This window comes from Streptomyces sp. NPDC006872 (assembly GCF_040635845.1).
In the GTDB taxonomy this organism is placed as follows: domain Bacteria; phylum Actinomycetota; class Actinomycetes; order Streptomycetales; family Streptomycetaceae; genus Streptomyces.
In genome coordinates this window covers 173,015-229,203 of sequence record NZ_JBEYIL010000007.1, presented here as the reverse complement: position 1 = coordinate 229,203, position 56,189 = coordinate 173,015, and the positions used below count along the sequence as shown (strand labels likewise).

Annotated in this window: 52 protein-coding genes (2 of these 52 running past the window's edge); 21 read left to right on the top strand and 31 right to left on the bottom strand. The window is 71.6% G+C overall.

The features are described 5' to 3' along the window. Positions 1-1,283, bottom strand: partial view of an FAD-dependent oxidoreductase gene (locus tag ABZ725_RS22245; RefSeq protein ID WP_358804325.1) — the 5' portion only. 91 nt of this gene lie to the left of the window's left edge; only the first 1,283 of its 1,374 coding nucleotides appear in the window; the start codon lies at positions 1,281-1,283; the stop codon falls past the left edge of the window. Between the two features lie 27 nt (positions 1,284-1,310). After that, a complete protein-coding gene (locus tag ABZ725_RS22240) occupies positions 1,311-2,327 on the bottom strand; it encodes a DUF4349 domain-containing protein (protein ID WP_358804324.1) in 1,017 nt (338 codons plus the stop codon). 158 nt (positions 2,328-2,485) lie between these two features. On the opposite strand from ABZ725_RS22240, the gene hemG reads away from it, so the two are divergent. Continuing rightward, positions 2,486-3,943, top strand: coding sequence for a protoporphyrinogen oxidase (gene hemG, locus ABZ725_RS22235; RefSeq protein ID WP_358804323.1), 1,458 nt, complete (start codon positions 2,486-2,488; stop codon positions 3,941-3,943). Positions 3,944-3,948: 5 nt separating this feature from the next. Beyond that, the gene (hemQ, locus tag ABZ725_RS22230) at positions 3,949-4,680 is read left to right on the top strand and encodes a hydrogen peroxide-dependent heme synthase (RefSeq protein WP_358804322.1); all 732 of its coding nucleotides are present in this window, start codon (positions 3,949-3,951) and stop codon (positions 4,678-4,680) included. Here the strand turns inward: hemQ and ABZ725_RS22225 are convergent, their stop codons facing one another. From ABZ725_RS22225 to ABZ725_RS22205, 5 genes are all read right to left on the bottom strand, one after another. Next, positions 4,681-6,348: an alpha/beta hydrolase gene (locus ABZ725_RS22225; RefSeq protein ID WP_358804321.1), complete on the bottom strand. Its 1,668-nt coding sequence runs from the start codon at positions 6,346-6,348 to the stop codon at positions 4,681-4,683. Between the two features lie 229 nt (positions 6,349-6,577). Continuing rightward, the gene (locus ABZ725_RS22220) at positions 6,578-7,408 is read right to left on the bottom strand and encodes a TIGR04222 domain-containing membrane protein (RefSeq protein WP_358804320.1); all 831 of its coding nucleotides are present in this window, start codon (positions 7,406-7,408) and stop codon (positions 6,578-6,580) included. A 154-nt stretch (positions 7,409-7,562) separates the two neighbouring features. Next, positions 7,563-8,339 carry a DUF4142 domain-containing protein gene (locus ABZ725_RS22215; RefSeq protein WP_358804319.1) on the bottom strand — a complete coding sequence of 259 codons (777 nt, stop codon included), beginning with the start codon at positions 8,337-8,339 and terminating at the stop codon, positions 7,563-7,565. Between the two features lie 242 nt (positions 8,340-8,581). Continuing rightward, positions 8,582-9,994, bottom strand: coding sequence for a DUF692 domain-containing protein (locus ABZ725_RS22210; protein ID WP_358804318.1), 1,413 nt, complete (start codon positions 9,992-9,994; stop codon positions 8,582-8,584). A gap of 191 nt (positions 9,995-10,185) precedes the next feature. Beyond that, positions 10,186-10,887, bottom strand: a complete 702-nt coding sequence (locus ABZ725_RS22205; RefSeq protein ID WP_358804317.1) for an aminoacyl-tRNA hydrolase — start codon at positions 10,885-10,887, stop codon at positions 10,186-10,188. A gap of 39 nt (positions 10,888-10,926) precedes the next feature. Between ABZ725_RS22205 and ABZ725_RS22200 the strand changes: the two genes are divergently transcribed. Both ABZ725_RS22200 and ABZ725_RS22195 read left to right on the top strand, forming a co-directional pair. Beyond that, complete coding sequence (locus tag ABZ725_RS22200; protein WP_358804316.1) at positions 10,927-11,787, top strand: ATP-binding cassette domain-containing protein; 861 nt, start codon at positions 10,927-10,929, stop codon at positions 11,785-11,787. After that, positions 11,784-12,455 carry an ABC transporter gene (locus ABZ725_RS22195; RefSeq protein ID WP_358804315.1) on the top strand — a complete coding sequence of 224 codons (672 nt, stop codon included), beginning with the start codon at positions 11,784-11,786 and terminating at the stop codon, positions 12,453-12,455. The genes ABZ725_RS22200 and ABZ725_RS22195 overlap by 4 nt, the downstream gene beginning before the upstream one ends. Before the next feature lie 76 nt (positions 12,456-12,531). Here the strand turns inward: ABZ725_RS22195 and ABZ725_RS22190 are convergent, their stop codons facing one another. The 8 genes from ABZ725_RS22190 to zapE all read right to left on the bottom strand — a co-directional run bounded on the left by ABZ725_RS22190 (position 12,532) and on the right by zapE (position 20,437). After that, positions 12,532-12,735 carry a hypothetical protein gene (locus ABZ725_RS22190; RefSeq protein ID WP_358804314.1) on the bottom strand — a complete coding sequence of 68 codons (204 nt, stop codon included), beginning with the start codon at positions 12,733-12,735 and terminating at the stop codon, positions 12,532-12,534. A gap of 50 nt (positions 12,736-12,785) precedes the next feature. Continuing rightward, the gene (locus ABZ725_RS22185; RefSeq protein ID WP_358804313.1) at positions 12,786-13,670 is read right to left on the bottom strand and encodes a polysaccharide deacetylase family protein; all 885 of its coding nucleotides are present in this window, start codon (positions 13,668-13,670) and stop codon (positions 12,786-12,788) included. A 189-nt stretch (positions 13,671-13,859) separates the two neighbouring features. Then, positions 13,860-15,266 carry an alkaline phosphatase PhoX gene (locus tag ABZ725_RS22180; protein ID WP_358804312.1) on the bottom strand — a complete coding sequence of 469 codons (1,407 nt, stop codon included), beginning with the start codon at positions 15,264-15,266 and terminating at the stop codon, positions 13,860-13,862. Positions 15,267-15,356: 90 nt separating this feature from the next. Continuing rightward, a complete protein-coding gene (locus tag ABZ725_RS22175) occupies positions 15,357-16,271 on the bottom strand; it encodes a slipin family protein (RefSeq protein ID WP_358804311.1) in 915 nt (304 codons plus the stop codon). Positions 16,272-16,468: 197 nt separating this feature from the next. Then, entirely contained in the window at positions 16,469-17,983 is a 1,515-nt protein-coding gene (locus tag ABZ725_RS22170; RefSeq protein ID WP_358804310.1) for a SulP family inorganic anion transporter, read from the bottom strand. Positions 17,984-17,991: 8 nt separating this feature from the next. Next, on the bottom strand, positions 17,992-18,576 hold the full coding sequence (locus tag ABZ725_RS22165; protein ID WP_358804309.1) for a carbonic anhydrase: 585 nt from the start codon (positions 18,574-18,576) through the stop codon (positions 17,992-17,994). Positions 18,577-18,739: 163 nt separating this feature from the next. Further along, positions 18,740-19,147: a hypothetical protein gene (locus ABZ725_RS22160; RefSeq protein WP_358804308.1), complete on the bottom strand. Its 408-nt coding sequence runs from the start codon at positions 19,145-19,147 to the stop codon at positions 18,740-18,742. 183 nt (positions 19,148-19,330) lie between these two features. Continuing rightward, entirely contained in the window at positions 19,331-20,437 is a 1,107-nt protein-coding gene (gene zapE, locus ABZ725_RS22155; RefSeq protein ID WP_358804307.1) for a cell division protein ZapE, read from the bottom strand. Positions 20,438-20,474: 37 nt separating this feature from the next. On the opposite strand from zapE, the gene ABZ725_RS22150 reads away from it, so the two are divergent. The 4 genes from ABZ725_RS22150 (at position 20,475) to msrB (ending at position 23,979) form a co-directional block, all read left to right on the top strand. Further along, positions 20,475-21,335, top strand: coding sequence for a pyrimidine reductase family protein (locus ABZ725_RS22150; RefSeq protein WP_358804306.1), 861 nt, complete (start codon positions 20,475-20,477; stop codon positions 21,333-21,335). Positions 21,336-21,574: 239 nt separating this feature from the next. Continuing rightward, positions 21,575-22,048 carry an indole-3-glycerol phosphate synthase gene (locus tag ABZ725_RS22145; RefSeq protein ID WP_358804305.1) on the top strand — a complete coding sequence of 158 codons (474 nt, stop codon included), beginning with the start codon at positions 21,575-21,577 and terminating at the stop codon, positions 22,046-22,048. A gap of 121 nt (positions 22,049-22,169) precedes the next feature. Beyond that, complete coding sequence (gene murC / locus ABZ725_RS22140; RefSeq protein ID WP_358804304.1) at positions 22,170-23,555, top strand: UDP-N-acetylmuramate--L-alanine ligase; 1,386 nt, start codon at positions 22,170-22,172, stop codon at positions 23,553-23,555. 13 nt (positions 23,556-23,568) lie between these two features. Next, positions 23,569-23,979, top strand: a complete 411-nt coding sequence (gene msrB, locus ABZ725_RS22135) for a peptide-methionine (R)-S-oxide reductase MsrB (RefSeq protein WP_358804303.1) — start codon at positions 23,569-23,571, stop codon at positions 23,977-23,979. Positions 23,980-24,168: 189 nt separating this feature from the next. Here the strand turns inward: msrB and ABZ725_RS22130 are convergent, their stop codons facing one another. The 3 genes from ABZ725_RS22130 to ABZ725_RS22120 form a co-directional block, all read right to left on the bottom strand. Further along, a complete protein-coding gene (locus ABZ725_RS22130; protein ID WP_358804302.1) occupies positions 24,169-25,176 on the bottom strand; it encodes a lysylphosphatidylglycerol synthase transmembrane domain-containing protein in 1,008 nt (335 codons plus the stop codon). 576 nt (positions 25,177-25,752) lie between these two features. Further along, positions 25,753-27,258, bottom strand: coding sequence for a HAMP domain-containing sensor histidine kinase (locus ABZ725_RS22125; protein ID WP_358804301.1), 1,506 nt, complete (start codon positions 27,256-27,258; stop codon positions 25,753-25,755). After that, positions 27,255-27,947 (bottom strand): response regulator transcription factor, encoded by a 693-nt coding sequence (locus tag ABZ725_RS22120; RefSeq protein WP_351920962.1) that lies wholly within the window; start codon positions 27,945-27,947, stop codon positions 27,255-27,257. The genes ABZ725_RS22125 and ABZ725_RS22120 overlap by 4 nt, the downstream gene beginning before the upstream one ends. Positions 27,948-28,099: 152 nt before the next feature. Between ABZ725_RS22120 and ABZ725_RS22115 the strand changes: the two genes are divergently transcribed. The 3 genes from ABZ725_RS22115 to ABZ725_RS22105 are packed head-to-tail and all read left to right on the top strand — an operon-like array spanning position 28,100 to position 30,909. After that, positions 28,100-29,437 carry a ferredoxin reductase family protein gene (locus tag ABZ725_RS22115; protein ID WP_358804300.1) on the top strand — a complete coding sequence of 446 codons (1,338 nt, stop codon included), beginning with the start codon at positions 28,100-28,102 and terminating at the stop codon, positions 29,435-29,437. A gap of 10 nt (positions 29,438-29,447) precedes the next feature. Then, positions 29,448-30,173 carry an FMN-binding protein gene (locus ABZ725_RS22110; protein WP_358804299.1) on the top strand — a complete coding sequence of 242 codons (726 nt, stop codon included), beginning with the start codon at positions 29,448-29,450 and terminating at the stop codon, positions 30,171-30,173. 22 nt (positions 30,174-30,195) lie between these two features. Continuing rightward, positions 30,196-30,909 (top strand): FAD:protein FMN transferase, encoded by a 714-nt coding sequence (locus ABZ725_RS22105; RefSeq protein ID WP_358804532.1) that lies wholly within the window; start codon positions 30,196-30,198, stop codon positions 30,907-30,909. 256 nt (positions 30,910-31,165) lie between these two features. Here the strand turns inward: ABZ725_RS22105 and ABZ725_RS22100 are convergent, their stop codons facing one another. Further along, on the bottom strand, positions 31,166-33,355 hold the full coding sequence (locus ABZ725_RS22100) for a glycosyltransferase family 39 protein (RefSeq protein ID WP_358804298.1): 2,190 nt from the start codon (positions 33,353-33,355) through the stop codon (positions 31,166-31,168). After that, on the bottom strand, positions 33,352-34,209 hold the full coding sequence (locus ABZ725_RS22095; protein WP_358804297.1) for a dolichyl-phosphate beta-glucosyltransferase: 858 nt from the start codon (positions 34,207-34,209) through the stop codon (positions 33,352-33,354). Before ABZ725_RS22095 ends, ABZ725_RS22100 begins: the two co-directional genes overlap by 4 nt. Before the next feature lie 273 nt (positions 34,210-34,482). Here ABZ725_RS22095 and ABZ725_RS22090 point away from each other — a divergent pair, with 273 nt between their 5' ends. The 5 genes from ABZ725_RS22090 to ABZ725_RS22070 all read left to right on the top strand — a co-directional run bounded on the left by ABZ725_RS22090 (position 34,483) and on the right by ABZ725_RS22070 (position 38,007). Continuing rightward, positions 34,483-34,881 carry a hypothetical protein gene (locus tag ABZ725_RS22090; RefSeq protein WP_358804296.1) on the top strand — a complete coding sequence of 133 codons (399 nt, stop codon included), beginning with the start codon at positions 34,483-34,485 and terminating at the stop codon, positions 34,879-34,881. Between the two features lie 85 nt (positions 34,882-34,966). Next, entirely contained in the window at positions 34,967-36,121 is a 1,155-nt protein-coding gene (locus ABZ725_RS22085; protein WP_358804295.1) for an ABC transporter ATP-binding protein, read from the top strand. Then, positions 36,118-36,864: an ABC transporter permease subunit gene (locus ABZ725_RS22080; RefSeq protein ID WP_358804294.1), complete on the top strand. Its 747-nt coding sequence runs from the start codon at positions 36,118-36,120 to the stop codon at positions 36,862-36,864. Before ABZ725_RS22085 ends, ABZ725_RS22080 begins: the two co-directional genes overlap by 4 nt. Then, the gene (locus ABZ725_RS22075) at positions 36,861-37,529 is read left to right on the top strand and encodes an ABC transporter permease (RefSeq protein WP_358804293.1); all 669 of its coding nucleotides are present in this window, start codon (positions 36,861-36,863) and stop codon (positions 37,527-37,529) included. The genes ABZ725_RS22080 and ABZ725_RS22075 overlap by 4 nt, the downstream gene beginning before the upstream one ends. A gap of 46 nt (positions 37,530-37,575) precedes the next feature. Beyond that, complete coding sequence (locus ABZ725_RS22070; RefSeq protein WP_358804292.1) at positions 37,576-38,007, top strand: hypothetical protein; 432 nt, start codon at positions 37,576-37,578, stop codon at positions 38,005-38,007. A gap of 234 nt (positions 38,008-38,241) precedes the next feature. Here the strand turns inward: ABZ725_RS22070 and ABZ725_RS22065 are convergent, their stop codons facing one another. From ABZ725_RS22065 to ABZ725_RS22050, 4 genes are read right to left on the bottom strand one after another with little or no spacing between them, the layout of a single operon-like run. Further along, the gene (locus ABZ725_RS22065) at positions 38,242-38,841 is read right to left on the bottom strand and encodes an ATP/GTP-binding protein (protein WP_351909395.1); all 600 of its coding nucleotides are present in this window, start codon (positions 38,839-38,841) and stop codon (positions 38,242-38,244) included. Then, the gene (locus ABZ725_RS22060) at positions 38,828-39,271 is read right to left on the bottom strand and encodes a DUF742 domain-containing protein (protein ID WP_358804291.1); all 444 of its coding nucleotides are present in this window, start codon (positions 39,269-39,271) and stop codon (positions 38,828-38,830) included. Before ABZ725_RS22060 ends, ABZ725_RS22065 begins: the two co-directional genes overlap by 14 nt. Before the next feature lie 30 nt (positions 39,272-39,301). Next, complete coding sequence (locus tag ABZ725_RS22055; protein WP_351909391.1) at positions 39,302-39,778, bottom strand: roadblock/LC7 domain-containing protein; 477 nt, start codon at positions 39,776-39,778, stop codon at positions 39,302-39,304. Then, positions 39,775-42,858 (bottom strand): ATP-binding protein, encoded by a 3,084-nt coding sequence (locus ABZ725_RS22050; protein ID WP_358804290.1) that lies wholly within the window; start codon positions 42,856-42,858, stop codon positions 39,775-39,777. The genes ABZ725_RS22055 and ABZ725_RS22050 overlap by 4 nt, the downstream gene beginning before the upstream one ends. A gap of 411 nt (positions 42,859-43,269) precedes the next feature. Between ABZ725_RS22050 and ABZ725_RS22045 the strand changes: the two genes are divergently transcribed. Then, a complete protein-coding gene (locus ABZ725_RS22045) occupies positions 43,270-44,229 on the top strand; it encodes an ABC transporter substrate-binding protein (RefSeq protein WP_358804289.1) in 960 nt (319 codons plus the stop codon). Between the two features lie 48 nt (positions 44,230-44,277). After that, positions 44,278-46,140 carry an aromatic amino acid ammonia-lyase gene (locus ABZ725_RS22040; RefSeq protein WP_358804288.1) on the top strand — a complete coding sequence of 621 codons (1,863 nt, stop codon included), beginning with the start codon at positions 44,278-44,280 and terminating at the stop codon, positions 46,138-46,140. Between the two features lie 27 nt (positions 46,141-46,167). Here the strand turns inward: ABZ725_RS22040 and ABZ725_RS22035 are convergent, their stop codons facing one another. Next, positions 46,168-47,538 carry a glycoside hydrolase family 43 protein gene (locus tag ABZ725_RS22035; RefSeq protein ID WP_358804287.1) on the bottom strand — a complete coding sequence of 457 codons (1,371 nt, stop codon included), beginning with the start codon at positions 47,536-47,538 and terminating at the stop codon, positions 46,168-46,170. Between the two features lie 210 nt (positions 47,539-47,748). Here ABZ725_RS22035 and ABZ725_RS22030 point away from each other — a divergent pair, with 210 nt between their 5' ends. The 3 genes from ABZ725_RS22030 (at position 47,749) to ABZ725_RS22020 (ending at position 50,005) form a co-directional block, all read left to right on the top strand. Further along, positions 47,749-48,165, top strand: a complete 417-nt coding sequence (locus ABZ725_RS22030; protein ID WP_358804286.1) for an ankyrin repeat domain-containing protein — start codon at positions 47,749-47,751, stop codon at positions 48,163-48,165. Between the two features lie 278 nt (positions 48,166-48,443). Then, entirely contained in the window at positions 48,444-48,851 is a 408-nt protein-coding gene (locus ABZ725_RS22025) for a YciI family protein (protein ID WP_328486261.1), read from the top strand. An 8-nt stretch (positions 48,852-48,859) separates the two neighbouring features. Continuing rightward, positions 48,860-50,005: a DUF6596 domain-containing protein gene (locus ABZ725_RS22020; protein ID WP_358804531.1), complete on the top strand. Its 1,146-nt coding sequence runs from the start codon at positions 48,860-48,862 to the stop codon at positions 50,003-50,005. 146 nt (positions 50,006-50,151) lie between these two features. On the opposite strand, the gene ABZ725_RS22015 is transcribed toward ABZ725_RS22020, so the two are convergent. The 6 genes from ABZ725_RS22015 to ABZ725_RS21990 form a co-directional block, all read right to left on the bottom strand. Continuing rightward, complete coding sequence (locus ABZ725_RS22015; protein ID WP_358804285.1) at positions 50,152-50,703, bottom strand: ATP/GTP-binding protein; 552 nt, start codon at positions 50,701-50,703, stop codon at positions 50,152-50,154. A gap of 115 nt (positions 50,704-50,818) precedes the next feature. Then, positions 50,819-51,175 carry a DUF742 domain-containing protein gene (locus ABZ725_RS22010; RefSeq protein WP_351909376.1) on the bottom strand — a complete coding sequence of 119 codons (357 nt, stop codon included), beginning with the start codon at positions 51,173-51,175 and terminating at the stop codon, positions 50,819-50,821. Position 51,176: 1 nt separating this feature from the next. Then, positions 51,177-51,611 (bottom strand): roadblock/LC7 domain-containing protein, encoded by a 435-nt coding sequence (locus ABZ725_RS22005; RefSeq protein ID WP_358804284.1) that lies wholly within the window; start codon positions 51,609-51,611, stop codon positions 51,177-51,179. A gap of 11 nt (positions 51,612-51,622) precedes the next feature. Continuing rightward, positions 51,623-54,208, bottom strand: a complete 2,586-nt coding sequence (locus ABZ725_RS22000; RefSeq protein WP_358804283.1) for a nitrate- and nitrite sensing domain-containing protein — start codon at positions 54,206-54,208, stop codon at positions 51,623-51,625. 48 nt (positions 54,209-54,256) lie between these two features. Continuing rightward, a complete protein-coding gene (locus tag ABZ725_RS21995) occupies positions 54,257-55,222 on the bottom strand; it encodes a substrate-binding domain-containing protein (protein ID WP_358804282.1) in 966 nt (321 codons plus the stop codon). Positions 55,223-55,652: 430 nt separating this feature from the next. After that, on the bottom strand, positions 55,653-56,189 hold the 3' portion of the coding sequence (locus ABZ725_RS21990) for an SAM-dependent methyltransferase (RefSeq protein WP_358804281.1). The gene runs 288 nt beyond the window's last position; 537 of the gene's 825 nt are visible here — the last part of the coding sequence; its start codon lies beyond the right edge, outside the window — the gene reads right to left on this strand; it ends in the stop codon at positions 55,653-55,655.

The window sequence follows — 56,189 nt, the reverse complement described above, 5'->3', positions numbered from 1 at the left end:
AGGGCCGTCATCTGCTCCACGGTCATCCCGGCCGTCAACGCCACCGCCGCGATGTCGACCCGCTTGCCCGCGCCCTCCCTCCCGACGATCTGGACGCCCAGCAGACGGCCCGTCCGGCGCTCGGCGAGCATCTTGACCGTCATCGCGGAGGCGCCGGGGTAGTAGCCCGCGCGGCTGGTGGACTCGACGGTGACCGTGACGAACCGCAGGCCGACCCTGCGCGCGTCCTTCTCCCGCAGCCCCGTGCGGGCGATCTCCAGATCGCAGACCTTGCTGACGGCCGTGCCGACCACGCCGGGGAAGGTGGCGTAGCCGCCGCCGACGTTGGCGCCGATGACCTGGCCGTGCTTGTTGGCGTGGGTGCCGAGCGCGATATGACGTTCCTGGCCGGAGACCAGGTCGAGGACCTCGACGCAGTCGCCGCCCGCCCAGATGTCCTCGTGGCCGCGCACCCGCATCGCCAGGTCGGTGAGCAGCCCGCCGTGCCGGCCCAGGGGCAGCCCGGCGGACTTCGCGAGCGCGGTCTCCGGGCGGACGCCGATGCCCAGCACCACCACGTCCGCCGGGTACTCGGCGTCCTCCGTCACCACCGCCCGGACGCCGCCGTCCCCGTCGGTGCGCAGCCCGGTGACCTCGGCGTCGTTCACCATGGTGATGCCCAGGCCCTCCATGGCCGTGTGCACCAGCCGGCCCATGTCCGGGTCGAGGGTCGACATCGGCTCCCTGCCCCGGTTGACGACCGTCACCTCGTAGCCGCGGTGGATGAGCGCCTCGGCCATCTCCACGCCGATGTAGCCCGCCCCCACGACGACGGCCCGCCTCCCACGCGCGCGTGCCAGCGTGTCGAGCAGCGCCTGCCCGTCGTCCAGGGTCTGCACCCCGTGCACGCCCGACGCGTCCACACCGGGCAGGTCCGGCCGGATCGGGCGGGCCCCGGTCGCGATCACGAGCTTGTCGTACGACGTCCAGGACTGCGCGCCCGTGTCCACGTCACGCGCGCGTACCCGCCGTCCCGCCACGTCGATCTCCGTGACCTCCGTGCGCAGCCGCAGGTCGATCCCGCGCGCGCGGTGCTCCTCGGGAGTGCGGGCGATCAGCTCGTCCCGCTCGGCGACGTCACCGCCGACCCAGTACGGGATGCCGCACGCCGAGTAGGAGGTGAAGTGGCCGCGCTCGAAGGCCACGATCTCCAGTTCCCCGGGCCCCTTCAGACGCCGGGCCTGGGACGCCGCGGACATGCCCGCGGCGTCACCGCCGATCACGACCAGCCGCTCGATGCTCATGCGAACACGCTACGGCCGACGCGCACTTCAGTCCCGCGCGGGCTCGCTCGCCGCGGGTTCCGCGCCGTCGTCGCCGGCTTCCGCGTCATCGTCGCCGGACACCGGAGCCGGAGCCGTCGTCGTCCGCCGCCGCACACGTGTCAGCCGCAGCCACACCAGCACGATCAGGACGGCCGCCGCGAGGAACGGCAGCATCGCGCCGAACGCCACGGCGATCCAGCGCAGCACCGTCACGAACGCCGCCCAGCCGCCCGCCAGCGCGTCCACGAACCCCGGGTCGTCGTCCTTCTCGGCGGCCGGGTCGACCGGCTTCTCCGAGAGGGTCACGGTGATGGTCGCCAGGCTCGTGCGGTCCTTCAGGGACGACTGCTGGGCCAGCAGCGCCTCCAGATCGGCCTCCCGGATGCTCAACTCGCCCTCCAGGGTGACGACGTCGCTGAGCTTCGTGGCCCGGTCCATCAGCTCGCGGACCCGGGCGACGCTGGCGCGCTGCGAGGCGATCCGGCTCTCGACGTCGACGACCTGGTCGGTGACGTCCTGGGCCTTCGCCGTGCGCTCCAGGAGCTTGCCCGCGCCCTGGAGATCGGCCAGGACGTCGTCGTACTTCTCGACGGGGACCCGCAGCACGACCCGGGTCCGCTCGGCGCCGTCCTCGTCCCGGGCGGTCGTCTCGTCGCCGACGTAGCCGCCCGCGTTCTCGGTGGTCGCCCGGGCCTCGTCCAGGGCCTTCGGCACGTCCTTGACCTGCACGGTCAGGGAGGCGGTGCGGATGATGCGGTTGACGGTGAGCTGCGGCGCCGCGGTGGCCTTCGAGCCGCTCGCGCCCGCGCCCTCCTTCGCGTCCGCGGCGGCGCCCGCGTCCTCGGCGTCGACGTCCTGGGGGGCGGCCTCTCCGACGGCGGCCTTGTCGGCCGAGCTGCTCGCGTCGTTCGCGGCGCTGCATCCGGTGACGGCCAGACCCGCGGCCAGCAGGACTGCGGCCAGGGCGTGGGCGGGTCGTACGGGACGTCGCAGCGAACGTCGTACGCAAGGGCGTGTGGGCATCTGGGTGTCCCCCCGAAGGTTGCGGCAACTGACGCTCCTTCGACGCCGGGGCGGGCCGGGACGTTGGCGGTGGTCGGTTCCGAAGAGGTCACGGTCGGGACGCGGTCAGGACACCGGGGCGCGGCGGGAGTGTCAGTGGGGTCTGAGAGAGTGGGCGCATGAGCGCAACGGGTACGGGCACGGGGCATCACGTCGTCGTCGTCGGAGCCGGGATCGCCGGTCTGGCCGCCGCCCACCGGCTGCTGGGGCGCGGGGCGAGAGTGACCGTGCTGGAGGCGTCCGACCGGGTCGGCGGCAAGCTGCTGCCCGGCGAGATCGCGGGCGTGCGCGTGGACTTCGGCGCCGAGTCGATGCTGGCCCGCCGGCCCGAGGCGGTCGTCCTCGCGCGCGAGGCGGGCCTCGCCGACCGCCTGCAGCCGCCGGCCACCGCCACGGCCTCGATCTGGACCCGCGGCGCGCTGCGCCCCATGCCCAAGGGCCACGTCATGGGCGTCCCGGGCACCGCGGCCGCCCTCTCCGGCGTGCTGTCCGACGAGGGCCTGGCCCGGATCGAGCGCGACGCCGACCTGCCCCGAACGGAGACCGGGGACGACGTGGCGGTCGGGGAGTACGTGGCGGCACGCCTGGGCCGCGAGGTCGTCGACCGCCTCGTCGAGCCCCTGCTGGGCGGGGTCTACGCCGGTGACGCCTACCGGATCTCGATGCGCTCGGCCGTCCCGCAGCTCTTCCAGGCGGCGCAGACGCACACCTCGTTGACGGAAGCCGTCCGCGAGATCCAGGCCAAGGCGGCCGCGAACCAGCAGACCGGGCCCGTGTTCATGGGCATCGAGGGCGGCGTGGGCTCGCTGCCGCTCGCGGTCGCCGAGTCCGTCGAGGCGCGCGGCGGCGAGATCCACACGCGCGTGGCCGCGACGGAGCTGCGCCGCGAGCCGGCCGGCGGCTGGCGCGTCAGCGCGGGGGAGCGGGTGCTGCGGGCCGACGCCGTGGTCGTCGCCGTCCCCGCACCGGCCGCCGCCGCACTGCTCGCCGCCGAGTCCCCCGAGGCCGCCGCCGAGCTGCGCACGGTGGAGTACGCCTCCATGGCCCTGATCACCCTCGCCTACCGGCGCGCCGAGACGGCCCTGCCCGAGGGCAGCGGCTTCCTCGTCCCGCCCGTCGACGGACGCACCGTGAAGGCGTCCACCTTCGCCTCCCAGAAGTGGGGCTGGATCGCCGACGAGGACCCGGACACGGTCGTGCTGCGCACCTCCGTGGGGCGGTACGGCGAGACGGAGGTCCTGGGCCGCGAGGACGCCGACCTCGTCGAGGTCTCCCGGCACGACCTGCGCGCGGCCACCGGCCTGGACGCCACGCCCGTCGAAACCCGCGTCACCCGGTGGACGGACGGCCTGCCCCAGTACCCCGTCGGCCACCACGCGCGCGTGGCCCGCATCCGCGAGCACGTCGCGAAGCTCCCGGGCCTCGCGGTGTGCGGCGCGCAGTACGACGGCGTGGGCATCCCGGCCTGCATCGCGAGCGCGTACGCCGCGGTGGACCAGATCGGCGGCGACCTGAGCGCCGTCCGCGAGCTCACGGCCAACCCGGTGCAGAGTTTGCACGGCGGAGCGGGAGAATGAGAACCATGAGTGACGACGCCCCCACCACCGAGGCCGGCAGGATCCCGAACAAGGGCAAGCTGGCCAAGGACCTCAACGAGGTCATCCGCTACACGCTGTGGTCCGTCTTCAAGCTGAAGGACGTGCTGCCCGAGGACCGCGCCGGGTACGCCGACGAGGTCCAGGAGCTGTTCGACCAGCTCGCCGCCAAGGACGTGACGATCCGCGGCACCTACGACGTGTCCGGTCTGCGGGCCGACGCCGACGTCATGATCTGGTGGCACGCCGAGACCGCCGACCAGCTCCAGGAGGCGTACAACCTGTTCCGCCGCACCCGGCTGGGCCGCGCCCTGGAGCCGGTCTGGTCGAACATGGCGCTGCACCGCCCCGCCGAGTTCAACCGCTCGCACATCCCGGCGTTCCTCGCCGACGAGACGCCCCGCGACTACATCAGCGTTTACCCCTTCGTGCGCTCCTACGACTGGTACCTGCTGCCCGACGAGGACCGCCGTCGCATGCTCGCCGACCACGGCAAGATGGCCCGCGGCTACCCGGACGTCCGTGCCAACACGGTCGCCTCGTTCTCGCTCGGCGACTACGAGTGGATCCTGGCCTTCGAGGCCGACGAGCTGTACCGCATCGTCGACCTCATGCGCCATCTGCGTGCCTCGGAGGCCCGGATGCACGTCCGCGAGGAGGTCCCGTTCTACACGGGCCGTCGCAAGGACGTCGCGGAGCTGGTCGCGGGCCTGGCCTGATCAGCGCTTCGGCCGCGCGGCCCGCTCCGCGGAGGGGGCCGCCGGCTTTGCCTCGGCCGGCTTGGGCGCGGCCGGCTTCGGCTCCGCGTGCGGTGCGCAGGCCGCGCGGCGCGTCGGGAGCCGGCCCTCCAGCAGATACGCGTCGAGGTGGCCGTTGACGCACCGGTTCGGTCCGCCCCCGATGCCGTGCGTGCCGGAGTCCCGCTCCGTCACCAGCACCGAACCCGTCAGCCGCCGGTGCATCTCCAGGGCCCCGTCGTACGGCGCGGCGGCGTCCCGCTCGGCGGCCAGGATCAGCGTCGGCGGCAGCTCGCCCGGCCCGGTCCGCACATCGAGCGGCTCCTGCCGGGGCGCCGGCCAGTACGCGCACGGCAGGTTCGCCCACACGTTGTCCCAGGTCTCGAACGGCGCGACCCGCGCGAGCCGCGTGTTGTCGCGGTCCCACACCTTCCAGTCCGTCGGCCACGGTGCGTCGTTGCACTCCACGGCCGTGTACACGGCGTTCGAGTTCTCCGCCTCCTCGGCGGCCTCCTGGACCGGCCCGGCCTGCGCGATCAGCTGCTTCGGGTCGCCCTTCAGGTACTCCGACAGCGCCTGCGCCCGAGCCGGCCAGTAGTCGTCGTAGTAACCGGCCTGCAGGAACGCGCCCTGGAGCTGGCCCGGCCCCACCTTGGCACCGGCCGGCTCGGCGGCCAGCCGCGCCTGCGCCCGCTCATAGCTGGTCAGCACCGCCTGAGCCGTCCTGCCCAGGCCGTACACGTCGTCGTGCCGCGCGATCCACTCCCGGAAGTCCGTCCAGCGGCTCTCGAACGCCGCCGACTGGTCGAGGTTGTTGCGGTACCAGATCTGCGCCGGGTCCGGGTTCACCGCCGCGTCGAACACCATCCGCCGTACGTGCGAGGGGAACAGGGTCGCGTACAACGCCCCGAAGTAGGTGCCGTACGAGGCTCCCATGAACGTCAGCCGCTCCTCGCCCAGCGCGGCGCGCAGCACGTCCAGGTCACGGGCGTTGTTGAGCGAGTTGATGTGCCGCAGGGCGTCGCCCGACCGCTGTGCGCAGCCCTTCGCGTACGCCTTCGCCTGTGCGATGCGCTCCCGCTTGTACGACTCCGAGGGGTGCGTCGGAGCCGGGGAAGGCCCCTTGAAGAACCGCTTGGGGTCCTGGCAGGACAGCGGGGCCGAGCGGCCGACCCCGCGCGGGTCGTAGCCGACGAGGTCGTACGCGGCCCCGATGCGCTTCCACTCCGGCAGCAGCCCGATCAGTGGGAAGTAGCGGCCGGAGCCGCCCGGGCCGCCCGGGTTGAAGACCAGCGCGCCCTGTCGGGGAACCCGGTGCTTGCTGTTGTGCGGGTCCCGGTGGGTGGCCGGCACGCGGCTGACGGTCAGGTCGATCTGCTTGCCGTTCGGCTGGGCGTAGTCGAGCGGGACGGCGACCGTGCCGCACTGCATGGTGCCGGGCAGATCCTGCGCGTCGGAGCACTTCCCGAAGTCGACGCCCTTCGCCGCGGCCCGCGCGGCGGCGAGCGCGACGCCGGGGGCGGCGTACCGGGCGGCGGACAGGCCGGGGGCCGACAGGTCGGGCGTGCTCGGGACGCCGCCCGCCGGGACGGCGGAGAGGGCGGTCAGCAGCAGGGCTCCTGCGGCCGAGTGGAGGGCGGCGGCTCTCATCGGGTGTCCCTTCGGTGCACGGCGGCGACAAAAGGGAAGTTTGGTTCGACCTTGGGGGAAGGCAAGCACCGAGGGCTGGTGTCGGCGCCAATGCCCCTTGTGCGCCCCCCAGTGGTCGAGCGCGCCCCGTCCGAGGGGGCGTCCTGCCCGAGCGGTGTCCCGTCCGAAGGGGCGTCCTGTTCGAGCAGCGGATTGTCCGAGCGACGGATTGTCCGAGCGGATCCCTGTCTCAGTCGCGCCCGTGCAGCCCGAGCAGCCCGTGGTACCCGTACTGCCCGCGGTGCGCGAAGGCCGCCCGCAGGTCGGGTTCGCCGACGGCGCGGATCCCGCGTACGGCCACGGAGGTCAGGTACATGCGGTCGTCCCCCGCGCTCCCGGCGTGCCGGGCCAGCGTGCCCAGCAGCCGCTGGCCGGCCGGGGAGGCCCAGCGCGCGTACGGATGCGCCTCCACCCGCGCTATGGCCAGGCAGCTCAGGGTGAGGGCGAGGGGCAGCGCGAACCAGAGCGCGACGAGGTTGCGGGGCATCTCCGGAGCCGCGGGGAGCAGTAGTGCGGTGACGCCCAGCGCGACGACGACCACGGCCGCGACCCGCACCTGCCGCACCCCGGCCGCGACCGTCGTACGGGCTCCGTCCGGCACCGCGAGGCCGGCGTCGACCAGCCGGTCGGCGAGGCCGCCCACCGCGTCCGCGGCCGCCGCGGCGGCCCGCACCGGGGCGATGGGGGACTGCCCCTCGGGCCCGATGGCCCCTATGACCGACCGTTCCATCTCGTCGCGCCCGCGCGGGTCGACGACGGTCGCCCAGCCGGTGTGGGCGAGCAGCAGCCGCCGCTGGCGCGCCATGGAGACCATGGTCAGGTCGGCGACCCGGCCCGGGCCGCCGGACAGGAAGGCCGCCTCGTACAGGGTCAGATCATGTCCGTGGCCCGCGTTCGCGTCGAGGCTCGCCGAACTCGCCGAACCGGCCGAGTTCGCCGCCCGAGCGGCGGCCAGGCACAGCCGTGTACACGCCGCGCCCGCGACGGCCCATGCCAGCAGCAGGAGAAGCACCCAGACCATGTCGTGTTTCTATGCCATCCGCACCGGGAAACGCCATGCCCCGTTCACGATCCGGACCGGGCGTTGTACGTATGTGACGTTCCGCTTGCCTTCGTCCTGGGTGCCTCAGGAGCCGCCTGCCTCAGAAGCCCGCCTGCCTCAGGGGCCGCGTGCCTCAGGAGCCGGGTGGCGGGCTGGCCGCGGCCGGCGGGAGCGTGTAGGTGGGATACGGCGACGCCGTGAGCGGCACGACCGGCCCGGGGTCGGTCGTGGGCCCCGGCGGCCCGGGGGAGTTGGTGATCGGCGGCGGGCTGTCGGCCGCCAGGTCCCGGGCGAGGGCGTCGTAGTCGACATACCCGGTGGCCTCGAGGATCTTGATGTGGTCCAGGACGGTGGTGTTGGCGTCATCGGCGAGCTCGCGCACCAGCGAGTTGCGCGTACTGGCCCGTACCTGGGCGACGACGGAGAACACCCGGCCGTGCGCGAGGCGCAGGATGTTGGCGAACTTCCAGTCGTACTGCCGGCCCTGGGCCGCATTCAGTTCCGCCAGCCAGCCTTTCTGCTGGTCGTTGGGCTCGTTCGGCAGCGCGAGGCCCAGTTGGGAGGCGACGCAGCGCACCCGCTCGTCCAGGAAGGCGTGTCCCTCGACCAGATGCCGGCCCGCCGTCCGCACGGCCTCGGTCGTGCCCTTCGTCTGCGCCTGCTGGCCGGCCGGCAGCTCCCACAGTCCGGCCAGCCGGACCTTGGTGATGAACTCCCGGTCCAGCGCGGACAGCGGCCCGTACTGCGTCGACACGCTCTGCGCGTTCAGTACGTCCACTCCCGTGCCCGAACGGTCGGAGTACGACCAGACCGGGAAGACCAGCGCCGCGAGGGTCGCCGCCAGGCACGTGATGATCAGCCCGGTACCACTGAAGATGCCTCTGCCCTTGATCGGGGGTCGCGGGCGCATGGTGCCTCCTGCTCACGGCACTGCACGCAAGTGCACATCGGTTGCGGGACTGGCATATTACTGCGCCTGCGCTGCCAACTGCCGTACAGGGTCGAAGCGTTTCATCACCGGCATCTCGGACGAAACGAGAGGGAGGGAAGGGGTCCCAAAGCTGGGGAAACCGGTGGTAAACGTCTGTGGAAACGTTGTTGCGCGCGATGAAGGCGGCCGGGTGTTAACCCCGGCACATTCCGGACGGTCCATCACCGTCGGATCAGCGACCGTCCCATCCGGCTCACCTGATCCAGTCGGAACTTCGGCCTCGGTGCGGGTCCCGAGCGGTCCAGCCACCAGCGACGCAGTTCGCGGCGGGCCCGGCCTTCCGGCGACCGTCCGTCCAGGAGCATCTGCTCGGCGAAGTCGAGGGCGTCCTGGCGGTACCCGCCATGCATCGGGTGCAGGTGCGCATACGCGACGAAAGCGGCCCGGTAACCGTTTCCGAGGATCTGCGCCAGCTCCGGCGCCACCTTGGCCACCACGTCGGCCCGCTTCGCCGCCAGGGCCCGTGCCTGCACGCCGAGGCGCACCCGGTCGAAGCCCTCGGGGACGGGTGTCCCCGCGACCAGCGCGGACAGCAGGGCGGCCTGGGCGAGGCCGAGGCGCTGACGGGTCGCCTCGTCGGGAGCGATGCCAGGGGCGACGCCGGGGCCGATCGGTTCCACCACCTGGGGCTGGGGCTGGGGCTGCGGTTCGGGCTGGGGCTGAGGCTGGGACTGAGGCGGTACCTGGGGGTGGGTCTGGGGCCGGATGCGCGGGGCGGCTGCGTCGTCGCCCGGTGCGCCGCGCAGTGCCGCACCGCTCTCGACGGCCTTCCGGATCGCGCCCAACTCCCGCTCCAGTTCGGCCGGTTCGGGGAAGTTCTCGTCCCGCTCCAACAGCACGCCGGGCGGCGACACCCGGGACGCGAGGTCGGTCAGGATGTCGAGGACCGGGCGGGGCACCGGATGCGCATGACTGTCGTGCCAGACGCCGTCCCGCTCGAAGCCGCCCGCGACATGGACGTAGGCGATGGCCTCCAGGGGCAGTTCGGCCAGCGCCTTGGCGGGGTCCTCGCCGCGGTTGACGTGGTTGGTGTGCAGGTTGGCCACGTCGATCAGCAGCCGTACGCCGGTGCGGTCGGCCAGGTCGTACAGGAACTGTCCCTCCGTCATCTCCTCGCCCGGCCAGGCGACGAGCGCGGCGATGTTCTCGACGGCGAGCGGCACGGGCAGCGCGTCCTGTGCGATGCGCACGTTCTCGCACAGCACGTCGAGGGCGTCCCGGGTGCGCGGCACGGGCAGCAGATGCCCGGCTTCCAGTCGCGGGGACGCCGTCAGCGGGCCGCCCGCGCGGACGAACGCGATGTGCTCGGTGACCAGCGGCGCGCCCAGCGCCTCGGCCCGCTCGGCGAGCGCGGTCAGCCGCCCCTGGTCGGGTCGCTCCGCATCGCCGAGCCCGAGCGAGACGCCGTGCGGGATCACGGTGATCCCGCGCTCGCGCAGCCGCAGCAGGGAGTCGGGCAGATGCCCGGGACACACGTTCTCGGCGACGGCCTCGACCCAGTCGATGCCCGGCATCCGCTCCACGGCGTCCGCGATCTCCGGTCGCCAGCCGATCCCCGTCCCCAGTCGCATCATGGTCCCCGCCTCCTTCGTGCCCCCTGCGTGGTGACGGTGGTATCGCCCCGCCACCGCGCTCCGAACCGCCCGCCGCCCGCCTTCAGAGCAACATTTGAGGTTCGGACCGGCGGACCGGCGGATCGACGGATCGACGGGCTGACGGGTGCTGGCCGACCGGTGCCGGGCCGACGGGCTGGTCGGCCGACGGGTCAGCGGGCCCTCAGGGCCGGATGGTCGGCGACCACCGTGCAGCTGCCCGGCGCGATCTCGGTGAACCCCGCGTCCCGCACCAGCGGCAGTCCGCTCGCCGTCAGCTCACGCCACCGCTCCGGGGGCGCGGTCCGGACAGCAAGCGGGAAACCGGTTTCGCGCCAGGCCGCCCGTTCCTCGTCCGACAGCTCCCACCAGGCGAGCTGCGCGCCGTGCCCGGCCTGCGCCATCGCCTTCCCCGCCGACATCTCCACCTCCGGACTCATCCACAGCACGACGGTCCCCGGCTCGACGTCCGCGGGCGGCTCGGGATCGTCGAGATCGGTTCCGGAGACCTGAAGCTTCGCCAGTTCCTTCGGCCACCCGTCCAACGGCACGGGCGGAAACACCCGTACCTCCGCCGACTTCCCCGTGACGGTGATCCCCGGCAGCTCCCCGGCCCGTCGCCACTCGGCTCCCCGTGCCCGCCGCACCACCTTGCGAATACGGGCGTCCTGCCAGTCCCGCATGACCTGCGCCCACTCGCCGTCCCCGACGGAGCGCTCGTCATCGAGCAGGACGAGCACGGCACGGGCAGCCGTCTCGAGCGCGTCGGTGCGGGCGGGCGGCGCGGATTTCTCTATCCGCACGACAAGGGGCAACACGAACTGCGGAGCCTGGTCACGCGGGTTCGGCTCGGTCTGAAAGGGACTCTCACTCACAGGCGCAGGCTACTGGACCGGTGCGAGAGGATGCCCTTCATGGAACGCGATCTACGTCTGGAGAACGTGGGCCGCCGCTACGGCTTACGCGGCCCATGGGTCCTGCGCGAGGTGAACGTGGAACTGGCCCCCGCCACCCTCACCCGGATCGAGGGCCCCAACGGATGCGGCAAGTCCACCCTCCTGCGGCTCCTCGCCCGAATCGACGCCCCGACGGAGGGCAGGGTCACCGGCCGCCCCCGCACCGCGTACGTCCCCGAACGCTTCCCCGCCGCCCTCCCGTTCACCGCCGTCGGCTACCTCACCCACCTCGGCACGGTGCACGGTCTGTCCCGCACCTCGGCCGAGCGCGCCGCGGGCGACTGGCTGGACCGCCTCGACGCCACCGCCTACGCCCACACCCCCATGACCCGTCTGTCGAAAGGCAGCAGCCAGAAGGTCGCCGTGGCACAGGCGCTCCTCGCCGAACCGGAGCTGCTGATCCTGGACGAGGCATGGACCGGCCTGGACACGGACGCGCGGGCCGAACTGGAGCGGGCGGTCGCCGAGCGGACGTCCGCCGGAGCGGCGGTCGTCTTCGTCGACCACGACCCCCGCCGCCTCGCCGGTGCCACGGACGCCGTGTACACGGTCCGCGACGGCGCCCTCCACCGTCGTCGCAGCGACGAGGAGCCGGCCGCCGCACCCGACGGCCCGCAGATGACCATCGAGGTGCACGGCCCGGCCGCGCCGCTTCCCCCGGAAGCGCTTCGTCTGGCCGTCTCCACCGAGGAGACGGCCGACCGCACCCACCGGCTCACCGTCCCCGTCTCCCACTCCGACGTCCTGCTCCGCGCCCTGCTGACCGCCCGCCCGCCGTGGCACGTGGTGAGCGTCCGTCAGAACGAGAGCCGCCGATGACCGCCCTGCTGCGCTACCAGAGCGCCCTGCTCCTGCGCTCGCAGCGCTGGCTGCCCCCGTTCCTCCTCTACGCCGCCTTCCTGGGGATCGGGGTGCAGGGCGGCCAGCCGCTGCTGGACTCGCTCGGCTACACCGCCGCGTTCCTGCTGCCCGTGGCCGCCTGGCTGGTGCGGATCTGCGTGACCAACGAGCCCCCGGCCGCCCGCACCGTCGTCGCGGCGGCGGTCGGGCCCGCGCGGGCGCATCTGGCCTGTGTACTGGTCGCGCTGACCGGGGCCGCGCTGCTCGGCACGGCGGCGACAGCGCTCGTCACGTTCATCAGCGACCCGGTCGGCAGCGACCACCACAAGCGGGTCCCCGTCCTCGAAGCCGCCGGCGCCGGACTGCTCGCCGTCCTGACCTGCGCCCTGCTCGGCACGGCCGTCGGCGCGCTCACCGCCTGGCCCGTGCTGCGCTCGCCCGGCCGTGCGGTGCCCGCGCTGCTGCTGGCGGCCCTGCTGGCGCTGGTGGTAACCGGTTCCCCGGCGCATGCGGCCGTCAGTGGGCTGGTGGACGGCTCCCACTCGGCGACCGTCCACGTGCCGATCCTGCCGCTGGCCGCCGCGATCCTGCTGAGCGCCGCGGCCACCGCAGTGGCCTGCGCGCTCACATCCCGTCGATCACCGTGACCCGGGCGAGCACGCAGAGTAACCGGTTACCTGTGTTACCCGAGCACCCGTGTCACCCGAGCTACCGGGTAACCGGTTACCCGGAGCAAGCCGTCCGCTGTGCCTCCTGCCACTCGCATACCGGGCACAGCGTGATCCCCTTGTACGACTCCGGATACTCCGTCGGCTTGCGGCACAGCACACACTCCGCATACGGCGGCCCCTCGGCCTCGGGCGGCGTGGTCGCGTCGATCAGGCAGTACTCCCGGTCGTGCTCCCGGTCGCTGTCGTCGTCACTCATGCCTCCAGCGTACGAAAGCGTTTCCGGCGCACGAGGTCGGCGTAGGTGACTCACCGCCGCCCGCTCGCGGTTCCGATCAGCTCGGACACCTTCACGAACCGGTACCCCTGTCGGCGCAGCTCCGGCACGATCGTCCGCACCGCCCGCTCGGTCGTCGGGGCCGCGCTGCGGGTGCAGTGCATGACGACGACCGACCCGGGCTTCACACCCTCCAGCACCTGCCGGGCCACCGCGTCCGCATCCGTCGCGAACGCGTCTCCGCTGACCACGTCCCACTGGACCGCGGTCACTCCGGTGCCGCTCACCGCGCGCAGCGCTCGCTTGTCGTAACAGCCGCCGGGGAAACGGAAGTAGGGCATCGCGTCGGTCACTCCGGCCTTGCGGAACGCCGTGTAGGCCCGCTCCACGTCCGCCCGCATCCGGTTCTCGGGGACGGTCGGCAGGCCGTAGCAGTCGCCGGTGAAGGCGTGGTGACTGTAGGAGTGGTTGGCGATCTCGAACCTGGGGTCGCGGCCGATGGAACGGGCCTGGTCCGGGTACTCCTCGGCCCAGCGACCGGTCATGAACACGGTGGCCGGCACCTCCAGCGCCCGAAGGGCCGCGATCAGCCCCGGGTTGTCGAAGTGCTCGCCGGCCGCCGCCCGGGCCCCCTGGTCGGCGGTCATGTCGGCGTCGAAGGTGAGGGCGACGGTCCGGTCGGCGGTGCGGGGCGCGTTGTGGAAGACGGGAGTGAGACCGGCCGGACCGGGAGCCAGCGTCGGGGGCCGCGAGGGGACGACGGAGGCGGGGGCGGAGGCAGGGGCGGAGGTGTGGGCGGGAGCGGCGGGGCGAGGGGCCTGCGGCTGCCGAGGAGCGCCGCAGGCGGTGAGCGTGAGGGCGCCGAGGGCGGCACCGAGAGCACAGAGGCCGGCGAGACGGCGCACGGGAGGGATCATCGTATGAAGTTATGGGGTGCGGCTCATTGCCTGTGTGGATATATGACCGCGTCTCCGCTGGTGTCACCCACCCGGCTCCCGTGCGCCCGGCTCACCGAAACGGAATCCGACCCCGCACCCGAACCCGTATCCGAACCCACATTCGAACCCGGATTCGGATCCGAACCGGTTCCGATCCGCTGTCCGGGACTAGCGCCGCCACGGTCCCGTGATCGCGAATGTCGTCCCGGGGTTGTAGCAGTTGACGTACATCGTCTTGCCGTCGGGGGAGAAGGTGACGCCGGCGAACTCGCCCCACTCGGGAGCCTCGGGTGTCCCGATGTTCTGTCGGCCGCGCGCCATCGCGTACACCTCGCCGGCCCGGGTCACGCCGAAGACGTGCTGGGCGCCGTGGCCGTCCTCGCAGACCATCAGCCCGCCGCCGCCGGCCGCCAGGCAGATGTTGTCCGGGGACTCGCCGGGGAGCTGGATGTCGGTGTCCGGGCCGAAGGCGATGACGAGGCTGAGGCGGCGGCGCTGCGGGTCGTAGCGCCAGACCTGGCCGAAGTGGTCGGCCGCCGAGCCGTCCGTGCCGCGCGCGAAGGACGACACGAAGTACACGCACGTCCCGCCCCAGTAACAGCCCTCCAGCTTCTGGGCGTGCGTGATGCCCTTCGGGCCGAAGTCCTGCAGACGGACCGGGGTTTCGGCGGCGAGTGGATCCGGTACGTCCACCCACTCGACGCCCTCGAAGACGGCCCCCGTGTCCTGGATGGACGACAGGTCCGGCACGCCGGGGACGCGCATCGCCTGAAGGCGGCCGCCCGCGCGCAGCGAGCCCACCCCGCCCAGCGGCTTCTCCGGCAGAAAACGGTAGAAAAGGCCGAACGGCTTGAGGAACGCATCCTCCGTTTCGTAAACGGTTCCGCTGTTCGGATCGACGGCGATCGCCTCGTGCTGGAAACGTCCCATCGCGGTCAGCGGGACGGCCCCGGTACGACGCGGGTCGGACGGATCGACCTCGAAGATGAAGCCGTGGTCCTTGCTGTAACCGTTTGTGCCTGCTTTGTCCTCGGTCTCCTCGCAGGTCAGCCAGGTGTGCCACGGAGTGGGCCCGCCCGCGCAGTTGACGGCCGTACCGGCGATGGCGACCCGCTCCGAGAGCACCTTGTTGCGGGAGTCCAGCGTCAGGGCCGTACAACCGCCTTTGCCCGCAGGGTCGTAGGTCAGGCCCTTGATCGTGGGGACGGGGTGCGCCGCGGTGGGGCGGTTCTCGTGGTTGCGGACCAGGTGGACCCGACCGCCGCGGCCGGGGAGGGCCGTCATGCCGTCGTGGTTGGAGGGCACCGGGCCCTCGCCGGAGCGCAGCGGATCGCCCTCGCGGGAGAGGACCCGGTAGCGGAAACCCTCGGGGAGGTCGAGCAGGCCGTCCGGGTCGGGTAGGAGGGGGCCGTAGCCGTCGTGGCCGAGGTTCTGCGCGGTGGCGGTGTCGGTGGCGGTCGCGGTGCCGGTGAAGAGGTCGGAGAGAGCACCGGTGAACGCGATGCCCACCCCTGCTCCGACTCCCACTCCCATGACACCGGTGCCGGCGAGGATCTGACGTCGTGTCGCAGACATGAGAAAACCTTCCTGCTGGCGGACAGGAACTGTGATCCCGCCGTGTCTATCACCCGGAGCGCGCCCCAGGCACCACACATGGGGCACGTGTCACTCGTCGACGGCCTTCGGCGGAGGCGGAGGCGGCGGCGGAGGAGGCGGCGGTGGGGCCTGAGCAGGCGTCTGAGGCGGCGTCTGGGGCGGTGGCTGTGCAGGCGGCGGAGGTTGTGGCGCGGGCGGCTGCTGCTGAGGGTGTTGTGGGAGCGGTTGCTGGGCCTTTTCCAGGAAGCGCAGCAGTTCCACCGGGAACGGCAGGACGAGCGTGGAGTTCTTCTCGGCGGCCACCGCCACCACCGTCTGGAGCAACCGCAACTGGAGCGCGGCAGGCTGCTCGGACATCTCCTTCGCCGCCTCCGCGAGCTTCTTCGACGCCTGCAGCTCGGCGTCCGCGTTGATGATCCGCGCCCGGCGCTCACGGTCGGCCTCGGCCTGGCGGGCCATCGAGCGCTTCATGGTGTCCGGCAGGGACACGTCCTTGATCTCGACCCGGTCGATCTGCACACCCCAGCCGATGGCCGGACTGTCGATCATCAGCTCCAGGCCCTCATTGAGCTTTTCCCGGTTCGACAGCAGGTCGTCCAGCTCGCTCTTGCCGATGATCGAACGCAGCGAGGTCTGCGCCATCTGCGAGACGGCGAAACGGTAGTCCTCGACGTTGATGATCGCGGCCGCCGCATCCACCACCCGGAAGTACACGACCGCGTCGACCCGCACGGTCACGTTGTCGCGGGTGATGCCCTCCTGGGCGGGAATGGGCATCGTCACGATCTGCAGATTGACCTTGTGCAGTCGGTCCACGGCCGGGATGACCAGCGTGAAACCCGGCGGGCGGACGTCGCCGCGCAGCCGGCCGAGCCGGAGGACCACCCCGCGCTCGTACTGCTTGACGACCCGGGCGGCCGCCCCGAGATACACGAGGCCTCCGGCGGCGACCGCCGCGGCCGCGCCCAGCAGTTCCTCGAGCATGGCGACCTCCTCAGCAAGAGGTCCGTAGGGGCCGTGCTGCCGGCTCGTGCCTTCTGCTGCCGGCACCCGACTGCTTATGCCTGTTTCTGCCTGTCTCTGTCTTCCTCTGCCTGTTTCTATCTGTCTCTGTAACGATATGCCCGTCGTCCGGCCCGGGGCCACGCCCCGGGTCCCGGGCCGGACGACAGGCTGCGCGGCTAGCCGCTCGTCACCGGTTCCGTGACCTTCACCGGCTCCGTGCCGACCGCGCTGTGCCGTTCCGCCCAGGTCTCCAGGGCCGAGCGGCAGGCGTGGTCGAGGTGGTGCAGGCCCGAGAGGTCCAGCTCGACCGGGCGGTCCTGCGGGAGGGCCTCCAGGCTGTCGAGGATCTTCGGCAGCCGCAGGAACGTCGCGTTGCCCGACAGATACGCCTGGACCGGCCCGGCGCCCTTGTCGACGACCTCCGTCCTGATGTGCGAGGCCTCCCAGGCCGTCTTGGCGACGGCCAGCGCCAGACCGATGAGCACGCCCTCGAACATGCTGACCGCGACGATCGACACGGCCGTGGCGACCAGGATCAGCGCCTCGCCGCGGTGCTCGCGCCAGAGCCCGACGATCGCCCGCACGGGCACGAGTTTGGCGCCCGCGTGGACGAGGATGCCGGCCAGCGCCGGGATGGGGATGTAGGCCAGCACGTCCGGCAGCAGAGCCGCGAACAGCAGCAGCCACACGCCGTGCAGCACGCGGGACGCCTTCGTGCGCGCGCCCGCCTGCACGTTGGCCGCGCTGCGCACGATCACCGCGGTCATCGGCAGCGCGCCGAGCATCCCGCAGAGCGCGTTGCCCGCGCCCTGCGCCATCAGCTCCTTGTCGTACTCGGTGCGCGGGCCGTCGTGCAGCCGGTCCACCGCTGCCGCGCTGAACAGCGACTCGGCGGACGCGATCAGGGTGAACGCGACGATCGTGCCGAGCAGGCCGACGTTCGCCAGTTCACCGAAGGAGCCGAGCGGCGGGGGCTGGACGGCGCCCAGCAGGCCCTGCACCTCGACGGTGGCCACGGGCAGGTTCAGCAGCAGGGCGGCGAGCGTCGCCAGGCCCACCGCGGCGAGCGGGCCGGGCACCGTGCGGACCTGTTTCGGCAACCGCTTCCACAACACCAGCACCGCGACGGTGCCGACGCCGAGCGCGAGCGAGGCCGACGCGGCGGCGCTGTCGGCCGCGTCCACGAGCGCCCCGGGCAGCCCGGCGATCTTCTCGAGACCGGATTCCGGCGCCCTGGCGCCGACGACCGAGTACAGCTGACCGGCGATCAGCACCAGGCCGATTCCGGCCAGCATGCCCTCGACGACCGAGACCGAGATGGCCCGGAAGTAGCGGCCCAGCTTCAGGGCGCCCATGGCGAGTTGCAGGGCGCCCGTGGCGAGGACGATCACTCCGAGGGCGGGCAGGCCGAACTCCTGCACCGCCTCGAAGACCAGCACGGTCAGTCCGGCCGCCGGACCGGACACCTGCAGGCTGCTGCCCCGCATCAGCCCGGTGACGAGGCCGCCGACGATGCCGGTGACGAGCCCGAGCTCGGCCGGCACGCCGGAGGCCACGGCCACGCCCACGCACAGCGGGAGCGCGACCAGGAAGACGACGAGCGAGGCGGCGAAGTCCTGCCTGAGATGGGGGAACCTGGATATGCGCGGGGATATTCGGCGGGATGTCCGTCGGCCGGCGTTCTGGTTCATCGGGGCGCTCACAGGGCTTCGAAGCCGTCGGTGTCCACGCGGTGTTCGCGTACGGCGCCGGTGTGCACCTCGTAGTACCAGCCGCGCACCCGCAGCAGGCCTTCGGCCAGCCGCTTCTCCACGCAGGGGTAGGAGCGCAGCCGCAGCAGCTGGGCGAGCACATGGTTCTGCACCGCCCGCATGACCGTCGGGTCGTCGGGGTCGGCGGCGGCCCCCGGTTCGTCCGCGGCGTGGGCGAGCCAGTCGCGTACGGCGGGGACGCCGTCGAGGTCGTCGCCGCGCACCAGCGCGCCGACGGCGCCGCAGTGCGAGTGGCCGCAGACCACGACGTCCTGGACGCCGAGGACCTCCACGGCGTATTCGATGGTGGCCGCCTCGCCGGTGGGGAGGGCGGAGCCGTAGGGGGGAACGATGTTGCCCGCGGTGCGCAGCTCGAAGAGCTCGCCGGGGCGGGCGCCCGTGATCAGGGCGGGCACGACCCGCGAGTCGGAGCAGGTGATGAAGAGGACCTGGGGGGACTGGCCTTCGGCGAGCTTGGCGAACTCCTCAGGGCGCTGTCCGAACGTACGGGCGTTGTCGATGAGGGGCTGCATGACGTGGTGACTCCTCCTGGCGCGCAGTGGGGGCGCGTCGGATGTGCAGGACACAGGACACAGGACAGATGCACAGCGCAGGCGCGCACCGGAACAGGTGTGCGGGAACGGCTGTGCAGGACACAGGACAGGTGGGGGAACCGCTGTTCTGCTCGCTGCTCTCTCAGCAGCGGAAGACCTGAAGTGCCGCCGGAGAGTGCGTTGTCGAGGGTCTCGACCCGTGGTCGTACGGTTCGGTCGGCCGGGTCGGCTGGTGCGCCGCCGCCGGGTCCAGCGCCAGCAGCGCGCGCTCGGGCTCCTGGGGAGCGGGGGCGGCGCAGAGGGCGGCGCGGTGGCGGTCGCGGGAGCGCAGTGGATCGGCGGGACCGCCGGACCGGTCGCAGCCGCGGATCGTGACGAACTCGTCGCGCACGGGCTTGCCCGACGGCTTGAATCCGGGCTGAGCCTTGGCCTCGACCTGACGCACGGTATGCGCGGATGCGAATGAGGAGATGGATGCGAAGAACGGAAGGGCCAACAGAACGGCGGCGAGGAGCGCGAAGGCGGTCTTGACCGTCCTACCTCGCAACATGCGCCCCCCTCCCGGCACTCTCTCCTCTAGTCCAGACCAACGGTTGGTCAATGACTGGTCAAGAAGCACGGTAACCCTGCAAAGTTGTTTGCAGGGTTAACTGAGCGTTTCGAAAAGAAGTGCGCCTCAAAAGAGGGGGTGATCTGGCGCGATCCGACCCTTGACCCGAGCTGTGACGATCCGTCAGCGAGGCTCGACGAGCCGCTTGGCGTCGCGGGCCAGCGCGGTGAGCCGGGAGATCGCCCGGAAGTACTTCTTGCGGTACCCGCCGTTCAGCATCTCCTCGCTGAACAACTGGTCGAAGGGGAGCCCGGAGGCCAGGACCGGGACCTCGCGGTCGTAGAGCCGGTCGGCCAGGACCACCAGCCTGAGCGCCGTGGACTGGTCGGGCACCGGCGCCACGTCCGTGAGACAGACCGCCTTCAGGCCGTCCGTCAGCGCGCCGTAACGGCTCGGGTGGACCTTGGCGAGGTGCTCCAGCAGGTGCGGGAAGTCGTCGAGCGAGGCGCCCTCGGTGGCGTACGCCGCCTTCGCCACCTGTTCGTCCGAGTACGGCGCCGGCGCCTCGGGCAGGCCGCGGTGGCGGTAGTCCTCGCCGTCGATGCGCAGCGCGCGGAAGTGCGCCGACAGGCCCTGGATCTCACGCAGGAAGTCGGCGGACGCGAACCGGCCCTCGCCGAGCTTGCCGGGCAGGGTGTTGGAGGTGGCGGCGAGCGCGACGCCGGCGTCGACCAGCTTGCCGAGCAGCGTCGAGACGAGAACGGTGTCGCCGGGATCGTCCAGCTCGAACTCGTCGATGCACAGCAGACGGTGTCCGGAGAGCGTCCGCACCGTCTGCTGGAAGCCGAGGGCGCCGACCAGGTTGGTCAGCTCGACGAAGGTGCCGAACGCCTTGAGGGCGGGCTCGGCCGGGGTGGCGTGCCACAGGGACGCCAGCAGGTGGGTCTTGCCGACGCCGTAGCCGCCGTCGAGGTAGACGCCGCGCGGCCCGGCGGGCGTCTTGGGTGCCTTCGCCCTGCCGAAGCCGAAAAACCCCCGTTTGGCGGTACCCGTGGCGTGCGCCCCGCCCAGTCCGGCCGCGAAGTCGTCCAGGACGCCGACCGCCGCGGTCTGGCTCGGTTGGTTCGGGTCCGGGAGGTAGGTGCTGAAACGGACCGAGTCGAAGCGCGGCGGCGGCACCATCTCGGCGACGAGCCGGTCCGCGGGGACGTGCGGCTGACGGGCGCAGAGGGACACCGGGGCCGCGTCGGCTATCGGGCTGAGGCCGGGGGCGGGGGAGGAGGACGACACGGTTCCCCATGCTACGGGGCATGCCAGACTGCCTGGCATGCGACGGCTGTTCCCTGTGACCGACCAGACAGTCCAGACCGTGACGACCGACTCCGGCGGGAGGCCGCTCGGGGCCCCCGACGAAGGGGGCGGCGAGGGAGGCGGCACGCGAGACGGCACGGCCCCGAGCCGTGAGTGGAGCCTCGACGAGCTCGCCGACGCCTACGCCTACCCGCAAGCCCCGCCCGGGGAGCCACGGCCCTGGCTGCGCGCCAACATGGTGTCCACGCTCGACGGCGCCGCCCAGCACGACGGGCGCTCGCAGCCCATCTCCACCGCTGCCGACATGCGGATCTTCGGCACGCTGCGAGGGCTCGCGGACGTGGTGGTCGTCGGCGCGGAAACGGTACGTCTGGAGGGTTACCGTCCCGCACGCGCGCGTGCGGAGTTCGCCGAGCGGCGCGAGGCGGCCGGGCAGGGGCCCGCGCCCGCGGTCGCGGTGGTCACCGCCGGCCTCGACCTGGACTTCTCGCTGCCGCTCTTCACCTCGCCCCTGGTCCCCACCCTGCTCCTCACCGGCGCCGCGGCCCCTCCCGACCGGGTCGCGGCCGCGGAGAAGGCGGGCGTGCGGGTGGTGGTCGCCGGAGACGGCACGGGCGTGGATCCGGCCCGCGCCGTCATGGCCCTCGCCGAGCTCGGGCACACCCGGCTGCTGACCGAGGGCGGGCCCCGGCTGCTGGGGCAGTTCGTCGCCGCCGGGGTACTCGACGAGCTGTGTCTGACCCTCTCCCCGATGCTCGTCGCCGGCGACGCACAGCGCATCGCGGGCGGGCCGTCGGTCGCGGTTCCGCAGCGGTTCGCCCTGGCGTCCCTGCTGGAGGAGGAGGGTTTTCTGTTCGGCAGGTACCGGCGACCGTGATGCCGAAATACGTTCGACGATGTCGAAATGGGTTTGCTCGATATCGCTGGTCCTGAAATCGGCGGAATCAGCGGAATCAGTGGAATCGACGGAATCGATCGTTCCGTTTAGCTTCCGACGGGCACACTAAATCTCGCAGTCCCCGTGCGAGCACGGGGAAGGATGGTTTCCGCAGGGCCGCGGAACGGCCCACGGAGGAGAGAGGGCCACGGGGGTCCTCGAAGGAGAATGGGGCGCTGGTGTTCACAAGCGTTTTGATGATCGAGAAGGCCCTGACGTCCGCCGACGTGGAGTTCGTCAGCACCTTGCACGGGGAGGAGCCGGTCTCCTTCCGCGTGCTGCTCCAGCCGCGGGGCGACCAGGCGGACCGCCTGCTGCGGGCCATCGACGACGTGGCTCTGGGCGAGCTGGACGAGGCGACGCGCGAGCGGGAGACGCCCGAGGGGGACGAGGCCAAGGGGTTCGGCGAGCGGGCCCTGGCGGTGTCCCTCCAGGCGTTGCAGACGGCGGGCCACGACGCGGTGGGGCGGCTCGTCGAGGACCATCCGCTGGACGCGTTGAAGTCCCTGGTGGCGGAGGTCGGGGCGGACGAGGTGATCGTGCTGACAGATCCCCACTACGTGGAGGAGTTCTTCCACCGGGACTGGGCCTCGCGGGCCCGGCACAAGGTGGGGGTGCCGGTGCTGAAGCTGTTCTCGCACAGCAAGGCGTAGCGGGCCCCGCGGTCGCGTGCGGCCGACCGCGGCGTTCCCCACGCCCCTGGGGAGGCGCGGCGGGCCCGACCCCATAGGCTGGGGCGCGTCCACCGTCGTAGCGCACCCTGGAGACACACGCATGGCACCCGGCCTTCCTACCGCCATGGACCGACCGCACTTCATCGGCATCGGTGGGGCCGGGATGTCGGGGATCGCGAAGATTCTGGCTCAGCGCGGCGCGAAGGTGGCCGGCAGCGACGCCAAGGAGTCGGAGACCGCGGCGGCGCTGCGGGCCCTCGGCGCGACCGTGCACATCGGACACGCCGCCGAGCACCTGGCCGACGACGCGAGCTGTGTCGTCGTCTCGTCGGCGATCCGCGCGGACAACCCGGAGCTGGCCCGCGCGGCCGAGCTGGGCATCCCCGTCGTCCACCGCTCGGACGCGCTCGCCCGGCTGATGGACGGCCTGCGTCCGATCGCCGTCGCCGGCACCCACGGCAAGACGACCACCACGTCCATGCTGGCCGTGTCGCTGTCCGAGCTCGGTCTGAACCCCTCGTACGCGATCGGCGGCGACCTGGACGCGCCCGGTTCCAACGCGTTGCACGGCGAGGGCGAGATCTTCGTCGCCGAGGCGGACGAATCGGACCGCAGCTTCCACAAGTACGCCCCCGAGGTCGCCATCGTCCTCAACGTGGAGCTCGACCACCACGCGAACTACGCCTCGATGGACGAGATCTACGCATCGTTCGAGACCTTCGCCGGCAAGATCGTGCCCGGCGGCACGCTGGTGATCAGCGCCGACCACGAGGGCGCGCGGGAACTGACGCGGCGCGTCGAGGGCGTGCGGGTGGTGACGTACGGGGAGGCCGAGGACGCACACGTGCGCGTGCTGTCCGTCGTCCCCCAGGGGCTGAAGAGCGAGGTGACCGTCCTGCTGGACGGACGCGAGCTCACCTTCACGGTCTCCGTGCCCGGCCGCCACTACGCGCACAACGCCGTCGCCGCGCTCGCGGCCGGCGTCGCCCTGGGCGTCCCGGCCGCCGAACTCGCCCCCGCCCTGGCCGCGTACACGGGCGTCAAGCGCCGGCTGCAGCTCAAGGGCGAAGCGGCGGGGGTCCAGGTCATCGACTCCTACGCCCATCACCCGACCGAGATGACGGCCGACCTGGAGGCGATGCGCGCGGCGGTCGGCGACGCCCGCATCCTCGTCGTCTTCCAGCCGCACCTGTTCTCCCGGACGCAGGAACTCGGCAAGGAGATGGGCGTGTCCCTGTCCCTGGCCGACGCCTCCGTCGTCCTCGACATCTACCCCGCGCGCGAGGACCCGATCCCGGGCGTGACCAGCGAGCTGATCATCGCCGCGGCCCGGGCGGCGGGCGCGGACGTGACGGCCGTCCACGACAAGGACGAGGTGCCGTCCGTGATCGCGGGAATGGCGAAGGCCGGTGATCTCGTTCTCACCATGGGCGCGGGCGACGTGACGGACCTGGGCCCGCGCATTCTGGACCGTCTTTCCCAGTGAGGGGCTGAGGCTCATGCCGTACGACGTCGAAAAGCCGGACGAGAAGTGGCGGGCGGAGCTGACCCCGGCCGAGTACGCCGTCCTGCGCGAGGCCGCGACCGAGCCCGCGTTCACCGGTGAGTACACCGACACCAAGGCCAAGGGCGTCTACTCCTGCCGGGCCTGTGGCGCCGAACTGTTCACCTCCGACACCAAGTTCGACTCCCACTGCGGCTGGCCGTCGTTCTTCGACCCGAAGGACAGCGACGCCGTCGAGCTGATCGAGGACCGCACGCACGGGATGGTGCGCACCGAGGTGCGATGCGCCCGATGCGGTTCCCACCTCGGGCATGTGTTCGCCGGGGAGGGATACCCGACCCCGACCGACCAGCGGTACTGCATCAACAGCATCTCGCTGCGACTGGCGGCGGACGGCGAGGGCTGAGGGCGACGGCTGCCGGGACGGTCGGGTGTGACGGGGCGGCCTGGTGTGAGGGCTGCTGGGACGGTCGGGTGTGACGGGCGGCCTGGTGTGAGGGCTGCCGGGACGGCCGGGTGTGACGGGCGGCCTGGTGTGAGGGCTGCCGGGACGGCCGGGTGTGACGGGCGGCCAGGGTGAGTGCTGCCGACGGGCTCACAGCTGCTTGCGCTGCACCATCGCCGACAGCACCAGCATCCCCGGCACGAGCGGCACCCAGACCGTCAGCACCCGGTAGCCGATGACCGTCGCCGTGGCCAGGGGCAGCGGGGTGCCGTAGCCCGCCAGGGTGAGCACCAGAGCCGCGTCGACCGGGCCGATGCCGCCCGGCGCGGGCACGGCGCCGGCCGCGGTGCTCGCCGCCAGGAACGCGAAGAGCAGCTGCGCCCAGGACAGGGGCAGGCCCAACGCCGTCCCCACGGAGGCCACCACGCTCGCCTGGATCAGCGGCGCCGCGACCGCTCCGCCCCACAGGGGGAGGAAGCGGGAGGGACGGGTGTGCAGCTGTCGGACGTCGGTCAGGGCCGTACGGACGAAGTCCAGGGCGGGGCGGCGCAGCGGCCGCGCGACGGTGAGCAGCGCCGCGAGCGCCGTGGGGGCCAGCAGCAGGCCCGCGGCGGCCAGCAGCAGCGTCCGCCCCTGCGGAAGGAGTGCCGAGGGCGGTACGGCGGTGGGGGCGGCGAGCAGGAAGATCAGCACCACGGGTGTCTTCGCCACGGCCCTGACCAGGGAGTACAGGGCGATCGAGGCCGTCGCACGGGGCAGCGGGATGCCCTGGCACTGCAGAAACCGGACGGTGACCGCATGGGCGCCGATGCTCGCGGGCAGCACATGGTTCGCGGCGCCCGCGGCGATCTGGGAGGCCACCAGCGGGCCCGGCGGCAGCCGGTCCAGGACCGCGCCCTGGCGGACACAGGCCGCGGCGACCGCGCCCAGGTAGGTGAACAGGAGGCCGACCAGCAGCCACCACGGGTCGGCGGTGGCCAGCCGGGCGACGCCGTCACGGACCGCGTGCCAGTCGATGACCGCCCACACCGCGAGCAGCAGGACGGGGAGCAGGCAGAGAGCGCGGCGGCCGGCCGAGGAGATCAGGGGGCGTCTGCGGTCGTCCGCGCGTGGGGGTGGGGGCGGGGCCGCGGGTTCGTCGAGGGGCAGCAGGGACACGGCGCACGTCGTCCTTCCGCGTCGTGACCGCGCGCGGCGGCTTGACGGATCGGGGGCGAGCTGGGGAGGGGACGGGGGAGTGGTTCCCCTCCGGTGTGACGGTGCGGTGTCCGGAAGCCGACGGAGTGCGGGCCGAAGGGCGACCGCGATGCGGTGGGGCGGGGGGAGGTGCGGTGGGGCTGTGGGATTTCTGCCCGTACCCCTCGAAGTTCATCCCGGACGGCCCCCGAGGTTCACCCGGCCCGCAGTAGCGTCGGTCCTTTCGGCCAGGTCCTTTCGGCTCGGCGCGCTGCGGCGGGTCGCCGCGGGAACGGCGGCCGATGCGGCCGGTGCGGACGCGGCGAGCAGTGGCTGTCGCGGCCGCGGCCGCGACGGACAGCGGCCGTCGGCGTGGGGTGCAGGGGCCGTCGCCGCCGCGGCGGCGGGCTGCGGGCTGCGGGCGGTGGGCCGCACGTGGTGGGCTGCAGGATCGCGGGCGGTGGGCGGTGGGCGGTGAGGCTCGTCGTCAGGTCGTCGACGTCCGGCGAGGGTGGGCGGGCGGCCCGGGCGCGCGTCGCCGCCTTCAGCGCGCCGTCTTCAGCGTGTCGACGCCGACGCCTCGCCGGACGCCGTCCGTTCGCCGCCTGCGCCCGTACGCCGGCCCGCGGACGGGGCCAGCGGCAGCGTCACCGTGAAGACCGTGGCCGCCGCCGTGGCGTCCAGCTCGAGCGAGCCGCCGTGCGCCCGCACCAGGGAGCGGGCGACCGACAGGCCGAGGCCGCTGCCGCCGCGGTCGCGGCTGCGGGCCTTGTCGACGCGGTAGAAGCGGTCGAAGACGCGGTCGCGGTCCTCGGACGGGATGCCGGGACCGCGGTCGCAGACATGCACCCGCGCCGTGCCCGACGAGACGACGACCTCGACGCGGACCGGGGTGCCGGCCGGGGTGTGCACGGCCGCGTTGGTGAGGAGGTTGTCGAGGACCTGGCGGATGCGGTGCGGGTCCATCCGCAGGGGTACGGCCGCCGGGGCCGGGCCCGGGGACACCGTCAGCGGATGGCCGGGATGGCTCGCGCGAAACGCGTCGGCGGCCTGCTCGACCAGCTCCACCAGGTCGGCGTTCTCCATCCGCAGCGGTGTTTCCACCTCGGCCGCGTCGAGACGGGCCAGTAGCAGCAGGTCGTCGAGGAGGACGCCCATTCGCGCGGCCTCGGCGCGCAGCCGGGCCAGGTGCTTGTCCCGCTCCTCGGGCGCGTTGGCGGCCGCGTACTGGAAAAGGTCCGCGTAACCGCGTACCGACATCAGCGGCGTGCGCAGCTCGTGCGAGGCGTCGGCGACGAAACGGCGCAGACGTTGCTCGGCCTGGGCGCGCACGGCGAGGGAGTCGTCGATGTGCTCCAGCATCGTGTTGAAGGCCGTGCGCAGCTCCTCCACCTCGGGGCCGCCGCCGGGGGCGTCCGCGCGCAGGTGCAGCCGGGACGCCGACTCGGTCAGATCGTGCGAGGCGATGCCGTGCGCGGTGTGCGCCATGTCGCTGAGCGGTTTCAGACCGCGTTTCAGCATCCGTCGGCCGAACACCACGAGTGCCAGCAGGGCGAGGCCGAAGGCCACCACCTGCGTAGTGATCAGCTGGCGCACGGTGCCCTCGATGTCCCCCGTCGGCGCGGCGCTGACCAGCACCACACCGGGCGAGACCTCGCAGGCGCGCAGCAGGTAGTCGCCCTCGCCGTCGATCCGCACGGTCCGGGTGACCTCGCTGGTGGAGTTCTCCATGCGCTTGGCGAGGGCGGTCAGCGCCGTGGTGTCCGCGGGCACGTCGGCCGGCTTGCGCAGCACGGCCGAGCCCGCCGAGACGTCGTACACGGCCGTGTACCAGCCGTAGTACGGCTTGCGCTCCACGACGCCGTGCGCCTTGGCGTCCTTGGACTGCACGACCTGCACCAGCTTGATCTGGTCACGCAGCTGATGGTCCAGATAGTCACGCATGTACATGGTCAGTGTGGCGCCGACCACGGCGAACACGACCAGCGACAGCGCGCCGAGACCGAGGGCGAGCCGGGTGCCGAGCCGCAGTCTGCGGTACGCCTGCCAGAAACGGCGGATCACTCGGCCGCCTGCCGGAGGACGTATCCGAAACCGCGTACGGTCTGGATCAGCGGGTCGTCGCCCGTCGCGTCGAGCTTGCGCCGCAACCGGCTGACGACCAGCTCGACGACGTTGGAACGGCCGCCGAAACCGTATTCCCACACGTGATCGAGGATCTGTGCCTTGGTCAGCACGGTCGGGGACTTGCGCATCAGATAGCGCAGCACCTCGTACTCGGTGGGCGTGAGCGTGAGGAGTTTTCCGTCGCGCCGGACCTCCCGGGTGTCCTCGTCCATGGTCAGATCCGCCACCCGCAGCACGGAGCGCTGGAAACCGGGCCCCGAACTGCGTCGCAGCACGGTCCGCAGCCGGGCCATCAACTCCTCCACCGCAAACGGTTTCACCAGATAGTCGTCCCCGCCGCGGGTCAGCCCCGCCACGCGGTCGGCGACCCCGTCGCGCGCCGTGAGGAACACCACGGGCACCATCGTCCCGGTGTGCCGCAGCCGGTCGAGCACGCCGAAGCCGTCGATGTCGGGCAGCATCAGGTCGAGCACCACGATGTCGGGATGGAAGTCCGCGGCGCGGCGCAGCGCCTCCTCACCCGAGTTCGCGGTGACCGCGTCCCAGCCCTCGTAGCGGGCGACCGTCGCCACGAGATCGGCGATCGGCGGGTCGTCGTCCACGACGAGGAGTCGTACTTTTTCCACCCGCCCATAGTGCGCCACCCGCCCCGGAGCGCCAGACCCGCGTCTCGTGTGCGCGCGGATCGATAAGATCTTGAAAGTTGTACGACAGGAAAACGACAGCAAAGCACGGACAAGCTCTGTGTTCTGAGGACCCGATCTAGGAGTTTCCGTCCGTGACGACCGTCCAATCGCCTCCCGTACCCCCCACGGCGATACGTCCCAAAGTAGTGGCCCGCACCGGCCTGTACGCCGTGCTGGCCGCGAACGCGGCCGTCGTGACCCTCTTCGCAGTCCAGGCGGGCTTCGCTTCCAACGCGCTCGTCGTGATCGGCCGGTTCGCCGGCCTGTACGCCGCCCTGCTGATGGCGTTCCAGCTGCTGCTGGTGGCCCGGCTGCCCTGGCTGGACCGCCGTATCGGCATGGACCGGCTGACCAACTGGCACCGCTGGACCGGCTTCGGTCTGCTGTGGACGCTGGTCGGCCATGTGGTGTTCATCACCTTCGGCTACGCCGAGTCCTCGTCGATGAATCCGGTGAGCCAGCTCGTCGACCTCGCCGAGACCGTCGAGGGCGTGCTGCGCGCCGCCGTCGCGATGGTGCTGATCCTGGTCATCGGCGGCGTCTCCGCCCGCTGGGCCCGCCGTCGCCTCGCCTATGAGACCTGGCACTTCATCCACCTGTACACCTACGTCGCGGTGGTGCTGGCCTTCACCCACCAGGTCGCGGTCGGCACGACCTTCACCGCTTCTTCTGCCGCAACCGCTTACTGGTACGGGGTGTGGGGCGTCGCCCTCGGCTCGGTGCTCCTGGGCCGGTTCGTCCTGCCGCTCTGGCGGAACTGGCGCCATCAACTGCGCGTCGAGGCGGTCGTGCCCGAGGCGGACAACGTCGTATCCGTTTACATCACCGGTCGTGACCTGGACCGGCTGCCCGCCCGGGCCGGCCAGTTCTTCCTGTGGCGGTTCCTGACCAAGGACCGCTGGTGGCAGGCGAACCCCTTCTCCCTGTCGGCCGCGCCCGACGGCACCCGGCTGCGGCTGACCGCGAAGGCGGCCGGCGACGGCTCCGCGGGCCTGCGCCACATCAAGCCCGGCACCCGCGTCTTCGCCGAGGGCCCCTACGGCGCCTTCACCGCGATGCACCGCACCCGCCCGGAGGCCCTGCTCATCGCCGGCGGCGTCGGCGTCACCCCGATCCGGGCGCTCCTGGAGGAGATCCACGGGCACGCGATCGTCATCTACCGGGTGGCGGGCGAGCGGGACGCCGTCCTCTACGACGAGCTGCGCGAACTCGCGCTCGCCAAGGGCGCCGAACTGCACCTGGTCACCGGGCCGCCGGTGCCCGACCGGCTGGCGCCGCGAGAACTCGCCGCGCTCGTGCCGGACATCGCGGAGCGGGACGTCTTCCTGTGCGGTCCGCCCCCGATGATGAACGCGGTCCTGGGCACCCTGCGCGAGCTCGACGTGCCCAAGCCGCAGATCCACTTCGAGCGCTTCAGCCTGGCGGGATGAGAGAGACAACGTGAAGCGAGCAATACCTGTCCTGGTCCTCTCCGTGGCGGGCCTGATCCCGATCTGGCGCTACGAGCCGTCGACCGGGACGACGTCCACCAGCGAGGCCGCCTCGACGCCCTCCGTGTCCTCCTCCACCTCGTCCTCGGGATCGACCACCTTCACCGGTACGACCGTGACCACGGAGAAGGGCGACGTCCAGGTCCAGGTGACCTACGACGGCGACAAGATCACGGCTGTGAAGATGCTGAAGCAGCCGAACCACCCGCAGACGACGGCCGCCGTGCCGAAACTGATTGCGGAAACGCTTACAGCGCAGAGCGCGGACATCGACACCGTTTCCGGCGCGACGCTGACCAGCGACGGCTACAAGGAGTCCCTCCAGGCCGCCATCGACGCACAGGCGGCAGCCGCCTCGGCATCCCCTTCGGCTTCCGCTACTGCTTCGGGCTCGGCATCCGCGTCCGCCGCGGCCTCGCAGACCGTGGCGGGCTCGACCGTGAACACCGAGAAGGGCGACGTCCAGGTCCAGGTCACCTTCGAGGGCGACAAGATCACGGCTGTGGAAATGCTGAAGCAGCCGAACCACCCGCAGACGACGGCCGCCGTGCCGAAACTGATTGCGGAAACGCTTACGGCGCAGAGCGCGGACATCGACACCGTTTCTGGCGCGACCATCACGAGCGACGGCTACAAGGAGTCCCTCCAGGCAGCCATCGACGCGAACGGCGCCTGACGTGCACCGCGTCGAACACGTCATGGGGTTCCCGGTCTCGCTGCGGGTCGACGACACCGTCGTCCGCGACGAGACCGGGGACGCCGTGTTCGCCTGGCTGCGCGAGGTCGACGCACGGTTCAGCCCGTTCAAGGCCGACAGCGAGGTGTCCCGGTACGGCCGGGGCGAGCTGTCGGCCGACGAGCTGAGCGCCGACCTCGTGGAGGTCCTCGACATCTGCGAGCGCTACCGGGCGGCGACCGGCGGCGCCTTCGACGTCCGGCTGCCCGGACGCGGCCTCGACCCCTGCGCGGTGGTCAAGGGCTGGTCCGTGCAGCGGGCGGCGGAGCTGCTGACCCTTGCCGGGATCGGCCGGTTCTGCCTCAACGCCGGCGGCGACGTGGTCGTCTCCGGCGGCCCCTGGCGGGTCGGCGTACGGCACCCCGAGATCGCCGACAAGCTGTGCACAGTCCTCGATCTCACCGACGGGGCGGTCGCGACCTCCGCGCGCTACGAGCGCGGCGACCACATCCTCGACGGCCGCACCGGCCGCCCGGCCACCGGCCTCGACAGCCTCACCGTCGTGGCCCCGACCCTGACCGAGGCCGACACCGTCGCCACGGCCGCCTTCGCCATGGGCGCGGAGGGCGTCGAGTGGGCGGCGGCGCAGGACGGCTGCGAGGTGTACGCCGTACTGCCCGGCGGGCGCGTGCTGCGCACCGGGGGTTTCCCGACGGCGGCGGCAGCGGCCGCGTGAGCGTCGAGGCGGGTGTCCTGGGAACAGCCCTCTGGCTCCTCGGCTGGGGCGCGACGCTCCTCGCCTGGACATCGGGACGAGGACACCGACCGTCCGCCCGCCGACGAAGGTGTGGCTGAACGGCGGTCAGGGTTTCCTGCCTGTTTCCGCGATGGTCGGACTTCTCACGGACGTGGAAAACGCCTCGAGGGCGGGCCGCCGGTGAAGCCGGCGGCCCGCCCTTCGAGTGTGTACGGACTGTCCCGTACCGGGTTTCTCAGCTGACGTCGGACGCGTCCAGGCGGTAGAGACCGCTGTAGTCGGACACGGCCGTTCCGTTCGCCTTGACCCAGGTCGAGATCTCGGAGTTCGAGGAGCCCTGGCCGCTGTCGCTGACGACGATGTAGTGCAGCTTGCCCGCCTTCACGAGGCTCTTGAGCTTGGCCAGCGTCATCGCGTTGTCGCTGCCGGACCAGCCGCCCATCGAGATGACCGGCTCGCCGGACTCCAGGATGATCGAGGAGGCCGTCTGGTCGGTGGCCACCGCCACCAGCCAGGTGGCGCCGTCCTGGTTCTTCTTCAGATACGTGATCATCGCGGACGACACCTGGGTTCCGCCGCCGCCCATGCCGCCGGTGCGGCTGTCGGTCGTACCGGACTCGGTCGTACCGGACTCCGCGGTACCGGACTCGGTCGTGCCCGACTCCGTCGTACCGGACTCCGCCGTACCGGACTCCGCCGAGCTGCCGCTGGTCGTCGAGCTGTCGCCGCTCGTGGAGTCGCCGCTGTTCGACGGCGGCCGGCCCATCTCCTGGCCGTCGCCCGAACCGCTCTGCGCCTCACCGGAGTTGGTGCCCGGCCCGCCGGCCGTGCCGCTGGGCCGCTGACCGCCGCCACCGCCCATGCCGCCGCCCATACCGCCGCCGGTGCTCGGGCCGGCCGTCGGGTTGGTGCCGTTGGTGCTGGAGCCGGCCGCCGAGGCCGAGTAGGCGGCCGGACCGGCGAGCAGCGCCACGACCGCCGCCAGCGCCGCGACGCCCATCAGCCGCTGCCGCTTCGTGAACCGGCCGACCAGCAGCCCGATCACCGAGGCGGCGCCCGCGACACCGGTCACGACCTCGGCCACCGTGTACAGCGTCCCGGAGCCGGAGACCCGCTGGAGCAGGACGATCCCCCAGACCGAGCTCGCCGCGATCGCGGCCGGCAGCACCCAGCCCCACTTCGCCGCGGAACCGTCGCGGAAAGCGTTGTAGAGCAGCACGCCGCCCGCGCCGGCCAGAGCCGCGATACCGGGGGCCATGGCGGTGACGTAGTACGGGTGGAAGGTGCCCTCGGCGAGCGCGAAGGTCAGATAGTGGAGGACGAACCAGCCGCCCCACAGCAGCAGCGCGGCGCGCCGGGCGTCCGTGCGGGGTGCCCGGCCGCGCAGGACGAGACCGGCCACGAGCGCGATCGCCGCGAAGGGGATCAGCCAGGAGATCTGGCCGCCCATGATCTCGTTGAACATCCGGTACAGGCCCGCGTCGCCGCCGAAGCTCGCGCCGTTGCCCTGCGAGCCCACCGACGAACTCGCCCCGAAGATACGGCCGAAACCGTTGTAGCCGATGACCAGGTCCCAGACCGTGTTGTCGGTCGAGCCGCCGATGTACGGCCGGGACGAGGCCGGGATCAGGTCGACGACCACCATCCACCAGGCGCTGGAGACGACCAGCGCGACCGTGCCGACCGCCAGATTGCGGATGCGCCTGCCCAGCGAGCCGTGCGCGGCCCACAGATACACCAGGAAGAAGGCAGGCAGCACCACATACGCCTGCATCATCTTCGTGTTGAACGCGAAACCGATGGCGACGCCCGACCACACCAGCGGCATCAGCCGGCCGGTGCGCACGGCCTTCAGCAGCGCGGCCGCGCCCAGCAGCATCAGGAAGACGAGGATCGGGTCCGGGTTGGTGTCCCGGGTGATGGCGACCGTGATGGGGGTGAGCGTCAACGCCAGCGCGGAGATCGTCCCCGCCACGGCGCCGAAGTCCCGCTTGACCAGCCGGTAGAGAAGCGCGACGGAACCGGTTCCCACGGCGACCATCGGCAGCATCAACTGCCAGGTGCCGTATCCGAAGACGCGGGCGGACAGGCCCATCATCCACAGGGCGAACGGCGGTTTGTCGACCGTGATGAAGCTGCCGGCGTCCAGGGCGCCGAAGAAGAACGCCTTCCAGCTCTTGGTGCCGCTGTAGACGGCAGCGTCGTAGAAGGTGTTACCGGTGATCGAGGAGAGGTTCCAGGCGTAGAGGGCCGTGGCCAGGACGAGGATCGCCCAGAGGGCCGGGCGGGCCCAGCGGGGGTCGTCGGGGGCGCCGGTGAACAGGCGCTTGGCGCGGGAGGCGGGTCCGCCGTCGGCCGGCGGCGCCGCCCGGTGGCGGGGGCCGTCCTCCTGGACGGGGACGGGCGGCGGGGCGAGGGTCGTCATGACGCGTACTCCAGGTGGGTGGTCGCCCCGGTGGGCAGGACGGCGGAGGAGGCGGTGCGTGCGGCCGGCACCTGGGGGGTGCGGACGCGGCGGGGCACGGCGGGGATCCGGGTGCGGCCGGTGAGGGTGGAGCGGAGCATCCGGCCCATGCCCTTGAGGTCGTCCACGGCCGTGCGGACGATGTCGACCCGGCTGTCGGGGTCGTCGGTCCAGTCGACCGGCACCTCGTGGACGCGGAGTCTGTTGCGCTGGGCCAGGACCAGCAGTTCGGTGTCGAAGAACCAGGCGGTGTCCTCGATGTGCGGGGCGAGCGCGCGGAAGACATCGGCGCGGACGGCCTTGAAGCCGCACTGCGCGTCGGAGAAGCAGGCGCCGAGGCCGGCCTTCAGCAGCAGGTTGTAGGAGCGGGACACGAACTCCCGCTTGGCACCCCGGACCACGGCCGCCTGACGGTGCAGCCGACTGCCGATGGCGAGGTCGCTGTGGCCGGACAGCAGCGGGGCGACCAGGGGGAGGAAGGCCTCCAGGCCCGTCGACAGGTCCACGTCCATGTACGCCACGACGTCGGCGCCGGAGCGGATCCACACGTGTTTCAGGGCGCGGCCCCGGCCCTTCTGCTCCAGCCGCACGGCGTGCACATGCGGGAGACGGAGGGTCAGATCGGTCGCCACGTACCAGGTGCGGTCCGTGCTGGCGTTGTCCGCGATCGTGATGCGGAACGGGAACGGGAAGGACTCTTCGAGGTATGCGTGGAGACGGCCGATGCTGTCGGCGAGGACGTGTGCCTCGTTGTACACCGGCACCACGATCTCGACCGACCGCTGCCGGACGCCTCCCGCGTTCGTTTCGTTCATGGCCATGACGATCGGGGCCGTGTCTGGGGGATCCCTGAGCCGCTCCTGAGGGAAGAGTGAGAATCAGCGGACTCACAGGTTGCGCACAGAACGGATCGCGGGGACCGGGAGGGGCCGAGAGGGAGGACCGAGAGGGAGAGGTCGAGAGGGAGAGGTCGAGAGGGAGAGGTCGAGAGGGAGAGGTCGAGAGGGAGAGGTCGAGAGGGAGAGGTCGAGGGGAAACAGAAGGAAACCGCTTCGCCCGGGCGTGGGGGTGCGTGGTCCACTGCGGGCATGAGTCTGACGAGCGAGGTCTTCCTGGTGCGGGACGACGGCGACCTCGACATCCTGACCGGGGAGCGGGACCGCCGGCCCGACGGCATGGACCTGGCCGGGCCGGAGTCATGGCGCACCACGGTCTGGGGATCGCCGGCCATGCACCGGATCGGCGCACGGTTCCTGCCGGCCCTGGTGAGCGTGCACAACGGTGATGTCGTCGGCCCGGCGGAGATCCCCGCCTTCCTCGCCGAACTCGCCCTGGTACGCACCCATATGGAGCGGCTGGCCGCGGAGACCTGCCCGCCCGACCGGACTGCCGAGCAGCACGCCCTGCATCTCGCCGGTCGACTGAACGGCATCGAGGCGAGCGCCCGGTACGCCCAACGGGTCGGCGGCGGACTGTTGATCTGGTAACCGGTTTAGACTCTCCCCGCAACGGCCCGAACTCGCGCGGTCGAGAGTGGGCAGAACTTGCCAGACCCGAAGGGTATTCGGCGTTTTGATACGGATAGATTCAGTCACCAAGCGATACCCGGACGGCACGGTGGCGGTCGACCGGCTCTCTCTCGACATACCGGACCGTGCGATCACCGTCCTCGTCGGCCCCTCGGGCTGCGGCAAGACGACCACCCTGCGGATGATCAACCGGATGGTGGAGCCCAGCGAAGGCTCGATCCTCATCGACGGCGTCGACAGCCGTCAGCAACCGGTCAACACTCTGCGCCGGTCGATGGGTTACGTCATCCAGAACGCCGGACTCTTCCAGCACCGCACGATCGTCGACAACATCGCCACCGTGCCCCGGCTGCTGGGCTGGAGCAAGGACAAGGCCCGCGCGAGGGCCCGGGAGCTGATGGAACGCGTGGGGCTCGACGCCTCGTTCGCCAAGCGTTACCCCTATCAGCTCTCCGGCGGTCAGCAGCAGCGCGTCGGCGTGGCCCGGGCGCTCGCCGCCGATCCGCCGGTGCTGCTGATGGACGAGCCGTTCTCCGCCGTCGACCCCGTCGTCCGCAAGGGCCTGCAGGAGGAGCTCCTGCGCATCCAGTCGGAGTTGGGCAAGACGATCGTCTTCGTCACGCACGACATCGACGAGGCGGTCAAGCTCGGCACGATGGTCGCCGTACTGCGCACCGGCGGCCGGCTCGCGCAGTTCGCGCCGCCCGCCGAGCTGTTGTCCGACCCCGCCGACGCGTTCGTCGAGGACTTCCTCGGCGCCGACCGGGGCATCCGGCGTCTGTCGTTCTTCTCCTCGGCCGGCCTGGAACTGCTCACCGTTCCGATCGTCGCGATCGACGCCACCGCCGAACAGATCGCCGCTCGCGGTGCGGTAGAAACCCCTTACCTCCTTGTTACCGGCCTGGATGGCCGTCCGCTCGGCTGGAGCGAGCCCGGTGAGCTGACGGCCGGACGGGTCGACGTCGACCGACTGCTGCCGTACGGGCGGCCGTTCGTCGCCGGGCAGGACTCGCTGCGGGCCGCGCTCGACTGTGCCGTGCTGTCGCCCACCGGCTGGGCGGTGGCCGTGGACGCCGAGGGACGAGCCGCCGGAGTCGTCTCGCAGGCGGCCATCGGCGAGGCCATCCGGGGCGCCCACGCGGCAGGCCGTGCGGAGCAGCAGGAGAGCGGGAAGACCGCCCAGAAGGTCGTCCGGTGAACCGCTTCTTCGACATCCCCAGCGACCTCCAGCACGACTGGTTCGGGCTGATCGGGCTGCATCTGCGCGAGGCCCTGCTGCCGGTGCTGGGCGGGCTGCTGCTCGCGCTCCCGCTGGCCCAGCTGTGCGTGCGGCTGCGCTGGCTGTACCCGCCCGTGCTGTGGGTGACGACCGTGCTCTACGCCATCCCGTCCCTGGCCTTCTTCGTCGTCCTCATCGACTACACGGGGCAGACCGAACTGACGGTGATGATCCCGCTCACGATCTACACCCTGGTCGTGCTGGTCCCGGCGATCGTCGACGGCGTCCGCTCGGTGCCGCAGGAGACGCTGGCCGCCGCGACCGCCATGGGCTTCGGCCCCGTACGCCGTTACCTCCAGGTCCAGTTGCCGATCGCGGTGCCCGCCATCATCGCCGGTCTGCGGGTGGCCACCGTGTCCAGCATCAGCCTCGTCAGCGTCGGCATGCTGATCGGCAACCAGGGCGCGCTCGGCAACCTGCTGCACGACGCGCAGATCTACAACCGGCCGGAACTCGCCTGGAACTCCGTGATCACCAGCGCCGCTCTGGCGGTCCTGGCGGACGCCGCGCTGGTCGGCCTCCGTATCCTGCTGACCCCCTGGATGCCGAGCGGAACGGGCGGCAAGGGCGGAAAGGATGGAGCAGGCGGCGGAAAGTCCAAGCCCGCCGAGGGCCGACGTCCCGATCCGGCCGTGCCCGCCCTGGAGGACGCAGCCCGGTGAACGTACTCAATTTCGTAAACGCTTTCTTCAATGACAGCGCGCACTGGCAGGGCTACGACGGAATCCCCACCCGCCTGTGGGAACACGTGCAGTACTCCCTGGAAGCGCTCGCCCTCGCGGCGGTGATCGGGCTGCCGATCGGTCTGGTGACCGGTCACTACGGGCGTGGCGGAAACGTCCTCTCCCTGGTCGCCACCGCCGGCCGGGCGCTGCCCACCTTCGGTCTGCTCGTCGTGACGACCATCGTGCTCGGGTTCGGCATGCTGCCCGTGATGATCCCGCTGGTCGTCCTCGCCGTCCCGCCGATCCTGGTCACCACCTACGAGGCGATGCGCTCCGTCGATCCCTCCCCGGTGGACGCCGCTCGAGGCATGGGCATGCGCGAGTCCGACATCCTGCTGCGGGTCGAACTGCCGGTCGCGCTCCCGATCATCCTCGGCGGTCTGCGCTCGGCGGCCATCCAGATCGTCTCCACGGCCACCATCGCCGCGTACGTCAGTCTCGGCGGCCTCGGTCGCTACATCGTCGACGGCCTCTACCAGCACGACTACGAGAAGGTCGTGGGCGGCGCCACCCTGGTCGCCGGCCTGGCCCTCGCCACGCTCGCGCTGTTCTGGGGGGCGACGAAGCTGACGGTGTCGCCGGGAGTGCGGAGGAGCAACTAGGGCCTGTCCAGGCTGCGTTCGCCCTGTTGTCGGCTACTCTGCCGACGTGGCCGATGAGGAAGAGCACAGCGGGAACGGCCCGGTCCGGCAGCGTCCGTGGGACCTGGCGGTGTCCACCGTCCTGATGGAACTCGTCGGCCTCGCCTTCGCCGGGATCGTCACCCTGGTGACATGGCCGTTCGGGTGGCTGCCCGACCCCGGTCTCGTCCTCTTCATGACCGGCATGTTCGCCGTCTGGCCTGCGGCGGAGTCGTACCGCGCGGGGCCGCCGCGTCGGCGTGCGGTCGTAGCCGCCCTGCTGACGCTGGTCACGGCGACCCTGATCGGGGCCGCGGCGGTGAACTGGGCCTTTCCGGCGCTGGACGACGCCGACATCGGCATCCTCGTCGGCAGTCTTGTCGCGGTGCCCGTCAGCGCGGCCGTGCTGGCCTGGTCGCTCAACAGGGCGACGGTGACAGGGCCTGGCTCCGAGGAGTAGGCCGGACGGCGAGGAGGACGAGTTCGCCGGGCGCCGACATGGCATGGCTGTAGCCGAAGGGCGTGGGGTCGTGCAGGGCGGGCAGGGCGGGCGGGTCGGTGATCGTACGGCCGTCGTCGCCGTCTCCGTCGCCGCCGTTCCGAATGTCGTCGTAACCGTTTTTGTCATGGCTGATGACGGGGACAACTCGGATGCGGGGGAGGCCATTCCTCCCGCACCCGAGTCCCGTTCTCCTCAGCCTTCCGAGCGGGCCAGCGCCTGTTCCAGTACGACGAGCAGGGCGTCCCGTACCGAGCCGCGCTCACGGGCGTCGAAGACCAGGAGCGGGACGCCGTCCGACACGTCGAGGGCCCAGCGGACCTCGTCCAGCGTGTGCGCGACATGACCGTCGAAAGCGTTTACGGCAACGGCGAACGGGATCTGCTTGTGCTCGAAGTAGTCGACGGCGGCGTAGCAGTCGTCGAGACGGCGGGTGTCGACGATGACGAGTCCGCCGATCGCGCCCTCCACGATGTCGTCCCACATGAAACCGAACCGCTCCTGTCCGGGAGTGCCGAACAGGTACAGCTTCAGGGTGGGGTCGATGGTGATGCAGCCGAAGTCCATCGCGACCGTGGTGGTGGTCTTGCGCGGGGTGTGGCTGAGGTCGTCCACCCCGGCCGCGACCTCGGTGATGGCCGCTTCGGTGGTCAGCGGCTCGATCTCGGAGATCGAGCCGACGGCGGTGGTCTTGCCCACGCCGAAGCCGCCCGCGATCACCAGTTTCACCGGCAGCGGCGGCCGTACGGCGGCCTGCCCGGCCGAGGTGCGGACCAGCGGTTCAGTCGGTGTCACGGAGTACCCCCCGGGAGTCGGGGATGGCCCGCAGGCCATCGATAACCCTGCGCAGAACGGATGCGTCGTGGGTGACGCCGGAGTCGGGCACGTGCACCGAGAGCTGTCCCGCCGCCCGCAGGTCCTCGGCGAGGACCCGCACCACGTTCAGGTGCAGCCGCAGCCTGGCCGCGATCTCCGCGATCGACTGCGGCACACGGCAGGCGGCGACGATGTCGTGCTGTTCGAAGGAGAGCCGGCCGAGCGCGGCGAGCCCGTCGGCGGTGGCCACCAACTGGGTCTCCACGGGCATCGTCCGGCCGGACGACGCCTCGCCGGCGCCGCCCGCCACCCGCCCGGCGGTGACCAGGAACGGCCGGACCGCGGGCGCGGGGCCGACGGGGGCGACGCCGTCCTCGCCTGCCCCGCGCGGGGTACGGCCGTCCGCCATCGGAAATCGCTTTCTCTACGGTTGCACGCGTCAACGCGTACGCGTGGCGCCGACGCTGTTCTTGAGTTCCAGGACGAGCTGCGGGCTGAGCGCGCTGCCGGCGCGGTTGGCGAACACCGTCATCTCGTAGGCGATGTTGCCCAGCTTGGCCTCCTTGTCGGTGACCACGCCGAGCACGGCGCCGCTGCCGATGGCGGAGACCAGGACGTGACCGCCCTCCAGGTCGATGATGACCTTGTTCAGTCCGCCCAGGCCGTAGTTGCCGGAGGCGCCGGCGGCCAGGCTGGTGATGCCGGAGACGATCGCGGCCAGCCGCTCGGAGTCGGCGTGCTCGCGTAGCTCCGACACGGCGATCAGCAGCCCGTCGGAGGACACCGCGATGGCGTCCACGACGCCTGCGGTCTCGATCGCGAAACGGTTGAGCAGCCAGGAAAAGTCCGCTGCGGCGGCCCGCAGATCGGTCGGCTTGGCGTCTCCGGCGGGAGTCTCACCTGTCGACGTGCTCACTGCTCGGCTCCTTCCGGAAGGTGGTTCTGGTGGTGCGTGGTGTCCCGGACGGTGATCGGATCGGTGATCAGGTCGGTCCGGTCGGACGACGAGTCGGACGGCTGTGTCCGCTCGGTCCGGTCGGCCCGGTCGGGGTGCTCGTCGGGACGGTGGTCGCGCCGGCGGTCGTTCCGGCGAGCGATGGGGCCTTCGGAGAGGCCGTCGGTGGGGCCGTCGGCGAGGCGCGGGTGTTCACCCGTGTCCCCACCGGTGTCGCGGTGCGCGCGGGCCACGGCCGCCTCGAACTCGTCCAGCGCACTGCGGACGGCGTCCGCGTCGGCGGGGCGGGGAGCCTGCCGTGCCGCCTGCTGGGCGGCGGCGTCGACGGTCGTCCGCAGCGTGGCCCCGCGAACGCGTCGACGGAGGGGACGGGGGCCGTCGCCGCCGAGCGGTGACGGTTCGGCGGAGTGGCCGGCGCGGTCGGTGCCGTCTGCCGCGACCGGTTCCGACCCACGGGTGGGGAGCCCGGGGCGGCCTGCGGGGCCGCCGTCGTGGCCCGCCGTCGTGGAGGCGTGGGGCGCCGGCTCGGGCGTACGGGTGTTCGCCTCGGGTCCGTCTTCCGCGCGGGTGTGGAGCGTCGGCTCGGCCGTGCGGGGTGCCGGGATGCCTGGTGCGGCCGGGTGGGTGCGGGCCGCGGGGCTCGCAGCATCATCGGTCGCGGCCGAGGCAGGGACGGGGCTGTCCGGTGCGGCCGCGGCGGTCGGTGCTTCGGACCGGCCCGGGGCGGCGAGGGCCTCGGACTTCGCCGTACGGGCCGAAGTGCCGGACCCGGCCGTGGCGGAGTCCGTCGTAGCGGAGTGGGCCGTGGCCGAGTCGGTCGTCGGGTCGTCGGCGGTGGCCGTCGGGGTGAGAGGGGCCTCCGCGTCCCGGTCGGCGGGGGACGGGTCGCGGCGGGGCACCCTGCGGGGGAGCGAGTTCGGGTCGTCCTCGCTCGTGGCCCAGGACGGGACCGAGGAGGACGGGGAGGGGCCGGCCGCGGGAGCCGACGGGGCGGCGAATGCGGCGGAGGCGAGGGAGGAAGGCGGGGCGAGGGGGGCGGGCTTCCCCGCCGGGCCGACCTCGCTCATCGTCAGGAGCAGGGTCGAGGGGATCAGCACCTCGGCCGTCACACCGCCGCCCGGGGTGCGGGACAGGGTGACGTCGACGTCCCAGCGGCGGGCGAGCGCGCCGACCACGAACAGGCCGAGCACCCTCGTCGGGACGAGGTCGAGGCGTTCGCGGCGCACCAGACGGGCGTTCTCCTCGGCGAGACGCTCGACGCTCATGCCCAGGCCGTGGTCGGCGACGGTGATCGACGCGCCGTCGGGGTCGGTGCCGACGACCACCTCGACGGGGCTGCCCTCGGGCGAGAACGACACGGCGTTCTCGAGGAGTTCGGCGATCATCAGCGTCAGGTCGCCGATGATGTCGGGCTCGACCATGGTCTCGGTCGCGGCCCGCAGCTGTACCCGCTGGAAGCCTTCGATCTGGCCCAGCGCGGCGCGTACGACGTTGGTGAGGGCGGTCGGACCGCCGTCCAGGACGGTCTCGCGGATGCCGGCCAGCAGCATCAGGCTGTCGGCGTTGCGGCGCAGGCGGACCGCGATGTGGTCGATGGAGTAGAGACGCTCGAGCAGCGCCGGGTCGGTCTCGCCGCGCTCCACCGCGTCGATCAGCGCAAGCTGGCGAGTCGTCAGGTTGCTGACGCGGCGGCCGACGTTGCCGAACATCTCGGCGACGTTGCGCCGGCTGAGCACCTGGCGCTCCAGCAGCGCGGCCGCGGTGGTCTGCACGTTGTTGAAGGCCTCGGCGAGTTCGCCGATCTCGTCGTCCGCGGTGACCGGGAGTTCGCGCAGCCGCGGGGGGCCGGACTCCTCGGCGTCGTCGTCGGCGACCCGGGCGAGCTCGCGGCCGGCGACGTCCGCGACCTCCTGGGCGGCGCCGGTCAGCGCCAGCACCGGGCGGACCACGGAGCGGCGGACCAGGATGGAGAAGGCGATCCAGAGCGCGAAGCCGATCAGGGTCAGGTTCAGCAGCACGCCGACGCGCCACTGAGCGCTGACCGAGGCGTCGTCGGCGCGGTCGGCGATCTGGTCGATGAGCGCGGTGGTGATCTGCAGCCGGGTGCCGGCCTGCGCGCTGTAGTCGGGGTAGGAGGCGATGGCCGTCCGGAACGCTCTGCGGATGTCGGCCGTCGACTCGGCCTGCAGGGCGCTCGGATCGACGGCCAGTTCGGCGAAGTGCCGGCCGATGGAGGCCTGCGCGGGGTTGTGCTCGATGTCGCCGAGCTTGTCGGACTGCGCGTCGGTGGCGAACCGGTCGAACCGCTGGGCCTGGTAGGTGTACAGCTCGTACGAGCCGACCGCGCCGGTGAACTCGATGAGCGCGTTGCTGTCGCCGGTGCGGGCGGAGAACACGCCGGTCTCGTAGGCGCCGTGGGCGGCGTCGGCGCGCAGCAGCGAGTCGAGCAGGTTGCCGGTGAAGGTCGTGGCCAGCGCGGAGTTGCGGTCCAGGCCCAAGCCGTCGATGAGGCCGGTGGCGGCGCCGGAGTACGCGGGGTCGATGTTGTCGGCGGGCAGATAGCCCTGCTCGATGGTGGAGCGCAGCCCGCTCAGGCCCTCGACTTCCCGCAGGGCCTGAGCCTCGGTGTCCGGCAGCCGGTCGCCGAACGTGCTGACCACCTTCTTGACCTGGGCGTCCACGGCGAGTTGCGACTGCCGGTACGCGTCGGTCGAGGGGGTGCCGCCGTCGAGGGACGCCTCGTGCCGCACGGAGAGCAGGATGGCCTGCTGGTGTTCGTTCTGCAGTTCGGAGACGAGCTGGGCCACCTGGGCGCTGTCACGCACCAGTTGTGCGGAGTCCTCCGCGCGGTTGGACTCCTGCACCAGGTCGACGATGAGATACGTCAGCAGCAGGGCGATCACCGCGAGCGGGATACCGACGAGTACGTTCAGCTTGCGCTGGAAGGGCCACCGGTCGGCGAAACCTCGCAGACTCCGACGCACGGACGACGGCGCCGAGGGTGCCGACCGGGCGGGCGCGTCCACCTCTTTCGTGGACACCGGGCCTCCTTCAAAAGGGCGTTGCAGGCGTGCAGGGGGTGTTGCATGCGTGCCGTTTTCCTGCTGTTTCCTGCACGCAAGTGTCCGAAAATCAATGACACCGGAGTGGCCCCCGTACACCGCCGTGGCCGACGCCGACTGCTGTGGCGGACGCCAACTCCGGCGACACTATCGCCTATTCGAACGGTCGAGCGCGTCGCCCTACGTCAAGAATCGATTACGAAGCGGCATACGAGGGCCTTCTGGGGGCCTCCGGAGGGGTACACAGGTGATCTCCCGATCCGCACGTAAGTGATCACGGATCGAAGCCAATCGGTAATCCTGCCGACCTTGACTGACCGAGAAGCGGCTGGATTGGATCAGGCCACAGTGTTTGAGTTTTCATCGACCCCCCAGCTCGGAACGGGAACCGTGACTTCCAACGCCCACAGCAGCAGGTCCCTCAGGAACCACCCCGGTGCAGCGGCCGTCGCCCTCGCCGCGATGACGGCCCTGCTGGCGGGATGCTCCTCCTCGTCCGACGACACCTCCGACCCGCTGGCCGGCGACAAGGCGGCCGGCGACACCGTGGTCGTCGGATCCAACAACTTCGCCGAGAGCATCCTGATCGCCGACATCTACGGCGAGGCTCTGAAGGCCAAGGGCATCAAGGTGTCCTACAAGCCCAACATCGGCAGCCGTGAGACCACGTACGGCCTGCTCAAGAACGGTTCCATCACTGTTCTCCCGGAGTACAACGGCTCGCTGCTGGCCTACCTCGACGCGAAGGCCGAGCAGAAGTCGCTCGAGACCGTGAACGCCGCGGCGAAGGCCAAGCTCGACTCCAAGCTGACGCTGCTGGAGTCGTCGCCCGCCGAGGACAAGGACTCCGTCACGCTCAACGCGGAGACCGCGAAGAAGTACAACCTCACCGCGGCGTCCACGCTCGCCGACCTCAAGGACGTCGCGCCGGAGCTGGTGCTGGGCGGTTCGCCCGAGTTCCAGACCCGTCAGCAGGGCATGGTCGGTCTGGAGTCGGTGTACGGGCTGAAGTTCAAGTCCTTCAAGGCGCTCGACGCGGGCGGCCCGCTGACCCAGGCGGCGCTGAAGCAGAACACCGTGCAGGCCGCGGACATCTTCACCACGGACCCGACCATCACCAAGGAGAAGTTCGTCGTCCTCCAGGACCCGGAGAACCTCTTCGGATTCGCGAACGTGACTCCGCTGGTCTACAAGAGCGGGCTCTCCCAGGAGGGCATCGACGCGCTCGACGCCGTCTCCGCCAAGCTCGACACGAAGACCCTGCTCGACCTGGACTCCCAGGTGCAGTTGGAGAGCAAGGACCCGCTGGACGTCGCCAAGGCGTGGCTGAAGTCGGCCGGCCTGGGCTGAGCCTCCCCCGCATCTCCGACACCGCCGGACCACTGGACCACTGGACCGTTGGACACAACAGCAAACGGACCGGCCCGGGTTGCCCCGCACCGCGTGGGCGCCCGGATCGTCCTGAACGGAACCACCCTCACCGTCGGCGAGCTGATCGCGCTCGCCGACGGTGCGGCCGTGCCCGCGGTGGACCCCGAGGCCCGCGAGCGGGCCGTCCGCTCCTGGCGGACCGCTGGGCAGCTCGCCGCAAGCGGACGGCTCTACGGTCGCGGCACCGGCGTCGGCGCACAGCGCTCGGTGCCGGTCGAGGAGGCCGACGAGGCCGCGCACAGCCTGCGTGTGCTGCGCAGCCATGCGGGCGGAGCGGGTGCCCTGCTCCCCGCCCGCCAGGTCCGGGCGATGCTCGCGGTCCGCGCCAACCAGCTACTCGCCGGCGGCTCCGGCATCCAGCCCGCCTTCATCGACGCCCTCGCCGATGCCCTGCGCCTCGGCGTCCACCCGGCCGTCAACGAGTACGGCGCCATCGGCACCGGCGACCTGACGGCCCTGGCCCAGACGGGCCTGACGCTCATCGGCGAACGGGCCTGGATCGGCGGCGAACGGACCTGGACCGGCGGCGAGTCGGTGCGTTCGTCGGGTTCGGCGGAGCGGTCTTCGGCGCAAGGTCGTGCGGGTGCGGGTGCGGGTGCGGGTGCGGGTGCGGGTGCGGGTGCGGGTGCGTGGGCGGACGGTCGTTCGGGGGCCTCGGCCGGCCGGGCGCTCGCCGAGGTACATGCTGACCCGCCTGCGGACACACCAGCCGACCCGCCTGCCGAGCCGCCTGCTGTTTCTCACCGTGCTCAGCCGGTTTCGCCCGCACGGCTCACGGTGGTTCCCGTCGCTCAGCCCGCTGCCGTGAGCGCCGCCCCGCTGTCCGGGCCCGTTCCCCACACCACCCCCGTACCCGCACCCACCCCCACACTCGCCCCCGCCGGCTTTCCGGCGCCCGTCACGCTCCAGCCCGGGGACGCCCTCGCGCTGCTCAGCAGCAACGCCCTCACACTCGGGCAAGCCGCGCTGGCCCAACGGGAGTTGGATGTGTTGCTGCGGGCCACGCACGCCGTCGCCGCGCTGTCCCTCGCCGCGGTGTCCGGCTCGCCCGAGGCGTACGCAGCGCCCGTGCACGCCCTGCGGCCCTATCCCGGCGCGGCCCGCGCGGCCGGTGAGGTGCGGCGGCTGCTCGGGCTGCCCGACCGGCCGCCGCAACGTCAAGGCGGGCGTATCCAGGATCCGTTCGGCTTCCGCGCCTTTCCCCAGGCGCACGGCTGCGCCCTGGACGCCTCCGAGCGGCTGCGCGAGATCATCGAGGTGGAGGTCAACTGCCCCTCGGAGAACCCCCTCATGGACGGCGACGGAACCGCCGCCTATCACCACGGCGGATTCTTCGCCGCACCCCTGGGCCTCGCCCTGGACGCCGCCGACCTCGCCCTGCTGCAGACCGCCCAGCTCTCCGCCGCCCGTCTGGCCGCGCTCGGCGACCCCGGGCTCACCGGTCTGTCCGCGTTCCTCGGATCCGGGCCCGCGAGCAGCTCGGGCACGATGATCCTGGAGTACACGGCCAACTCGGCGCTGGCGGAGCTGCGTTCCTGCACGGCACCTGCCTCGGCGGGTCACGCCGTCCTCTCGCGGGGCCTGGAGGAGGCCGCCAGCTTCGCCGGACAGGCCGCCCGCCAGGCCCTTCGCGCGACGGACGCCTACGCCACCGTCCTGGCCTGCGAACTGGTCAGCTCCGTAAGGGCGTTGAGGATGCATCCGGTGCCGCCGCCGGTCGCCGCATTCGCCGTGGCGGCGGCCGCCCTGCCCGCGGACACGGACGACCGCCCCCTGACCGGCGACGTGACGGCGGCGACCGAACTGCTGCCGGTGCTCGCCGAGTTGTGAGCCGAAGGCCCTCTTGGACGACTCCGCTCAGTAGCCCACGTAGAACGTCGCGTCCTGCTGCTCCGTGGTCGTCGAGATCGGGTCGATGCGCAGCACGTAGTTCGAGTGCCGGATGTAGCGGGTCGGGTTGTTGTACGAGCGGAACGACGACCAGCCGGCGTCCGCCAGGCCCGCCGTGCGGTAGAAGGTCGCGTCCCCGGCGAACGTCGACGTGCCGTCGTTGACGTCGAGTTGGAGCTGGTAGTTGTAGTGCCGCAGGTAGCGGGTCGGGTAGTTCACCGACTGGAAGGAGACCCCGGAGCTGTCCGCCAGGCCGGGCACGAGCTTCCACTCCGAGTCCGTGTACAGGTCGAAGGGGTAGGCGTCGATGCGGCCGATGTAGTTGGAGTGGCGGACGTAACGGTCGGGGTAGTTGTAGGACTTGAGCCGGTTCCAGGCCGGAGCGCCCCAGTGGGCGACGAGGTTGCTGTACTGGGTGCTGGTGATCGTCGTGATGCCGCAGTGCTTGGAGTTGACCGGCTGGGTGTAGGTCTTCTGATCGAGAGCCGTCCAGGTGCCCGCCGCCAGGTCCGTGGACTGCCAGGCGTAGAACACGCCGTTGGGGGTGTACGTGTCTCCCCAGAGCCACCAGGTGCTGGACGTGAGGGACTTGACCAGGGTCGGCGCCTCGGTGCCCCCGTGCGCGACACCCGTGTTGAAGACCGTGAAGCTGCCCGGGTCGAGGGAGGTGGACCGCGCGCCCACCAGCGTCTGGTCCTTCTTGAAGTAGAGGTAGTTCACGCCGTTCACGCCCACGGCCATGTCGCCGTCGATCACGTCGTAGCCGGGGTCGAAGAAGACCTGGGGCGCCGAGGCCGTGACGAAGTCGGTCGTGTAGTTGACCATGAGCACGTTGTGGCCGCTGTCGTTGACGGCGGAGTAGATGAGCGCGTACTGCCCGCGCCCCGCGTCCCAGAACGCCTCCGGCGCCCAGCTGTGGGTGTTCAGGTCGTGCAGCTTCAGCCGGTGGTACCCGGTGAAGGTGCGCAGGTCGGTCGAGTTCCACACATGGACGTACTGGCTGACGTAACTCCAGTCGGTGCCCTTGAGGTCGGTGGCGAGCACCACGAAGGTGCCGTCCTGCTTGCGCAGGATGAACGGGTCGCGCAGCCCCAGCGCGCCCTCGGTCGGCGTGACGACCGGGTTGTTCTGGTTCAGCGGCATCCAGCGCAACCCGTCCGTGCTGACGGCGAGGTGGAGGCCGTAGTCGGTGCCGAGGCCGAGGCTGGTCGACTCGGTGAAGTAGCCCATCACGTATGCGGAGTCGGCCGCGTGGGCGGCCGGGACGCCGAGAGTGAGCGCCACGGGGACGGAAGCGGCCGCTCCGAGGAAGAGACGGCGGGACGGGTTGGGGGTCATATATGCGCTCCAGGGGGTGCGGGGGCCCGTTGACGCCGACCGAAAGTTCGAAATATCGAACTAGGTTCGGCGAGTCGGTCAGAAGGTAGGGGCGGGAGAGGAACAGGTCAATCACTGCGACACGCTTGGCGGTTTCCCGCCTTGGGGCTGTGCGCTGCCGATGGAAAATCCGACGCCTTCGTCGCTCGACAGGGCCTAGTCTCGGCGTCCGTGAACAGGAGACGGCAGAAGAAACTGACGAAGCGTCTGATGGCGGCGGCCATGTTCGAGGAGGCCGCGGAGGTCGAGTTGTTGCTTCGTGCCGGCGCCGATCCGGCCGCAGCCGATGCCGACGGCACGACTCCGCTGTACGCGGCCAGTGTTCAGGGCGCCGCCGACACGGCACGCACACTGCTCGCGGCCGGTGCGCCGCCCGACGCCGAGAGCGCAGGACTCGGCGCCGAGGGAACGCCCCTGTGCGCGGCGGCCTGCTGGGGCCACACCGAGACGGTCCGCACTCTTCTCGCCCACGGTGCCGACCCCAACCTCCGCGAGGACCACGGCACCGGGATGACCCCCCTCGAATGGGCGGCCGCGGGACCCCACCCGGAAACCGTTTCCGTACTGCGTGCCGCGGGGGCACGCTGACGGGATCTCCGGTTTCTGACGAGGACACCGAGGACGACGACACCGAGGACGAGGACACGGAGGGCGACGACACCGAGGACGAGGACTGACGCGCATCCGCTCCCTGCACCGTTCGTTGGACACGGAAACACCCGCGCACGACGCCGGGAGACGGCGGGCCCAGGCTCATCCACGGGAGCCCGGAAAAAATATCGGACGACGATGTCGAGAACCGGTGACCGGCTCCGTCCCCGCAATGAACGCGACCACAAGGGGTCGCGCCACCGAGGAGAGACACGATGGCCAAGTACTTGCTGCTCAAGCACTACCGCGGCGCCCCGGCTGCGGTCAACGACGTGCCGATGGAGAAGTGGACGCCGGAGGAGATCTCGGCCCATGTGCAGTACATGCGCGACTTCGCCACCCGGCTCGAAGGGACCGGCGAGTTCGTCGACGGACAGGCGCTCGCTCCCGGCGGCACGTTCGTCCGGTACGACGGCGAGGGCCGCCCACCGGTCACCGACGGCCCGTTCGCCGAGACCAAGGACCTCATCGCCGGATGGATGGTGATCGACGTCGACAGTTACGAGCGCGCCCTCGAACTGGCCGGAGAGCTGTCGGCCGCCCCGGGGGCAGGCGGGGAACCGATCCACGAGTGGCTGGAGCTGCGCCCGTTCCTGACCGAGCCGCCCACCGTCACGGAGTGACCCTGCCCATGGACGAGGCACTGCTGCGCAGCCTCACCCCCGGTGTGCTCGCGATCCTCGTCCGCCGCGGAGCAGACTTCGCGGCGGCAGAGGACGCCGTGCAGGACGCCCTGCTCCAGGCGGTCCGCGTCTGGCCGGCCGACCCTCCGCGGGATGCGAAGGGCTGGCTGGTCACCGTGGCCTGGCACAAGTTCCTCGACGCGACCAGGGCGGACGCCGCCCGCCGCCGCCGTGAGGACCTCGTCGACGAGGAACCGGCGCCCGGGACCGCGCCCGCGGTGGACGACACGCTCCGGCTCTACTTCCTGTGCGCCCATCCGTCGCTGACCCCGGCGTCCGCGGTCGCGCTCACCCTGCGGGCCGTCGGCGGTCTCACCACTCGCCAGATCGCCCAGGCCTATCTGGTGCCCGAGGCGACCATGGCGCAGCGCATCAGCCGGGCCAAGCGCACCGTCTCCGACGTGCGATTCGACCAGCCCGGCGATGTCGCCACCGTGCTGCGCGTCCTCTACCTGGTCTTCAACGAGGGCTACTCCGGCGACGTCGACCTCGCCGCCGAGGCCATCCGGCTCACCCGGCAGCTCGCGGCCGCGATCGACCACCCCGAGGTGGCCGGGCTGCTCGCCCTCATGCTGCTCCACCACGCCCGGCGCGCCGCCCGGACCGCGCCCGACGGCAGCCTGGTGCCGCTCGCCGAACAGGACCGCGGCCGCTGGGACACCGCGTTGATCGCCGAGGGCGTCGGGATCCTCCAGTCGGCCCTCGCCCGCGACCGGCTGGGCGAGTTCCAGGCGCAGGCCGCCGTCGCGGCACTCCACGCCGACGCGCCCACCGCCGAGGAGACCGACTGGGTGCAGATCGTCGAGTGGTACGACGAGCTCACGCGCCTGACCGACAGCCCGGTCGTCCGGCTCAACCGCGCGGTCGCCGTCGGGGAGGCCGACGGACCGCGCGCCGGCCTGGCGGCGCTCGCCGCGCTGGATGCCTCACTGCCCCGCTACGCCGCGGTGGCGGCGTACCTCCATGAGCGCGACGGCGACCTGGCGACGGCGGCACTGCTGTACGCCGAGGCGGCCCACAAGGCGCCCAACCTCGCCGAGCGCGACCACCTGACGCGCCAGGCCGCCCGGCTCAACGCCCGCGGGTGTCGCTGACGGGTCGGGCTCGGGTCCTCCGGCGGCAGCGGTCGCGCCCCCGTGGCCGGCGCGGTCGCCTCACAGCGAGCGGGCGGGTCGAGACCAGCTGCACGACGCGTTGCCGACGGGGAAGCTCCGCGGCGAGGCCGTCGTGCGGCGCGGAATCAGCGCGTCGGGCTCGGTCGAGGCGTGACGTCGTCGATCAGCCGGTCGATCAGGGCGATCAGCACGTCCCGGCACGACTCCCGCTCCCGCGCGTCACACAGCAGCACCGGAACGTGCTCCGGCAGCGCCAGTGACTCCCTGATCTCCTCCGTGGGATAGGGATGCAGTCCGTGGAAACCGTTTACGGCCATGACGAAGGGGATGCCCCGGCGTTCGAAGAAGTCGATGGCGGCGAAGCTGGACTCCGGCCTGCGCACGTCGATGAGGACCACCGCCCCGAGAGCGCCGATCGCCAGGTCGTTCCACATGAACCAGAACCGCTGCTGGCCGGGCGTGCCGAAGAGATACAGCACCAGATCGGCGCCGATGGTGATCCGCCCGAAGTCGAGGGCCACGGTCGTGGACCGTTTCTCCTCGATGCCCTTCAGATCGTCGACGTCCAGCCCGGTGGCGGTCAGCGGCTCCTCCGTGCGCAACGGCGCTATCTCGCTGACCGCGCCGACCATGGTGGTCTTGCCGACGCCGAAACCGCCGGCGATGAGGATCTTCACCGCGTCGGGCGCCGCTGCCGCGTCGGCGGCGGAAGCGACTTGGGAAACAGTGTCGGAAGCGGCTTGGGAAACAGCGTCGGAAGCGGTTTGGGAAGCAGCGCCGGAAGCGGCGGGATCAGATCCGGCCAAGGCCGTCCCTCACTTTCTGCAACAGGTCCAGGTCCGGGGTGCCGGTGACGGGACGCGGCGGCCGGGCCGTGATCAGGCCCGCCTCCAGCAGATCGCAGAGCATGATGACGACCACGCTGACCGGCAGGTCGAGGTGGGCCGCGAGTTCCGCCACCGCGACCGGCCGGGCGCACAGCCGCAGGATCCGGGAGTGTTCCGGTTGCGGCCGGGCGGCCCGCTGGGGCGGCGGGTCCACTGCGGTGACGGTCGTGATGAGCGTGAAGTCGGCGCGGCTGGGCCGGGTCCGCCCACCGGTGAGGGTGAACGGCCGGACGAGCCGGCCCGCTTCGTCGCCTCCGCTCACCTCACCCGCCGTTGGTGCGCACGGCGGGACCGACATGGGCCCGCGGCGCCGCACTGAGGTGCTCGCCGATCTTCTTCACCAACATGTTCATCTGGTACGCCACCACGCCGACGTCCGCGTTCTTCCCGGCCAGCACGACGAGATGGGCCCCCGGGCCGGCCGACGTGAGGATCAGATAGCTGTTGGCCATCTCGATGAGTGCCTGGCGCACCGGGCCGCCGCGGAAATCCATGCTGACGCCCTTGCTGAGACTCATCAGGCCGGACGCCGTCGCCGCCAGCCGCTCCGCGTCCTCACGCAGGAAACCGGTGGACTTGCTGACCACCAACCCGTCCTCGGAGAGCACGACGGCCTGGTTCACATCGGCGACCCGGTCCACGAGACCGGTGAGCAGCTGGTCGAGCTGGGTGTTCGTGCCAGGGACGGAGTGTGTCATCGCGGTGTCCTTCATGAGCGGTCGGCGGGCGGTGTCGGGGTCTGGGGGATGCCTGCGGCAGCGACCGGCGGGCCGAGGACGTCGTCCTCGGCGGCCGCGTCCTGTGGGCAGGGCGCCGGCTCGTCGGCGTCGGCGTGTGCCCGCAGCGTGCCGCGCTGGAAACCGGCGAGGGAAGAGGCGGCGCGCTCCGCGGTGAAGTCGTCCGGGTAACCGTCTTCATCGAGGGACGCAGCGGATGCGGCGGCCGCGGAGTCCTCGCGCAACTCGGTGGCGAGGCTGGTCTGCGGGATCCGACGGGGAAGCGGGACGAGGCCGTCGGGGCGGGAGGCCGGCGCTCCGGTGACCCGGGGCGACGCCGCCCCGCGTGCTGCGGCGGCCGATGAGGGGGGTGCGGTGTCGGACGTCCGCTCGCCGCCGGCGGGCGAGTCGAGATCCGGGGCTGAGCCGGCGTTCTGTGCCGGGAGGGATGACGGTTCCTGCTCGGGCCCGGAGTTGCCGGGCTCCCGCTCCGGGCTGGACATGTCCGCCGCCGCGCGGGAGCCCGAGGCCTCCCGCGCCGGGTCCGATGTGTCCCGTCCCGGCGACGGGAGGTCCGTCTCCGGTGCGCGAGGGCCGGCGGTTCTCGGTTCGCGGGAGAGCTCTGCCGCAGGGGTTTCGGAGGTGGGCGCCTCGCGGACCACGATGTCGTCCGGGACCAGCACGATCGCCGTGGTCCCGCCGTACGGCGAGGAGCGCAGGGTCACGGCGATGCCGTGTCGGGTCGCGAGCCGGGCGATCACGAACATGCCCAGCCGCAGGTCGTCCGCGAGCGCGACCACGTCGAACTGGGGCGGGACCGCCAACTGGGCGTTGAACGAGACGTAGTCCTCCTCGGACATCCCGAGGCCGCGGTCCTCGACCTCGATCGCCAGGCCCCTCGCCACCAGCGCGGCCCGTACCCCGACCGGACCGGGCGCCGGCGAGTAGGAGGTCGCGTTGTCGATGAGCTCGGCGAGCAGATGGATGACGTCCGCCACGGCGGGCGGCGCGATGTACACCTCCTCCTCGGTGTGCACCTCCACCCGCCGGTACTCGGCGACCTCCCCGACGGCACTGCGCAGGATGTCGATCAGCGCCACCGGCTCCGCCCAGCTGCGGCCTGGCCGGCCGCCGCTGATGATGACGAGGTTCTCCTCGTAGCGACGCAACTGGCTGGCCGTGGAGTCCAGTTCGTACAGACCGTTGAGGACGTCCGGGTCCTGGTGCCGGCGCTCCAGCGCGTCGAGCTTGCTGAGCTGGAGGTTGACCAGGTTCTGGCTCTGCCGGGCGATGCCCAGGATGACCTTCTGGAAACCGCGCCGGGTGTCGGCGAGTTCGACCGCGGTGAGGACGGCGGTGCGCTGCGCGGTGTTGAACGCCTTGGCCACCTGGCCGAGTTCGTCGCTGCCGTAGTCCAACGGCGGGGTCTCCGCGTCCACGTCGACGGTCTCGCCCCGGTCCAGCCGGGCCACCACGTCCGGGAGCCGTTCGTGCGCCAGACTCAGCGTCGCCATCCGCAGCCCGCGCAGCCGCCGCGACAGCGAGCGGGTGATCCGCCAGGACATGCCGACGCACACCAGCAGGGCGACGAGACCGCCGGCGCTGAGCGAGGCGGCCGTGATCAGCAGACCGCGCGCGTCGTCCGCGCTGCGCTGCAGCAGCTCCGTGGTCTGCTGCCGGATCAGCGCCGAGTACTGATCGGAGACATCGATGAGTGCGGCGCGCCACTGCTTCTGCACGTTCGGCAACACGATGTCACCGTTTTCGCTCGGTTTCGCCCGGGCCGCGAGCACCTTGTCCTCGATGGACTCCAGGATCTGCCACTGGTAGCTCGTCAGGATCTTCTCGGTCTGCGTCTTGGCGGCGCCGGTGAGCGAGGGCACGATCTGGTCCTGCACGAGCCAGCGGCGTGAGTGCACCAGCTGCGCGAACTCGGACCACGCCTTCTCGTCCATCCGCCGCTCGGGCCCGGCCAGGGTGAGGGTGAGGTCCTCCTCGGAGACCAGTTCGGCGGCGTGCTCCAGGGCGACGAGCGGGCCGGCCTGCGAGGTGAGGTCGCCGTCGTCGACCTGGGACAGTTCCTGGAAGGCGTGGATCTGGTCGTCGATGATCGAGGTGTACTGGTCCAGGGCCTGAGCGGCGGTGATGTCGGTGGGGTCGTCCACCTGGCCCCGGTAGTACTCCAGGCTGCCCGCGGAGGCGACGACCGAGTAGAGCCGGTCCCTGACGCGGGCGGGCGCCCGCTGGATGTCGTCCGCCCGGCTGACCAGCTCGGCGACCGCCGCGTCCGTCTTCGTGCGTTGTGCCTCCAGCGCGGCCCGGGAGCCGTCGGGCGCGGTCAGCCATACGGCCGACAGGCTGCGTTCCTGCTGCAGCGCGAGCGTCGCCTCGGTGCCCATCGCGCCGGTCGACCGGCTCAGTTCGGTCTGATCGCGCAGCCGAAGCCCCTCCGTGAACATCTGGGTCGTCGTCACACCCCACATGGCGGTGAGCGTGACGCTGGGCACCAGTGCCAGGAGGATCAGGGAGAGACGTATGGAGCCGAGACGGCGGCGCCGGGCGCCTGTCCGTGGAGACATAGTCGTCCTAGGGCGATCTGCGGGGGAGGGGAGCGGGGAAAAGCCTGGTCAACGGGTTCCGGCGGCGGCGAAGCGGGCGACTTCGGCGACGTTGGTCTTCGTGACGAAGGCCGGGCCGGTCAGCACGGGAGCCACACCGCCGCCGCTGAGGTTGCCGTTGGTCTTGTAGAGCCAGAGCGCGTCCACGGCCAGGTAGCCCTGGAGATACGGCTGTTGGTCCACGGCGAACTGCACGCTGCCGTCGCGGACGGCCGCGACCAGGTCCTTGTTCAGGTCGAAGGTGGCGACCTTGGCCTTGCTGCTCGCCTGCCCCGCCGCCTTCACCGCTGCGAGCGCGAACTGCGCGCCGTTGGCGATGACTTCGTCGATGTCCGGGTCCTGCTGGAGACGTTCCCGCACGGCGGTGGTCATCGCGTCCATGTCCGTTCCGTCGACGTAGAGCATCTGCGTCTCGCCGGTAAACGTCTTCTTGACGCCCGCACAGCGCGCTTCCAGGGCGACGTTGCCCTGCTCGTGGATGACGCACAGGGCGTGCTTCGCGCCGAGGCCGTCGAGTTTGTCCCCGACCGCGCGGCCCGCGACGCTCTCGTCCTGGCCGAAGAACTCCAGGAGCCCGGCGGCCTGCCAGGCGTCGATACCGGAGTTGAGGCCGACCACGGGTATGTCGGCCGCCTTGGCCGCGCTCACCGGAGCCTTCATGACCTGCGGCTTGGCCAGCGTCACCGCGACGCCGTCGACCCGGTCGCGGATCGCGTCCCGCACCAGCTCGGCCTGTCCGGCGCCGTCGGAGTCGCTGGCGTAGGTCAGATCGACACCGTCCTTGGCGGCCGCCGCCTCGGCGCCCTTGCGCACCAGCTCCCAGAACGCGTCGCCCTCGGCTCCGTGGGTGACCAGGGCGATCTTGATCCGGTCGCCCGACCGGCCCGCCGCGTCCGCGTCCGAGCCGGACGACGTGGTGCCGGAGCAGCCGGCGAGGAGCAGACAGCAGGCCGCGGCCAGGGCCGCGAGGCGCACGGACCCAAGGGATCCGAGGGACCCGATGGACCCAATGGATCCGACTATTCCGACTGGTCCGCGAGAGCCGAGAGAACCGCGAGAGCCGAGAGATCCGGGAGAAGCAGGAGCGGGGAGGGGAGTGTTCATGGGGGGCTGCACCTCGCTGTGCGGCAGAGCAGGAGGACGGGGCGAGCGCCGCCGGAACGAGGGGTGCGCACCGGCGAGAGACATTCGTTGGCTCGGAGCCAACCCTGTGTGACCGCTGGTAGTCAAGTGAGCAACCACCTGGCGTGAGGTGCTGCTCCCGCATTGTGATCCGGAGCGGGCCGGCGGGGACGGAGCGGAACATGTCCGCAGGTGAGTTGACTGATTGTCAATCTCCACGGTCTCTGCGGCTCGCGCGTGCCGAGTGCGTCAAGAGCGGCGGGGTCGCGGTCAGGGCTTGCGGTCAGGGCTTGCGGGCCACCGCCCCGTACATGGCGATGTCCTTGTCGCGGAGCACCTCCGTGTCGGTGCCGTCGGGGCGCCAGTGGTGGACCTGGACGATGCCGGGGTCGACGAGGTCGAGTCCCGTGAAGAACTCCGCCGCCTGCGCGTGCGTACGCAGCCGCATCGGCAGGCCACGGGCCGCGTACTCACGGGCGACCCGACCGACCTCCTCGGGTGCGAAGTCCGCGGTGCCGATGGACATGGCCAGATGGCTGCCCGACGGCAGCGGATCGAGCAGGCGGCGGACGATGCCGACGGCGTCGTGCTCGTCGAGCAGGAAGTGGACGATCGCGATGACGGTGAGGGCGACGGGCCGGTCCAGATCCAACGTGTCGCGGAACTCGGGCGCCGCCAGAATGCCCGCCGGGTCGCGCATGTCGGCCTCGAGGTACGCCGTGCGGCCCTCGGGAGTGCTGCGCACCAGGTCCCGGGACAGGGCGAGCACGAGCGGGTCGTTGTCGACGTACACCACCCTGGCATCGGGGGCCGCGGCCTG

What these genes read in the sequence shown, in the direction of transcription:
- ABZ725_RS22240 (WP_358804324.1), bottom strand. Translation starts at nt 2,327, where the DNA reads ATGCCCACACGCCCTTGCGTACGACGTTCGCTGCGACGTCCCGTACGA.
- hemG (WP_358804323.1), top strand. Translation starts at nt 2,486, where the DNA reads ATGAGCGCAACGGGTACGGGCACGGGGCATCACGTCGTCGTCGTCGGA.
- hemQ (WP_358804322.1), top strand. Translation starts at nt 3,949, where the DNA reads ATGAGTGACGACGCCCCCACCACCGAGGCCGGCAGGATCCCGAACAAG.
- ABZ725_RS22225 (WP_358804321.1), bottom strand. Translation starts at nt 6,348, where the DNA reads ATGAGAGCCGCCGCCCTCCACTCGGCCGCAGGAGCCCTGCTGCTGACC.
- ABZ725_RS22220 (WP_358804320.1), bottom strand. Translation starts at nt 7,408, where the DNA reads ATGGTCTGGGTGCTTCTCCTGCTGCTGGCATGGGCCGTCGCGGGCGCG.
- ABZ725_RS22215 (WP_358804319.1), bottom strand. Translation starts at nt 8,339, where the DNA reads ATGCGCCCGCGACCCCCGATCAAGGGCAGAGGCATCTTCAGTGGTACC.
- ABZ725_RS22210 (WP_358804318.1), bottom strand. Translation starts at nt 9,994, where the DNA reads ATGATGCGACTGGGGACGGGGATCGGCTGGCGACCGGAGATCGCGGAC.
- ABZ725_RS22200 (WP_358804316.1), top strand. Translation starts at nt 10,927, where the DNA reads ATGGAACGCGATCTACGTCTGGAGAACGTGGGCCGCCGCTACGGCTTA.
- ABZ725_RS22195 (WP_358804315.1), top strand. Translation starts at nt 11,784, where the DNA reads ATGACCGCCCTGCTGCGCTACCAGAGCGCCCTGCTCCTGCGCTCGCAG.
- ABZ725_RS22190 (WP_358804314.1), bottom strand. Translation starts at nt 12,735, where the DNA reads ATGAGTGACGACGACAGCGACCGGGAGCACGACCGGGAGTACTGCCTG.
- ABZ725_RS22185 (WP_358804313.1), bottom strand. Translation starts at nt 13,670, where the DNA reads ATGATCCCTCCCGTGCGCCGTCTCGCCGGCCTCTGTGCTCTCGGTGCC.
- ABZ725_RS22180 (WP_358804312.1), bottom strand. Translation starts at nt 15,266, where the DNA reads ATGTCTGCGACACGACGTCAGATCCTCGCCGGCACCGGTGTCATGGGA.
- ABZ725_RS22175 (WP_358804311.1), bottom strand. Translation starts at nt 16,271, where the DNA reads ATGCTCGAGGAACTGCTGGGCGCGGCCGCGGCGGTCGCCGCCGGAGGC.
- ABZ725_RS22170 (WP_358804310.1), bottom strand. Translation starts at nt 17,983, where the DNA reads ATGAACCAGAACGCCGGCCGACGGACATCCCGCCGAATATCCCCGCGC.
- ABZ725_RS22165 (WP_358804309.1), bottom strand. Translation starts at nt 18,576, where the DNA reads ATGCAGCCCCTCATCGACAACGCCCGTACGTTCGGACAGCGCCCTGAG.
- ABZ725_RS22160 (WP_358804308.1), bottom strand. Translation starts at nt 19,147, where the DNA reads ATGTTGCGAGGTAGGACGGTCAAGACCGCCTTCGCGCTCCTCGCCGCC.
- ABZ725_RS22150 (WP_358804306.1), top strand. Translation starts at nt 20,475, where the DNA reads ATGCGACGGCTGTTCCCTGTGACCGACCAGACAGTCCAGACCGTGACG.
- murC (WP_358804304.1), top strand. Translation starts at nt 22,170, where the DNA reads ATGGCACCCGGCCTTCCTACCGCCATGGACCGACCGCACTTCATCGGC.
- msrB (WP_358804303.1), top strand. Translation starts at nt 23,569, where the DNA reads ATGCCGTACGACGTCGAAAAGCCGGACGAGAAGTGGCGGGCGGAGCTG.
- ABZ725_RS22105 (WP_358804532.1), top strand. Translation starts at nt 30,196, where the DNA reads ATGGGGTTCCCGGTCTCGCTGCGGGTCGACGACACCGTCGTCCGCGAC.
- ABZ725_RS22100 (WP_358804298.1), bottom strand. Translation starts at nt 33,355, where the DNA reads ATGACGACCCTCGCCCCGCCGCCCGTCCCCGTCCAGGAGGACGGCCCC.
- ABZ725_RS22095 (WP_358804297.1), bottom strand. Translation starts at nt 34,209, where the DNA reads ATGAACGAAACGAACGCGGGAGGCGTCCGGCAGCGGTCGGTCGAGATC.
- ABZ725_RS22090 (WP_358804296.1), top strand. Translation starts at nt 34,483, where the DNA reads ATGAGTCTGACGAGCGAGGTCTTCCTGGTGCGGGACGACGGCGACCTC.
- ABZ725_RS22060 (WP_358804291.1), bottom strand. Translation starts at nt 39,271, where the DNA reads ATGGCGGACGGCCGTACCCCGCGCGGGGCAGGCGAGGACGGCGTCGCC.
- ABZ725_RS22035 (WP_358804287.1), bottom strand. Translation starts at nt 47,538, where the DNA reads ATGACCCCCAACCCGTCCCGCCGTCTCTTCCTCGGAGCGGCCGCTTCC.
- ABZ725_RS22025 (WP_328486261.1), top strand. Translation starts at nt 48,444, where the DNA reads ATGGCCAAGTACTTGCTGCTCAAGCACTACCGCGGCGCCCCGGCTGCG.
- ABZ725_RS22020 (WP_358804531.1), top strand. Translation starts at nt 48,860, where the DNA reads ATGGACGAGGCACTGCTGCGCAGCCTCACCCCCGGTGTGCTCGCGATC.
- ABZ725_RS22005 (WP_358804284.1), bottom strand. Translation starts at nt 51,611, where the DNA reads ATGACACACTCCGTCCCTGGCACGAACACCCAGCTCGACCAGCTGCTC.
- ABZ725_RS22000 (WP_358804283.1), bottom strand. Translation starts at nt 54,208, where the DNA reads ATGTCTCCACGGACAGGCGCCCGGCGCCGCCGTCTCGGCTCCATACGT.